This is a genomic window from Leptospira brenneri, assembly GCF_002812125.1.
In the GTDB taxonomy this organism is placed as follows: domain Bacteria; phylum Spirochaetota; class Leptospiria; order Leptospirales; family Leptospiraceae; genus Leptospira_A; species Leptospira_A brenneri.
The window spans coordinates 634,387-681,991 of sequence record NZ_NPDQ01000002.1 but is presented as its reverse complement, the minus strand read 5'-3'; the positions used below and the strand labels follow the sequence as shown (position 1 = coordinate 681,991).

General features: G+C 38.5%; 44 protein-coding genes (1 of these 44 cut by a window edge). 19 read left to right on the top strand and 25 right to left on the bottom strand.

The window, feature by feature from the left end:
• Positions 1-269 precede the first annotated feature (269 nt).
• The 3 genes from CH361_RS06595 to CH361_RS06585 all read right to left on the bottom strand — a co-directional run bounded on the left by CH361_RS06595 (position 270) and on the right by CH361_RS06585 (position 2,435).
• On the bottom strand, positions 270-1,346 hold the full coding sequence (locus CH361_RS06595) for a hypothetical protein (RefSeq protein ID WP_244279645.1): 1,077 nt from the start codon (positions 1,344-1,346) through the stop codon (positions 270-272).
• Between the two features lie 176 nt (positions 1,347-1,522).
• Positions 1,523-1,963 (bottom strand): MarR family winged helix-turn-helix transcriptional regulator, encoded by a 441-nt coding sequence (locus CH361_RS06590; protein ID WP_100790000.1) that lies wholly within the window; start codon positions 1,961-1,963, stop codon positions 1,523-1,525.
• Entirely contained in the window at positions 1,950-2,435 is a 486-nt protein-coding gene (locus CH361_RS06585; protein WP_100789999.1) for a glutathione peroxidase, read from the bottom strand. Before CH361_RS06585 ends, CH361_RS06590 begins: the two co-directional genes overlap by 14 nt.
• Before the next feature lie 325 nt (positions 2,436-2,760).
• Between CH361_RS06585 and CH361_RS06575 the strand changes: the two genes are divergently transcribed.
• Both CH361_RS06575 and CH361_RS06570 read left to right on the top strand, forming a co-directional pair.
• Complete coding sequence (locus tag CH361_RS06575) at positions 2,761-4,050, top strand: ammonium transporter (RefSeq protein ID WP_100789998.1); 1,290 nt, start codon at positions 2,761-2,763, stop codon at positions 4,048-4,050.
• A 5-nt stretch (positions 4,051-4,055) separates the two neighbouring features.
• Complete coding sequence (locus CH361_RS06570; protein ID WP_100789997.1) at positions 4,056-4,403, top strand: P-II family nitrogen regulator; 348 nt, start codon at positions 4,056-4,058, stop codon at positions 4,401-4,403.
• Between the two features lie 47 nt (positions 4,404-4,450).
• On the opposite strand, the gene ilvB is transcribed toward CH361_RS06570, so the two are convergent.
• The 3 genes from ilvB to lepB form a co-directional block, all read right to left on the bottom strand.
• Positions 4,451-6,148, bottom strand: a complete 1,698-nt coding sequence (gene ilvB, locus CH361_RS06565) for a biosynthetic-type acetolactate synthase large subunit (protein WP_100789996.1) — start codon at positions 6,146-6,148, stop codon at positions 4,451-4,453.
• A gap of 335 nt (positions 6,149-6,483) precedes the next feature.
• Entirely contained in the window at positions 6,484-6,711 is a 228-nt protein-coding gene (locus CH361_RS06560; protein WP_100789995.1) for an AtpZ/AtpI family protein, read from the bottom strand.
• Positions 6,708-7,745 (bottom strand): signal peptidase I, encoded by a 1,038-nt coding sequence (gene lepB / locus CH361_RS06555; RefSeq protein WP_425268670.1) that lies wholly within the window; start codon positions 7,743-7,745, stop codon positions 6,708-6,710. The genes CH361_RS06560 and lepB overlap by 4 nt, the downstream gene beginning before the upstream one ends.
• Positions 7,746-7,857: 112 nt before the next feature.
• Between lepB and CH361_RS06550 the strand changes: the two genes are divergently transcribed.
• Together CH361_RS06550 and CH361_RS06545 are read left to right on the top strand one after the other, a co-directional pair.
• Positions 7,858-8,649: an aldolase gene (locus CH361_RS06550; protein WP_100789993.1), complete on the top strand. Its 792-nt coding sequence runs from the start codon at positions 7,858-7,860 to the stop codon at positions 8,647-8,649.
• Positions 8,650-10,479 (top strand): DUF2079 domain-containing protein, encoded by a 1,830-nt coding sequence (locus CH361_RS06545; RefSeq protein ID WP_100789992.1) that lies wholly within the window; start codon positions 8,650-8,652, stop codon positions 10,477-10,479.
• Between the two features lie 110 nt (positions 10,480-10,589).
• On the opposite strand, the gene CH361_RS06540 is transcribed toward CH361_RS06545, so the two are convergent.
• The 3 genes from CH361_RS06540 to CH361_RS06530 form a co-directional block, all read right to left on the bottom strand.
• Positions 10,590-11,612 (bottom strand): MBL fold metallo-hydrolase, encoded by a 1,023-nt coding sequence (locus CH361_RS06540; protein ID WP_100789991.1) that lies wholly within the window; start codon positions 11,610-11,612, stop codon positions 10,590-10,592.
• Between the two features lie 9 nt (positions 11,613-11,621).
• The gene (locus CH361_RS06535) at positions 11,622-12,800 is read right to left on the bottom strand and encodes a MaoC family dehydratase (protein ID WP_100789990.1); all 1,179 of its coding nucleotides are present in this window, start codon (positions 12,798-12,800) and stop codon (positions 11,622-11,624) included.
• A 71-nt stretch (positions 12,801-12,871) separates the two neighbouring features.
• Complete coding sequence (locus CH361_RS06530) at positions 12,872-13,054, bottom strand: hypothetical protein (protein ID WP_100790060.1); 183 nt, start codon at positions 13,052-13,054, stop codon at positions 12,872-12,874.
• 84 nt (positions 13,055-13,138) lie between these two features.
• On the opposite strand from CH361_RS06530, the gene CH361_RS06525 reads away from it, so the two are divergent.
• The 3 genes from CH361_RS06525 to CH361_RS06515 all read left to right on the top strand — a co-directional run bounded on the left by CH361_RS06525 (position 13,139) and on the right by CH361_RS06515 (position 17,833).
• Positions 13,139-14,743, top strand: coding sequence for an NADP-dependent glyceraldehyde-3-phosphate dehydrogenase (locus CH361_RS06525; RefSeq protein WP_100789989.1), 1,605 nt, complete (start codon positions 13,139-13,141; stop codon positions 14,741-14,743).
• Positions 14,744-14,815: 72 nt separating this feature from the next.
• On the top strand, positions 14,816-16,126 hold the full coding sequence (locus CH361_RS06520) for a DUF1554 domain-containing protein (protein WP_100789988.1): 1,311 nt from the start codon (positions 14,816-14,818) through the stop codon (positions 16,124-16,126).
• Between the two features lie 429 nt (positions 16,127-16,555).
• Complete coding sequence (locus CH361_RS06515) at positions 16,556-17,833, top strand: esterase/lipase family protein (RefSeq protein ID WP_100789987.1); 1,278 nt, start codon at positions 16,556-16,558, stop codon at positions 17,831-17,833.
• Positions 17,834-17,837: 4 nt separating this feature from the next.
• Here the strand turns inward: CH361_RS06515 and CH361_RS06510 are convergent, their stop codons facing one another.
• Positions 17,838-18,779 carry a histone deacetylase family protein gene (locus CH361_RS06510; RefSeq protein WP_100789986.1) on the bottom strand — a complete coding sequence of 314 codons (942 nt, stop codon included), beginning with the start codon at positions 18,777-18,779 and terminating at the stop codon, positions 17,838-17,840.
• A 137-nt stretch (positions 18,780-18,916) separates the two neighbouring features.
• Positions 18,917-19,480 carry a hypothetical protein gene (locus tag CH361_RS06505; RefSeq protein ID WP_100789985.1) on the bottom strand — a complete coding sequence of 188 codons (564 nt, stop codon included), beginning with the start codon at positions 19,478-19,480 and terminating at the stop codon, positions 18,917-18,919.
• Between the two features lie 86 nt (positions 19,481-19,566).
• Here CH361_RS06505 and CH361_RS06500 point away from each other — a divergent pair, with 86 nt between their 5' ends.
• On the top strand, positions 19,567-20,529 hold the full coding sequence (locus CH361_RS06500) for a putative glycoside hydrolase (protein WP_100789984.1): 963 nt from the start codon (positions 19,567-19,569) through the stop codon (positions 20,527-20,529).
• Positions 20,530-20,583: 54 nt separating this feature from the next.
• On the opposite strand, the gene CH361_RS06495 is transcribed toward CH361_RS06500, so the two are convergent.
• From CH361_RS06495 to CH361_RS06480, 4 genes are all read right to left on the bottom strand, one after another.
• Positions 20,584-21,510 (bottom strand): lipase chaperone, encoded by a 927-nt coding sequence (locus CH361_RS06495; RefSeq protein ID WP_244279643.1) that lies wholly within the window; start codon positions 21,508-21,510, stop codon positions 20,584-20,586.
• A 195-nt stretch (positions 21,511-21,705) separates the two neighbouring features.
• On the bottom strand, positions 21,706-22,617 hold the full coding sequence (locus CH361_RS06490) for an esterase/lipase family protein (RefSeq protein ID WP_100789982.1): 912 nt from the start codon (positions 22,615-22,617) through the stop codon (positions 21,706-21,708).
• A gap of 252 nt (positions 22,618-22,869) precedes the next feature.
• Entirely contained in the window at positions 22,870-24,237 is a 1,368-nt protein-coding gene (gene radA / locus CH361_RS06485) for a DNA repair protein RadA (protein ID WP_100789981.1), read from the bottom strand.
• On the bottom strand, positions 24,237-24,875 hold the full coding sequence (locus CH361_RS06480; RefSeq protein WP_100789980.1) for a ribonuclease D: 639 nt from the start codon (positions 24,873-24,875) through the stop codon (positions 24,237-24,239). The genes radA and CH361_RS06480 overlap by 1 nt, the downstream gene beginning before the upstream one ends.
• Positions 24,876-24,929: 54 nt before the next feature.
• On the opposite strand from CH361_RS06480, the gene CH361_RS06475 reads away from it, so the two are divergent.
• The 4 genes from CH361_RS06475 to CH361_RS06460 all read left to right on the top strand — a co-directional run bounded on the left by CH361_RS06475 (position 24,930) and on the right by CH361_RS06460 (position 30,813).
• On the top strand, positions 24,930-26,816 hold the full coding sequence (locus CH361_RS06475; RefSeq protein WP_100789979.1) for a glycoside hydrolase family 36 protein: 1,887 nt from the start codon (positions 24,930-24,932) through the stop codon (positions 26,814-26,816).
• 69 nt (positions 26,817-26,885) lie between these two features.
• Positions 26,886-27,350, top strand: coding sequence for a putative lipoprotein (locus tag CH361_RS06470; protein WP_244279641.1), 465 nt, complete (start codon positions 26,886-26,888; stop codon positions 27,348-27,350).
• 224 nt (positions 27,351-27,574) lie between these two features.
• Positions 27,575-29,191 (top strand): hypothetical protein, encoded by a 1,617-nt coding sequence (locus CH361_RS06465; protein ID WP_244279640.1) that lies wholly within the window; start codon positions 27,575-27,577, stop codon positions 29,189-29,191.
• The gene (locus tag CH361_RS06460) at positions 29,191-30,813 is read left to right on the top strand and encodes a glycosyltransferase family 39 protein (protein WP_100790058.1); all 1,623 of its coding nucleotides are present in this window, start codon (positions 29,191-29,193) and stop codon (positions 30,811-30,813) included. The genes CH361_RS06465 and CH361_RS06460 overlap by 1 nt, the downstream gene beginning before the upstream one ends.
• Here CH361_RS06460 and CH361_RS06455 read toward each other — a convergent pair.
• Genes CH361_RS06455 through CH361_RS06445 form a run of 3 tightly spaced genes read right to left on the bottom strand, consistent with a single transcriptional unit; the run spans position 30,770 to position 33,625 of the window.
• Positions 30,770-31,882, bottom strand: a complete 1,113-nt coding sequence (locus CH361_RS06455; RefSeq protein WP_100789977.1) for a SpoIIE family protein phosphatase — start codon at positions 31,880-31,882, stop codon at positions 30,770-30,772. The two genes, CH361_RS06460 and CH361_RS06455, sit on opposite strands and share 44 nt — an antisense overlap.
• Before the next feature lie 28 nt (positions 31,883-31,910).
• A complete protein-coding gene (locus CH361_RS06450) occupies positions 31,911-32,726 on the bottom strand; it encodes a hypothetical protein (protein WP_100789976.1) in 816 nt (271 codons plus the stop codon).
• A complete protein-coding gene (locus tag CH361_RS06445) occupies positions 32,726-33,625 on the bottom strand; it encodes a histone deacetylase family protein (RefSeq protein ID WP_100790057.1) in 900 nt (299 codons plus the stop codon). Before CH361_RS06445 ends, CH361_RS06450 begins: the two co-directional genes overlap by 1 nt.
• 89 nt (positions 33,626-33,714) lie before the next feature.
• Here CH361_RS06445 and pyk point away from each other — a divergent pair, with 89 nt between their 5' ends.
• A complete protein-coding gene (gene pyk / locus CH361_RS06440; protein WP_100789975.1) occupies positions 33,715-35,151 on the top strand; it encodes a pyruvate kinase in 1,437 nt (478 codons plus the stop codon).
• On the opposite strand, the gene CH361_RS06435 is transcribed toward pyk, so the two are convergent.
• From CH361_RS06435 to CH361_RS06405, 7 genes are all read right to left on the bottom strand, one after another.
• Complete coding sequence (locus CH361_RS06435; protein WP_100789974.1) at positions 35,144-36,394, bottom strand: BaiN/RdsA family NAD(P)/FAD-dependent oxidoreductase; 1,251 nt, start codon at positions 36,392-36,394, stop codon at positions 35,144-35,146. The genes pyk and CH361_RS06435 overlap by 8 nt on opposite strands.
• Positions 36,395-36,397: 3 nt before the next feature.
• Entirely contained in the window at positions 36,398-36,820 is a 423-nt protein-coding gene (locus tag CH361_RS06430) for a VOC family protein (protein ID WP_100789973.1), read from the bottom strand.
• A gap of 8 nt (positions 36,821-36,828) precedes the next feature.
• Positions 36,829-38,013: a sterol desaturase family protein gene (locus CH361_RS06425; protein WP_100789972.1), complete on the bottom strand. Its 1,185-nt coding sequence runs from the start codon at positions 38,011-38,013 to the stop codon at positions 36,829-36,831.
• A gap of 146 nt (positions 38,014-38,159) precedes the next feature.
• On the bottom strand, positions 38,160-38,771 hold the full coding sequence (locus CH361_RS06420) for an ABC-type transport auxiliary lipoprotein, LBF_0736 family (protein ID WP_100789971.1): 612 nt from the start codon (positions 38,769-38,771) through the stop codon (positions 38,160-38,162).
• Between the two features lie 5 nt (positions 38,772-38,776).
• Positions 38,777-39,724 carry an MlaD family protein gene (locus CH361_RS06415; protein ID WP_100789970.1) on the bottom strand — a complete coding sequence of 316 codons (948 nt, stop codon included), beginning with the start codon at positions 39,722-39,724 and terminating at the stop codon, positions 38,777-38,779.
• The gene (locus CH361_RS06410; RefSeq protein ID WP_100789969.1) at positions 39,721-40,488 is read right to left on the bottom strand and encodes an ABC transporter ATP-binding protein; all 768 of its coding nucleotides are present in this window, start codon (positions 40,486-40,488) and stop codon (positions 39,721-39,723) included. The genes CH361_RS06415 and CH361_RS06410 overlap by 4 nt, the downstream gene beginning before the upstream one ends.
• Positions 40,485-41,609 carry an MlaE family ABC transporter permease gene (locus CH361_RS06405; RefSeq protein WP_100789968.1) on the bottom strand — a complete coding sequence of 375 codons (1,125 nt, stop codon included), beginning with the start codon at positions 41,607-41,609 and terminating at the stop codon, positions 40,485-40,487. Before CH361_RS06405 ends, CH361_RS06410 begins: the two co-directional genes overlap by 4 nt.
• A gap of 87 nt (positions 41,610-41,696) precedes the next feature.
• On the opposite strand from CH361_RS06405, the gene CH361_RS06400 reads away from it, so the two are divergent.
• From CH361_RS06400 to CH361_RS06370, 6 genes are all read left to right on the top strand, one after another.
• Positions 41,697-42,785: an AraC family transcriptional regulator gene (locus CH361_RS06400; RefSeq protein ID WP_100789967.1), complete on the top strand. Its 1,089-nt coding sequence runs from the start codon at positions 41,697-41,699 to the stop codon at positions 42,783-42,785.
• 112 nt (positions 42,786-42,897) lie between these two features.
• Complete coding sequence (locus tag CH361_RS06395) at positions 42,898-43,761, top strand: sterol desaturase family protein (protein WP_100789966.1); 864 nt, start codon at positions 42,898-42,900, stop codon at positions 43,759-43,761.
• A gap of 146 nt (positions 43,762-43,907) precedes the next feature.
• Positions 43,908-44,264 carry a YciI family protein gene (locus tag CH361_RS06390; RefSeq protein ID WP_100789965.1) on the top strand — a complete coding sequence of 119 codons (357 nt, stop codon included), beginning with the start codon at positions 43,908-43,910 and terminating at the stop codon, positions 44,262-44,264.
• A complete protein-coding gene (locus CH361_RS06385) occupies positions 44,257-45,483 on the top strand; it encodes an RNA polymerase sigma factor (protein ID WP_244279638.1) in 1,227 nt (408 codons plus the stop codon). Before CH361_RS06390 ends, CH361_RS06385 begins: the two co-directional genes overlap by 8 nt.
• Before the next feature lie 101 nt (positions 45,484-45,584).
• Positions 45,585-46,436: an SDR family NAD(P)-dependent oxidoreductase gene (locus CH361_RS06380; protein WP_100789963.1), complete on the top strand. Its 852-nt coding sequence runs from the start codon at positions 45,585-45,587 to the stop codon at positions 46,434-46,436.
• An 839-nt stretch (positions 46,437-47,275) separates the two neighbouring features.
• Positions 47,276-47,605, top strand: partial view of a PD40 domain-containing protein gene (locus tag CH361_RS06370; protein WP_100789961.1) — the 5' end (the start) only. Its footprint extends 654 nt past the window's final position; the window shows 330 of its 984 coding nt (coding positions 1-330); it begins with the start codon at positions 47,276-47,278; its stop codon lies off the right edge, out of view.

Here is a 47,605-nt window from a genome sequence, read left to right as displayed (position 1 = left end):
CTCGCGGGACGCGGGGCCGGCTGACGGTCGTCCGACCCAGGGGCCCCCGGCGCGGCCGGGGGGCCCCGGGGCCACGCCCCACCCGCCCCCTGGAAGGTATAGATCCCCGCCCTATTTGGACTGGGTGGGGTTATCCACCCGCCACCCAATGGCTTCCATTTATCACATGTTTGTTGGTTCGTAATGAAGAATTTATGGATTGTAATTTTTTTATAGAAGAAAGTTCATCTTTTTACCAAAAGATTTTAAAATCGATAGAACAAACCTTTCTATAAAGGAGAAAGTCCATACTTGGTGTTCAGATAAAAATATAATTTTTGAACCTCAGCTTCCGAAAGGTCGGTATTGAAGTATAAAACTTCTGCAATGTCGGCATCAAGATTTCCATTGCCTAGATATAGAATTGAATTTGTCCCACCACCGTAATCATAACTAACAGGAGTTTGCCCCTTCAAATTTCCATTCCAGTATTCCCGCGCCGTGTTTGTCAAAACCTGCACAGAACCTAATGCCAGAAAAATTGTTTTTGGTAAGGGAAATCCAGAAACAGCGGAAAAACCTGTACCATTTTTACTAAGTAAGTATTCCGGACTCGGATGATCGATAGAAAACTCCCTACCACCGGTAGAATCTAAATTTAACAACGTTACGCCACCAGGGATTGTTTGCACTAACCTCATCACGAAAAATACACTACCGCTAGCAGTAACATAAGTTCCAACGGACGAAGACGATATATCCATCCGAGATACGAATGAACTTCTAAATTGTGCAGCCGGCAGACCATTGACTTGATTCACCCGGAACACTGGTCTTTGTATAGCATTAGCTTGTGCAACATGATTCCCATACCCGCTGAGATCCGACCAAGTCGTAATTCCATCTCCATCATTCAGCGTTAGTTGGTCTGCCTTAAACCAAAGCCGAAGAGAACCCGACCCTAAGATACGCGGCGCAATCATTTGAACTGTATATTCCTTTGTACTACCATCAACTGCGGTCACAATGTATTTTAGAGGAGATGCATAAGAGTTGGAACTGACTCCACTGATTTGTTCCACCCCGTCAATCGATACAGAAATACCATTTGTTTTAAAATTTGCAACATAGGAAGATATAGAAACGATTGTTTCCGAAGTAATGACAATTTGATTTCCACTGATAATCCCGACTACTCCTAAGCTGGGGATGGAATATTCTAAAATTTCTTTAGGAATCGCAGAAACGTACACTTTGCCACAAGTGGGACTTGAATCTAAACTGATCCATTTTAATAATACGGAATCAATAAACTTACGTCCATTGGGATCACAAGCATTGTCAGTAATCGTATTTTTACAGGACAAAAGAAATAGGGCCATCCAGAAGCAGAGTGATATACGTTGCCTTAACATATTAAAGTATCTTCTGGTGTTTTAAAAATCTAAATGAGGTAGACCTAAAGAATGTTAGATTGTTTTTTCTTTCCAATCATTCAGTCAAGTAGAAAACAAGAAATTATTTTCGTAAAACAAAATTCTGTTTAAATTTTGCCAAATTGATCCAAAATTTCCTTTAGTTGAATCGCCTGCTTCTCCTGAATACCTGATGAACAAAAAATTTGTTCCGGAATGGTTTTTGCTTTTTCACGTAATTGTTTTCCATTTTTTGTGAGGCTAACCATCACTACTCGTTCATCGTCTGGATTCCTTTTTCTTTGAATGACTCCACTTTGTTCTAGTCGTTTTAAAAGTGGAGTCAAAGTTCCAGAATCCAATTGCAATCGTTCCCCAAGACCACTAACAGTTGTTTCTTCCTCTTCCCAAAGTACCAACATAACAAGATACTGCGGATAAGTAAGGCCTAGTCCCGCAAGAAGAGGACGATATATCTTCATCAATCGATGTATAGAGGAATACAAAGAAAAACAAATTTGGTTCCTCAAAAGAAGAACCTCATCTGTAGGATCCTTAAGCTTGGACAAGTTTTTCTATATCCTTTTCAATAGCTTCTGGCTTTGTAATGGGAGCATATCGTTTTACAACGTTTCCATTTTTATCGATCAGAAATTTTGTAAAGTTCCACTTGATATCCAAAGATCCAAAAATCCCTGGTGCTTTTGTTTTAAGGTGTTTGTAAAGCGAATCTGTATTTGGTCCATTCACTTCCAACTTAGAAAAAATAGGGAAGGTTGTTAAGAATGTTCTCTCACAGAATAATTTAATTTCTGCATCAGTCCCTGGCTCTTGTTCTCCAAACTGATTGCAAGGAAAAGCGAGTACTTCCAAACCTTTACCTTTCCAACGATCGTAAGTCTCTTGAAGTCCTTTGTATTGCGGAGTAAACCCACATTCGCTGGCAGTGTTTACAATGAGTAACACCTTGTCTTTAAACTGCTCCATCGGAATTTCCTCGGAACCTCGTTTTACTTTGATTTTGTAAAATTCGTCTGACATTTTTGTTCTCCCTATGCAAATTAGATTGTGCACAATTTAATTTTGTTCAATCTTTTTATTTCTTTTTAGTCGTTTTTTTGATTTTCTTTGGGGGTGGGCTTTGAATCCAATCTCCCCGCCCTGACTTTGGGAGGGGAACTAGACCCGCCACCCAATACCGTCGCCTTACCACAGCCAAACGAATCAGGCGACCTTCTTCCAAAATCCCCTAGTTTTTTTACAAAAAAGTTCCTAGTTTTGCAGAATTGACTCGCCATTTGAAGGAAACCAATCGTAATGATACGAATTTTATTTCACATCACGAAAAAGATATTTGGAGCAAACAATGAATATACAACTGGTCTTACGGCCTTTGTTGGTATCTGTCCTTTTCCTTTTGCCTGGATTCCTGGCTGCCGAAGGAGAACTACCATCCCCCCCTACTATCGATAAATCGGATACAACTTGGATGTTAGTATCCTCGGCATTTGTATTTTTTATGATTCCGGGGTTGGCACTATTCTACGGTGGTATTGTGCGTTCCAAAAATGTCCTCTCCACTATGATGCATAGTTTTGTTGCCATCATTGTTATGACATTACAGTGGACCATTTTCGGATACAGTTTTGCATTTTCAGGCGATAACCCTTATTTCGGAAATTTCGATTTAGCATTTCTAAATGGAATTGATGTTGATTCGGTAAAAGGTTCCATCCCTACCTACGTTCACTTTTTATTCCAAGGTATGTTTGCTATCATTACACCAGCTCTAATCTCAGGTGCAATTGCTGAAAGAATCAAACTATCTGCTTATGTAGTGTTTATACTCGTATGGTCAACGTTAGTTTATGATCCGGTAGCACACTGGGTTTGGGCAGATTCAGGTTGGTTATTAAAAATGAACGCCCTTGATTTTGCAGGAGGAACTGTAGTTCATTTGATTTCAGGGATTGGTGGACTTGCTGCTGCCATCGTGATCGGAAAACGAAAAGGTGATCCTGGTTTATTAACACACCCAAATAACATGACTTATACGCTTCTTGGATCGGGGCTTTTGTGGTTTGGTTGGTTTGGATTCAACGCAGGCTCTGGTCTTTCTGTCAATGGGCTAGCCGCACGAGCATTTTTAGTAACACTCATTGCACCGGCAGCAGCAGGAGCAAGTTGGCTTCTCATTGAATGGTTACATACAAAAAAAGCGACTGCACTCGGTGCTGCTTCTGGTATTGTTGCTGGTCTTGTTGTCATCACTCCAGCTTCTGGTTATGTCGGTGTCCAAGGGGCTCTCATTATGGGAGTTTTAGTATCTCCAGTGTGTTATATGGCCATTCTCTTAAAAGGAAAACTACGATACGATGATACACTCGATGCGTTTGGAATTCACGGAGCTGGTGGAGCATTTGGTGCAATTCTCACTGGATACTTTGCTTTAGAACTTGCAGAAGGGATCACATTGGGAGATCAGATGACAGCCCAAATCATCAGTGTCGTAGCTACTGGATTTTATTCTTTTGTAGTCTCTTATATACTGGCGTTCGTGATCGAAAAAACAATCGGATTTAGAATCGAAGAAGACAAAGAAATCACAGGACTCGACCAAGAGATCCATGGTGAAAAAGGATATGATATCAGGTAATCAATATGAAATTAGTCATTGCAATCATCCAACCACACAAACTAGAAGAAGTTAAAAACGAACTTACCAAAAACGAAATCTATCGTTTAACCGTTAGTGACGTTCAAGGTTATGGCCAACAAAAAGGAAAAACAGAAGTATTTCGCGGACATGAATACCAAGTGAACCTTCTGAGAAAGGTCCGTTTAGAAATCGCGGTGAACGATGAGTTCGTTAAACCCACTGTTGATGCGATTTTAAAGGCTGCAAAAACAAGCCCTGAAGGTAAAATCGGTGACGGAAAAATCTTTGTTATGCCTCTAGAAGAAGTTATCCGTATCCGTAGTGGAGAAAAAGGCAGCAAAGCAATTTAACAATCATTTGTTGATCCGAGGGAATCACTCCCTCGGATTCGTAAATTCTATGTTGTCGTTATCATCGGATCTAAAATGTATTCCTGGTTGGATTTACCACCTGGAACAAATGGATAAACACCCCAACTAGCAGGGATTCTTACTTCGATCATCGCGGGTCCCTTCTTTTCTAAAAACCGACTTAGTTCCTTGGTACCTAAACTCCAATCCCATTCCGAATATCCGATCCCAAAAGATTGACATAACAAAGAAAAGTCGGGATGAAAATGAAACTTAGATCCAGAATGTTTACTCCCGTAAAACAAATCCTGTTGTTGGCGAACAAGGCCCAAATGTTGATTGTTGATTAAGATTATCTTCACATTGAGATTCTGTTCCCTTAGAGTAGACAACTCTTGTAAGTTCATCATAATCGAACCATCCCCGGAAAAACAATATACGTTTGCTTCCTTGTGACTCAATGCTACACCAATCGCCGTTGGAAGACCAAAACCCATCGTGCCTTGTCCACCCGATGTAATCCAAGAATTTGGTTTTGAAAACGGAAAGTATTGTGCCACCCACATCTGGTGTTGGCCAACGTCGGTTAAAATATAATGATCCCCTTTAGGTAAAACAGAGGATAAATCTAAAAGTAGATCTTTTATAGGATGACTTTCAGGAATCTCTTTCCAAGTTTTGATTTGTGCGAGTGCGTTCTCATTATGAATGGAAAACTCTTCTTCAATGAGAAAAGGCATAATTTCCGAAATATCTTTTTGCAAACTCAAATGAACTGATTTATTTTTACCAATTTCATGAGCATCTATGTCGACATGTATGATCTTTGCCTGGTTACAAAACTTTTCGATAGCACCTGTCGCGCGATCATCAAAACGAACTCCAATGGCAATGAGGAGATCACAAACACCAAGTGCTTCATTTGAGGCAACAGTTCCATGCATACCCATCATTCCTAAATTCATAGGATCATCTTTTTCAAAAATGCCCAACCCCATTAGTGTTGTAACTGCCGGAATTTGGAAACGAGATACAAATTCTCTTAGCCGCAAGTATTCTTTTTTTGCACCACCACCTAAATATAGTAAGGGGAATCTAGAACCTTCAATCGATGATTTAAATTCCTGCAAAAACCAAACAATATCTCCCCCAACTACCTCTTCTTCTAATATTTCGCTCTCTGCCATAAGTTCGATTTTTTGCGAATCGAAATCAAGGTGCGTAAAAGATTGATTTATTGTTTGTGTTTGAATGTCTTTCGGTAAATCAATCCATACAGGTCCTTTTTTCCCAGAACCAGCAAGATGATATGCTTCTTCTAAAGTTTTGATTATTTGGTTTGGATTTTTAATCTGATAAACTTTTTTTACAATGGGAGATACGATGTCCATTGTTGGCAATTCTTGAAAAGCATCGGTTCCCATTAATGCCAAAGGAACTTGGCCTGAAAAAACCAACAGAGGAACAGAATCCCTTTGTGCATCAGCAACTGCAGTGATGAGGTTAGCAACCCCAGGACCAGAAGAAACGAATACAGCGCTCACTTGGCCTGTGCTCCTTGCCCTCCCTTGTGCAAGAAAACCAGCACCTTGTTCATGCCTTGCTAACACATGCTCTATATTCGACTCCACCAAACTTTCGTATAATGGTAATATGGTCCCACCAGGAACACCTGGGATCCAAGTGATTCCTTTAGATTCTAAAAAACGTATGATATATTGACTTACGGTAATTTGTTCCCGCATAAAGATCCTCTCCTATGTGGTTTCCTCGTCGACTTTCAGCTTTCTGTCGACCGAGGAAACGAAGGAAATTTTATGACAGAAAGCTAAGTATGTATGAGGAGACTACAACGACGACTAGGACGAGGGTAGAGAGGACATAGCTAGACAATCCAAGAACGGGCATGGAATCCATGATCTCGTAGTTAGTGGTTGCCTGATTCGCCATTACACTTAAAATTCTTTTGTGGAGAGGTCTGTCGTCAAGAACTTATTTGGAGTTACCTTCTAGTTTTCTCAAAACAGATAGACTCCCTTGGACGCATTGCGATTTCCACAAAGCAGAACGGATACGATGTTTATTCGTTTTCTTTGGCCCGTTTGATGAGAGAATAAAAGGCAAAAAGAAAACCTAAGAAAAAACCGACAAGAAGCCAAAGTGGTTCTGTTTTTAAATACTCATCTAAGTAGTATCCCCCCAGCACAAAAAGCACTATGGAGGAAACAAATTCAAAACCCGCACCAGCCATCGCCATTGGAGACTTCTCCGGTTTTTGATTGGATGGTTTTTCAGATTCTCCTGTCATTCTAAGATGCGACCGATTCGATCCCACCGAACATTCAATCTCCACAACCGGTAACGGATGGTTCTTTCAATCCAACCGAACCTAGACTCATCATCTCTATAACGAGAATTATGTGAAGAAAATATTTCAGTGTAATGGCATCGATTATCCAAAGCGTCACCTTCAAATCGTTCGGCAATCTCTGGACCTTTTTCTGCTAATGCCTGTCCATCTTTGTATTCGCAAGTAGAGTCCTTCCAATCGATAGAAAAATAAATAATGAGTGCCTTTCCTAAAATGTCTTCTCGTTTCACAAATCCCCAAGCACGTGAATCATGAGAGTCATCCCGATTGTCGCCCATCACCATATATTGGCCTTCAGGAATCTGACAGCCATGTAAAAAATCACAATACTCAAAGATATGGGCACGTCTATCGTCTTCGAATCCTTCCAAAATGAAATGTTCAAATCCAGGTTTTACTTCTTTAAATAAAGCTCTTTGTGTAGCTTCTAAATTATCTAAATCAGAAAGTTCTTTGCCAATCGGAACTTCCTTTGGTTGGTAAGATAAAAATTCTTCTGCACCTTTTTCTTTATACTCGATGAGTGCAAAATGTACGCGTCCCCTATCTTTAGTATCAATATACTTTCGAGTAATGCGGATCGTATCTCCAGGAAGGCCCACCACACGTTTGACAAAACGCTTAGCAAAAATCCCAGTTCTCGATTCTTCTTGAGCCAACGCCGTTGCCGGTGGAATGAAGGTAACAATGTCTCCTCGTTTAGGATCATCAATTCGGAAGAGTTCTTTTTCCGTAAATGGCATGCGGAACGAATAACGCATTTTGTTTACGAACAAAAAATCTCCGATTTTAAGTGTGGGGATCATCGATCCAGAGGGAATATTATTAGCATCTAATATAGATGATTTGAAGGCAAAAACAAGAACCACAATGATTCCGAAAGAAATCCCTGAAGCAGCCGCCCCCTCTTTTGGAGGTTCTTTAGAATCTTGTTTTGGTTTGGACCCGAAGATAGTGGAGAATATTCCCATAGGTTCGAAGCTAGGGAATTGGAATTTTCTGTCAAGAAAGGGGGAAAAAAAGCGCAAAAGACTTGTACTATTTTCGGGAATCGACGATACCATACATGGAGATCTTCTACTTATGGAAACATCAATCCACGTTTTACGAAAAACCTTACTGGAGATGAAAGAGAACTATTCCTTTATCTGCATCAAAACAGGAACGGAAACCGAGGATATGGGTGAAGAGGAAATTTCCCTCTTAAAAACGATCACCGCTGGAATTTTACCTCTCTACGTCAAAATCGGTGGTCCAGAAGCCAGAAACGACATCCGAATCTGCCAAAGGATCGGAGTTTCTGGAATTTCGGCACCGATGGTGGAGTCCGAATACGCACTAAAAAACTTCATCCAAACGATGAAGAACCTTCTCACTCCTTCAGAATTTGAGTCCTATAACAAATCAATCAATATGGAAACCATCACAGGTTATAGAAACTTGATGGATATCTTTGACTCAGCTTCTTTCCAAGCTTTAGAACAAGTAACAGCTGCTCGTTCTGATCTAAGTGCCTCTATGGACAAAAAACCAGATGATAAAGAAGTCACAAGAGTTGCGAAAAAAATCATTTCGGAAGCCAAAAGCAGAGGGAAAAAAACTTCAGTTGGTGGAACCATCACAAAAACAAATTTTGATCTAATCGCAAACGAAATCGAACCGGATTTTATTAATTCTCGCCATGTCATGGTGGACACTAAGAATGCGATGTCGATTGGTGCGATGGACGTTGCCGAATGTATGTTGTTATTTGAAATGGATCTATTCGAATTTTTCTCCAAAACATTTCCTGAAAAAGGTTACTACTATCGAAACCGTGTGGAGATAAACAGAGAGCGAATCGGTGAGAGGAAGGTTCTCTACTTCATTCGCTAAGTGGTTTATTTATTTTTTTTATTCAGTTTAGTTTCTCCTTTTCTCTTTATTTCTCCTAAAAACTTTCATGCCCCCTTTCAAAAGGGGGTATTTCTTTTTATACTCCTACTCACCATCATCAGCTTCTGGAAAGAAAAAAAGTCCAAAGATCAAAAGACTTCTTTTGAATTATTATCTGAAATTCAAATATCATACCTTCCTTATCTGATTTGGATCAGTTGTATCTTTTTTTTATTAGGAAGTACTTACCATGCCTTCCAACTAACAAAAGCCATCTCAGAAGCATTTTTATTTCAAGATGCGGATTATATTGGTATTTCGGATATTCTCCTCTCCATTTCGAAAGGGGAAGGATTTTCGAGCGGATACTACTCAGATTCAGGGAAGGCGAGTTACCTCCACCATCACTTTGCACCAGGACTACTAGTTCTAACACCCTTTGTCAGTTGGATCCCCCAGAAGTGGGGGCTTGCAGTAGCAGTATTTTTTGTTTACCAATTGGCAACGATCCTTTGGATTTTTTGGGCATACCAAATTGCAAAGAAAAATCTAAAAACCAGAGGGATTCAATTCTTGGTTTTTTGGGTCCTCGTCACAAACCAATTGTATCTCTATAGACTTGGATCTAGTTTTCATTTCGAAGTTCTTGTCCTAGTATTTGGACTTTTCTTTTTTTATATTTGGGAACAAAGGAAAGAAATAGAAAACACTCGATCTCAGTTTTTGTGGACTAATTATAGTCTTCTCATCTTAAGCACCATTCTCTATCTTTCTCAAAAGGAAGACATTGGAATCTACCTTCTTTTATTTTTTTTACCGAGGGCTATTAAACTTTTATACAATCAATGGAAAAAGAATCGGAATACGAAGCAAGTGACCGAAGAACCTTCGTCCACCACTGAAGACAGGGTAACCTTTCGTTTACTCATACTGATCTTTAGTATCATATTTTTATGGTTCGGTTTTGTTTTTTTCCTCTATCCTAGATTGGATCATTTGCAGGAATCCATCACTTGGACAAATGTTTTAACCCAAGAATACCACTCCGCATTCAAACAAGTAACAGGTTATAAAAAATCGTTTCAGATTTTTTTAGAGTTAATCATCAGTGGTGGGCTCGGGATGATTCAAATGTTACCCGAAGTTCTCGGAATTGGGCTTATATACGCTACACATATATTTTCCTCAAGACCATGGCACCATGAAGTATATACGTATTACAGTTATTCACTAGTTCCTTTTATCCTGTATACAGGGATCTTGTGGATCCAATCGGGAAAAAAAATAACAACAACAGTTGCCTTCTTTCTACTAACTTGTCTCTTTTGGAAAAACTCACTCGATCAAAATTTTCCATTGAATACGAAAATAGAAAGCCCATGGAAAAATCCCGTGATGCAGGAAGAAATCCAATCGGACTTACAAGATTTCAATCAAATCCTTCTTTCCAATCCAAAGGAACCATTCCCTCGGGTCTCGAAGAAAACTGAAAATTCTCAAGGAAAAACAAATCCCTTACAATCTTTCAATGCCAATGAAAGCACTAAAGAAATTTTCGTATTTTCACAGTATAACCTTTCCTTCTTTGTCTCAGACAAAGTAAAAACCTATCCAATTGAACAAATTAAAAATGCAGAATCCATTTGCGAAAGAGCAAATGTTTGTTACATGGCAATTGCACCAGAGTTTACAGATACATTGTTATGGCCGAGTTCCAGAATTTTGGAATATAAAAAAAAATTAGAAAACAAGATGGGATTTTTAGTTTGGAAAGGAAAACAAATCGAAGTTTGGCAGCTGCCCGAAAAGGACAAAAAAACAAATCGTTAACAAACAAATCATAAACTCGATAAAGTCTAGTTGGAATCTAAGTCAGTTTATCCGAAGTAAGATTCCAAAAAAAAATTCAGAAGAATCATCTTATGCCTACATAGCATCGATTAATTTACAATATGAAAAATTTCATATCCATTCTCTCTTTTTTCGATACGGATTTGTCCTTCTAAAACTAATTTTTGAATGATGCTGTAAACTAGCCCAAGTGCCGTTGGCAAATGACCACCATTATGAACTTTTTTGCCAATGGCCGCTTCCATAAGAACCTTTAAGTCAGATTCCCCTTCCCTAAGACGGCGAAGAACACCCTTCTCCAAAATACTCAGCGTTTTTTTCACAAGAGTGATTGTTTTTTTAGGATCTTCAATTTCACTACCATGAGCAGGTAACATTCGTTTGATAGGCTCTTCTAAAAGTTTGGAAAGTGTAAAATAATAATCCCCTAAACTCCCATCCATTTCCGAATAAATGGCAGTAAGGTTTGCAATGATAAGATCTCCCGAAAAATAAATCCCAGTAGAAGGATCTACAGGAGTGATATGATATAAATTGTGACCAGGAGTATGGAGAAACCGAAAAAGCCTTCCCCCTAATTCCAAACTATCGTTATGATCAATGGCTACATCAATTCGTAAAACAGGGTCTCCCTTTTTAGTTTCACTAAACTTACTATAAAACTGACGCCATCCTTTACGAGATTCCTCTAAAATTCGGTTTAGTTCTTCCTTTTCACCAAATGCTTTATGAAAAAGATCTTCTGTTGCTTCTTCAAAGAGCATCATGGATTCTAAATAATTCCCAACCCCATCCGCCATCGAACGGTAACCGTAATACGTTACATTCTTTGCATACGACTTCAAAACTAAAGAGGAGGATATATGATCCAGATGGTTGTGGGTATAAATAATATGGCGAATGTCTTTAAAAGAAAATCCCTTTGTTTTTAGGGATGCTTGTAACATGGGAACGGATTCGATATAACCGGAATCGATTAGAGTTAACCCATCGTTTCCTTGATAAAGATAGATATTGTTTGGTGCGTAAAATGGTTGAGGTAAAATAATTTTAAAGACACCATCCCCGATGTCTTCCATGTCCGGAATTCGTTTGGGGATGGTAACTTTCATAAATTCACCTTATGGTTGTTTTTTGATGATCAATCTTCTTTCAATTTCGAAGATTTTTTCTGGGATTTTTTCTTTTCCTAATTTCTTTTTATCATTTTCTTTTAGGAAAAGATCCGCACCGAATTTATCCAAAGCATCATTTGCTTTGATATTTTTTAGACCAATGAACTGAATTTGTACTTCACCAGCAGGGATTCCGTATTCTGTTCCTTTGTCTTCCGTAGTGAGAATTCTAGAAATACAAGTGACTGTATCACCAGAGAAAGCTGGTTGTGTGTGGTATCCTTCAGTGAATCCAAGTTCCCAAATAGCATTTTCAGAAATATCTCGAGAAGCCATACCAGCTAACCAACCAAACACGAGTCCACCATAAACCACTGGTTCTCCACCCATCGGGCCAGAAATTCCAGCAGAATACAATTTATCATAATGAAGTGGGTGAGTGTTTCCAACTCGGAATGTCCATTGGTAGTGTTCATCGGTGATGGTTCTTCCATTTTGGTGAACATAAATTTGACCAGGTTTGAAGTTTTCAAAATAAGTATGTCCCCAAGTTACATCTTTCATCTCAGTAGGGAATTTGAGGTTAGGAAGTTTGAGTGCAGGAGTTTTTGACTCTGGAAAAAATGCAGAAGCATCCCCAGGTTTTGGATTTCCTTTCGGTTTTCCATTGGATTGGTAAATCATGATTTTACGTTCGTATTGTAAAACAACTTCGTTCTTTTGATTGAGACAAAGTGTTCTTACGTGAACGATTCCTGGTTTGTCTGGACCTTTATCATCTACTGCTAAAATTTTAGTGCGAGAAGATAGAGTGTCTCCTGGATAAACAGGAAGTAAAAATTGTGCGTTATAATAACCGAGGTTTGCAAGAGCCTTTTCACTGTTATTTTGAACACCAATCGAAAGTGCTAAGTTGAAAACCATCAGTGGGTGGACTAGTAAGTCCGCAAATCCATGAGCTTTCGCGTATTCTGCGGAAAGATAAAGTGGGTTTGCATCCATAAACACTGTCGCGAATTCTTGGGCAAAACTTCTGTCCACTGTGAATTGACGAGGGTGAACATAGATATCACCTACATTGAATTCTTCTAGGTATCTTCCATAAATGTTCTTTTTAATATCAGAAAGAGAAGCTGGTGTTTGGGGAGCTAACTCACCAAAGGGGGACATAGGTTTTTCGGCCATGGGAATTCCTTTTTCGAATGGGATAGGACTAATTTTCCAAGAGAGGTCCTACAGAAAACGATTTTTCCGATTCAGCCGACGGCTCGTTTGGCGTATTCCTCCTTCCAGGCAGTATGCCAATGATACCATTCTTCACGGACAGCGCGGTAACGAACGAGGTCACTTCGCACTTCTAACATGAGTGATTCCAATTCTTCGACACGACGGAAAAGTCGTAAGGTCAAAGCCTCCCACTCTTCTTTGTTCTGGTCCATCCATGGTTCCATATTTTTTATATCGGCTGATCTTTTCCGTAAAATGTTGCTTTTTTAGTCGGGTCACCATTCGATTCATGGATCATGAGCTTTGTTTTTCCGACTGAAGATTCCGTTCCTGAAAAGTACCGCATTCGCCCCATCCACCAAAAAGAATACCTTCTCGACGGAGAAATTCGAATTTGGGAAGGAGAATCACAAATTGTCAAATCGCCCATATTTTTAAACAAAAATGGAAAACAAGAACAAGTCATTCTAGGCTCTTACCCCAACTTTAATGAAAAACAAAGTCTTCTTGCTTTAGACTCTGCAGTCAAAGCCTATAACCACGGAACAGGTGTTTGGCCTATCTCTACACCCAAAGAAAGAATCGATGCCGTTCGAAAGTTCATCGAGCTGATGAAGGGAAAACGAAACCAAATTATTTTACTTCTCATGTGGGAAATTGGCAAAACAGAAAAGGATGCCACAAAAGAATTTGATCGGACCATTGAATATTTAGAAGATACGATCGATTCTTTACAGGAACTCGAAACAACTTCTTCTAATTATATCAAAGAAGGAGGACTCATTGCACAAATCAAACGTTCCCCTTACGGAGTGGTACTTTGTATGGGGCCCTTCAATTACCCATTAAATGAAACATTTTGTACGCTCATTCCTGCTATCCTGATGGGAAACACAGTTGTTTTTAAACCTGCCAAGTATGGAGTGCTACTCCTCCAACCTCTACTAGAGTGTTTTCAAAAAGCATTCCCACCTGGGGTAATTAATACTGTATATGGCGAAGGAGCAAAAGTAATTTCTCCCATCATGGAATCTGGAAAAATTGATGTTTTTGCGTTTATTGGATCGAGTTCTACCGCCAATCTTATCACCAAAAAACACCCTAAACTAAACCGCCTAAGATCCGTTCTGGGACTCAACGCAAAAAATCCTGCAATTATTTTGCCTGACACTGATTTAAAAACAATGGTTCCTGAAATCCTCGCAGGTTCACTTGCCTACAATGGACAAAGATGTACTGCATTAAAAATTCTTTTTGTTCACAATGATGTATTGGATGAATTTACAAAACTTTATTTGGAAGAGTTTTCCAAATGGAAAGCAGGAATGCCTTGGGACACGGATGTAAATTTTACGCCACTACCGGAAGAAGGAAAAACAAAATGGTTACGTGAACTATTAGATGACGCCGTGGTTCATGGATCAAAGATTTTAAATCCTGGGGGAGGAGAAATCAATGAATCCTTTATGTTCCCTGCTATTCTTTCACCAGTTTCACCAAACGCACGTTTGTATCATGAAGAACAATTTGGTCCACTGGTTCCTATTGTTCCTTTTTCTTCTGTCGATGAACCATTAGAGTATATCTTTCAATCTAATATGGGCCAACAAGCCAGTATCTTTGGAAAAGATCCCAAAACCGTTGGCAAACTCATTGATATTCTTGTGAACCAGGTCGCTCGTGTGAATTGGAATGCTCAGTGCCAACGTGGACCAGATTCTTTTCCATTCTCTGGAAGAAAGGATTCTGCTGATGGAACACTTTCTGTTTCGGATGCCCTTCGTGTTTTTTCGATTCGAACTGTTGTCAGCTTCAAAGACAATGAGATGGGACGTAATCTTCTAGGGGAAGTACTGAAAGAAAGGTCATCCAATTATCTAAGCCAAGAATTTCACTTGTAACTGCCTTTCTTTCTCCGATAATTGAGAAAGGTAAGTGACTTACTTGTTTTTAATTTTACGGGGGTTGGAAACATGCGATGGAATTTGTTCGTTTCCTTCCTTTGTCTAGGTTGGTTCTTTTCTTGTAACCAAGTGAATCCACGTGATGAACTTTTGTTTACGCTTATGAGTGGTTTAAATCCTGTCATCACGAGTACGACAGTTTCCGTTGCCTCTTCTGCCAAAATCAATGTTTCCAGTACAAGCGTAACTTTGACTTATCCGGCTTCCCAAAATTTTGGGATCGCCCTTGCCAAACTGCCAACAGCAAATGTTACCGTTACATTGACTTTTACATCTTCGAAATTACAGGTGAACGGGTCAAACTCTCCGTTGACGAATGTTCTAACTTTTACTCCTGCAAACTTTAGTGTTACACAAACTGTTAGTTTAGCCTCCGCCACTCAAATTTTAGATACCTCAACGATGACGATTACTACAAATAGTACTGATGCTTTTTATAACAATGTATCAGGAAGTATCTCGATCAATCATCGTAATATAAACATCGCCTATACAGGTAGTTCGTTTATCTTCAAAGAAGATGTGGTCGCTCCAACACTCACACCAACGATTGGATTCTCATATTCTTCTTGTTCGGTGGCACCGACCCTTCCCAATGGCCTCAGTTTGAATACAAGTAGTTGTGTGATATCTGGAACACCCGCCGATCCACAAGCTGGAACTACTTATACGGTGACTGCAACCAATGGGACGGATTCTGCAAACCAGAATTTAACCATTCGAATTGAACCGACAGTCTACATGGTATTTGTCACCGCAACAGCTTACAATGGAAACTTACAAGGCGCCGCCGCCAATGGTCCAGCCGGTGCTGATTTAAAATGTAATGCTGATGCGAACAAACCCGCAACAGGAACCTATAAAGCAATGTTAACGGATGGAACCAACCGTAAACCTTGTACTTCGGACAACTGTACAAATAGCGGAGTGGGAGAAAACACCGATTGGGTTTTCCAATCAGGTAGAATTTATATTCGCGCGAATGACTCTGCGAGTTTACTCAGTTCCAATGCTGCAGGAATTTTACCAGCAGATGGCTCAGGCAATTTCACAACCAATCCTTATTACCTGAACCATTCTTTTGATTCAGGAAGCACCATGAAGGAATATTGGACTGGATTTGCTCAAACCAATTATTGGCAAGAAGCTACGGCACAAAGCGAAAATAGTTGCAATGATTGGACTAACGGAACCACAACATCACCCGCAAGTAATGGTGGAAGGGTAGGTGCATCCAATAGCACTAACTATTCGGCTCTTCGAAATGGTGGCGGGAGAAGTTGCTCTGCCACCTATTACCTTCTTTGTGTAGAACAATAAAAATTCTAATTTGGAGAATCTAAAGTTTGAAATTTCGAACTCGATCTGATTTTGTCTAGGTCGCAAGCTTACAAATCCAAGTCATTGTCTGGTATTTCACTCACATTGCTGTTCTACTGATTTTTGCTTTATTTGCAACTGCGTTCAAAATCCATTCAGTTTCAAAATTGAGTTTAGTTTTAATTCTATCGACTTCCAATTTACATTGGTTTTCCAACTATAGTCAATTTCCTTTTAGAACGATTCCCCAATGCAAATGACTCCCTTTTTGGAATAGTTTCCCTTTTCCATCGACTTCCCGATTTCACTCACCTTCAATCGAAAGCGAGTATCCTTTGCCAAGTAGGCGACTTCGAAACCGACTGGAAAAGGTAACTCACTTACTTTTTTCACTCGCTTTCCAAAGAAACTGAGTTACAATCTTCCTCCGTGATCCAAATCCTTATCAATTCCCTTGCCGGAAAAACAGTTTCTCTCACCCAGAAGACAACAGACTCCCTGTTAAAAGGAATTCAAGTTTTAGTTAAAGGAAGCCTAACAAGCACAGGTGGAGGATTAGATTTACTCTCCAATGCTTTTTTTTATAAACCAGAATGGAGGGAGGCTTTACAAAAAGCAGGTGTCCAGGTCAAAGAAACTGGCCGTAAGTCCAATGAGAATCTACAGAAAACGATAGAACATACAAACCAAGCATTCGAGAAAGCTCTTTTCAAAGTGGAACTCACTGCCAAACAAAGTGATGATATGGTGTTCGATAACCGGATGGTATCAAGTATTCTTGGAAGTTCTCATGATCAAAAATTTAAACTCACAAAAATAGATATGAGTTTTAGAACGATTGGTAAAGACATCACCGCAAAAGAAACCATTGCTGATTTTAAAATTTCTAAAAAAAATAAATCCGTTCTTTTCCTACCAGGTCTATTCACCGATGAAACCGTGTGGCAGGAACAAACTGTGGAATATAAGGAAAGAAAGATTACCTCTCCTGGACTTGCTACCGAATTACAACAAGAAGGTTACTATCCATTTTACTTACGTTATAATCATGGGCTTCCCATTCATGAAAATGGTAAAAAATTAATGCATCTTTTGGATGTATTTTTTGCAGAAGATCCTAATATTAAACCAGATATCATCTGTTATAGTTTGGGTTGTTTGATCTTTAGGTCTAGTCTTTACCATGCAAAGTTAGAGAACAAAGAATGGCTTAGTAAGTTTGGAAAAATCATTCTGATAGCAGCACCAAACAAAGGTTCATATCTAGAGAAAATTGGATTCTGGTTAGGATTTTTATTTGAAAAAAGCCCCAATGTAGCCCTTAAGATCATTGGTATGATCGGGAATCTCCGTAGTGATGCCATTAAAGACTTATCTTTTGGCCTCATTCGAAAGGAAGAAAAAGGTTGGATCGAAACTATTTCTGGATACTTCGGAGAAACCTACTTTGGTGAGTTAGATGAGACGGATGTTTACCAAGCCTACGCTCTCATGGAAGGAGCTGAAAATCCGCTACAGAATTTCCTTGGTGATGGGATTGTTGAGAAAAAAAGCCTTACCTATTTGACGGATAAAGTTTTTAACAAAAAGACAAACACTGCGTTAAGAACACTCGAACTAAATAAACAAAATCATTTTTCCATCATCAGCGCAAAACCTCTCATCCATTGGGTGAAAGTAGTTTTTGGTGTGGCATCAAAAGATTAGACCTTTAACTTGCCAAGGTTTCCAAGTGTAACTTTACGGACTCGGCTAACGCTTGGAAATCATAACCTCCTTCTAAAAAGGAGATCAGTTTGCCATTTGAATGAGTATCTGCAATTTTTTTTACTTCTTTGGTAAAAACTTCATAAGAGGATGTAGAAAGATTCATTCCACCTAACGGATCATCTTTGTGAGCATCAAAACCAGCAGAAATTAAAACAAACTCTGGTTGGAATTTCTCCATTTCGCGGTGGATCGAGATAAAGTTAGACAAGTATTCCGATTCCCCAGCACCTCTTGCCAGGGGAAAATTCAGTGTAGTCCCAAGTCCTTTCCCCCTACCCCGCTCAGACAAAGCACCAGTACCCGGGTAAAAAGGATATTGGTGAAGGGAGACAAAATAAACCGAATCATCTTCATAAAACTGGTGTTGTGTGCCATTCCCATGATGAACATCCCAATCCAAAATCAAAATGCGTTTGATCCCTTGGGATTGTAAATATTTGGCCGTCACAGCAATATTATTAAAAATACAAAACCCCATTGCGTGACTTGCTTCGGCATGATGACCAGGTGGACGGACTAGAGCCATACCGTTTTTTAACTTTCCCAAAAGGACCTCATCGGCGAGATGAAGACCGGCACCCACGGCAAGACTCGCTGCTAAATAGGAATGAGATGAAAAAACTGTATCTCCATCCAAATATCCTGATCCTTTTTCTTCACAAACAGCTCCCACCGAACGAATGTAATTTGGATCATGGATCGAAGAAATGATAGAAAGTGGAGCTTCCTTAAAATTCCGGTTCCAAATAAAATTTTCGGAAGGTAAATCAGATAAATGGTCTAAAATTGATTCCAATCTTACGTGAGTTTCTGGATGACCGGGACCTGTATTATGTTTTAAAAATTCTTCATGAAAAGTAATTCCTGTTTTTAAAGATTCCATTCTATCCTCCATATACAGTGAATTGCAAAATATTGTTTTGGGAAAGATTTGAGTTTCCACCTATTGATTTAATAATACAACAGAAACCAACTAGTTCCGTAATCGTTCGATAAACGAACTTTTTTTAGGGAATCAACTCATTGAAACAACATAAATCTTTCGATATAAACAATCATTTCTACAATTTCGATAATGATTCGGTCAATCTGTTTGGTGATCTGGATTTTTTCTTCGGCAGTGATCTGTTTGTCGAGTCCAGCACTCCCATAAATTGCATAAAAGGTTTTGATATCGGTTGAAAAAGAAGTATTAAACCATTCTTTAAATACTCTTTGTTTCATTTTGTACTCAGGTCGAATGGAACCAGTTAATTCCCAAACGGAACCATCTGTAAAACGTAGTCTTAGTTCAAAAAGGCCCCGATCCTTTCGAATATAAGTTTCTTCATCGGCAGGAGAAAAATCAATTTTCCGAAGCATCACAAGAACAAGTAAAATGTTTTCCAAATGTTCAATGAGATTCTTTTTCTCGGATCCACTAATTTTTGAATCATCTCCCAAATGTTCTAAATAGGACTCACCCATTCCTTGGAAAAGGCGGGAAACTTCCACCATTCGGTCTTTAAAATTTTTAGGATCTGATAATTCCTCTGGAAACCGACCATAAGATTTTAAATTGAAGTCATTGGAAATTTCTAACATGCCCAAATTTTCTTAAAGCCAGTCATTTTCGTCAATCGATTCGATTTGAATTTTCAGCACCTAGTCAAAATCTTGTCATTACTACCATGAAACAAATTACGACTTCGATCCTCCTTCTACTCTTATTCTCCTGCCAATCGGCATCCAAGATCGAGAAGAGGCAAAATTCAAATGCCTCTGGAAACACACCTGAGTTCATTGAAGGACTCTACGTAAATACCAAAACCATTCGTGATAAAAAAAGGTGGAGCCTCCTCTTCCAAGTGATGAAAGATGCAGGAATGAATACGGCAGTCGTTGATATCCAACCCCATCCGCCAACTCCAGAACAAGTGGCAGAAGCGAAAGCCCTTGGTTTTTATATGGTCGCGAGAGTGGTCAACTTTGAAGGTGGACTCATTGAAAAAACACCTAATACAAATTTAATGGCGTCCATTCAAAAATCAATTCGTAAGGCTTGTGAATTAGGTTTTCCAGAAATTCAATTGGATTATATCAGATATGCGGATGGTGGCACTAATTTCAGTATGAGTTATGAAAAACGTTATGAATCCATTCTTGGAATCATAAAAGACCATAAGGAAAAAACGAAAGACAGCTGTTCGAAAGACACTCGTTGGACGGCAGATGTATTTGGTAGAGTTCCCTTCATTGAAAACGATGTCATAGGTCAAAAAGTAGAACCATTCAGTGAAGAGTTAAATGGACTTTATCCTATGTTGTATCCATCTCATTTTTATGGATTAACCAAACGGGTGGCAGATCCTTATGGAACCATCAAGGATGGACTCGACCTGACAGTCAAACGTGCCAAAGAAGGAACAAAAGCAATCGCTTGGGTACAAGGATTTAATATGATGGTAGGCCCAAGTAAACTCAGTTATACAGATTATATCAAAGTGCAAATGCAAGGGGCCAGAGATTCACTTGGCCACGGATTTATTGTTTGGAATGCAGGGAATGAATACATCGATACAATGAATGCATACGAAAAATACAAATCAGAACCTACTCCAAACAACCAAAAGGTAAGTCAAAACGGAGAATGATAGATCTTTACTAAAAATGAAACGGTCTATTATAGAAACTTAAAACGCGGGAATTTATTTTCCCGCTTCTTCTATATTCTTTCTCCTGATATAAGCATCCGCTTCTTCTTCCGAACCCAAAAATTGAATCCGAATTTCTTTTAGTTTCTTTTCTTTTTCAGAAGCTGAAAGATTAACATTCTCTCTTAAAAATTCCTTTTCTTTTGCTTCGTATTTAACTAACGACTCTTGAAATTTTGATTCCTTTGCTCTTTCTTCCGCTAAATTGGCCGCACGTTCTTTCCCAAAATATTTGATTTCAATTCGATTCAAATATTTTTCTTTTTCTTTTGGATCCGTAATGGCATTAAACTCTTTATCACGAAGACTCATCTCCATTTGGTAATGGTCGAACTTATCTTCCCTTGAAACCAATGAATCGTAATAAGTTCCGTAAGTTTTTCTTTTTAGATCTTCAAACTGTTTCACTCGTTGTTCCGCCGGTAGATTGGCAGACTGTTTGATAAAGTTTTGTGTCCCTTCCAAAAAAGACACTTGGGATTCTTCCATTCCAAAAATCAAATCTGCCTTATCTCCCAAAACGTCGCGTCGTTTGGATTTGATTTTTTCATATAATTCAACGAAGGATAGGTCTGTTGGTTGTTCCCATTTCCTATATTCTTCTTCATATCGGAAGTAGGATAAAAATAAATCTTTTACTTTTTCTTTATCTGGTGATTCGTATTCGGCTTCAATATAAGCAATGATGGTTGCATTACACTGTTCCGGAGTATAACCGGCTTTACACTTTCGACGCAAAGCCCAAACCTCCCAAACAAAATTGATTTTACCAGACTTTAGATCGTCTAACAACTCCAAGTATGGTTTGGTTCTATCTTCACGAAAGGGAGAAATCGCTTCTTCCCAAAAACCTTCCCCAGTTCCCAGTGGAGATATCCTTTCCATTGCCATTTGTTCTTCTGGTGTGAGGGATTCTTTCACCTGCGAAGAAGAATCTTGTTTTAGGAAGTAAAGTATACCCAAGAAAAAAATAAGAAATATAACAATAACGATAATAATTTTTTTAAAATCCATTCTGAATGTATTGAAACCTAACGTAACTTATTGAGGAATTTAGACGATCATTTGTTTGGAAATAAAAAAGCCGGATGGGTATCCGGCTTTTGACACTGGGTTTTATAAACCAGCTTTTGCGTTTTTGGCGATGTTTAAGTAATGACCTTGCACATCATAAAAGTTTTGTCCACTCCAAGCCAAGTTTGTTGCTTGTAAATGGTCAATCCCTGTGGCAAACCAATAAGAAGAAGGTGTTCCTTTCCAAGTTCCCCATTTTTGAGAATTGAGTGGAACCACTCCATCATTACCACCACCGAGTCCATAGAAAATTCCACCGGCCCAAGTGATTGGGTGAGTGAGTGCCATGATCGGGTGTTGGACAAGATCAGCCCAAGCCATTTCACTACCATAAGAGTAGTATTTGATTCCCGATTTGTTAGGAGAGTTTGTATTAAAAGTTTTTACGTAACTTACAGTCAGTGATTTTCCCATAGCAATTACATCTTGTGGGCGACCATCACGATAAACTAACTTTGCAAGTAAACTAAGTGCAGAGTTTGCGAATGGTTGTAACCAACTAGGAATCACTCCGAGAACGATATCAGCCATCGGAGCCCCTTGGTGAAGGGAATTGATAGTAGTGACAGTTTGAGTTTTTCCATTGAATCCGAGATTGGATACCATATAACGAATCACAAGTCCACCTTGGCTATGGCCCATCAAATGAACCTTAGAACAACCGTTTGCTGTCATCCAAGTAGAGACTGCAGATTGGATTTGGCTGGCACGAGTAGGAATAGAATTGCTTGCAGAACTTCCAGGAGTGGTGACTTTTGCACCTTGGCTACGAAGATAACCGTCAAGGCCTCCCCAATACTTTACGAGTCCACCAGCTAAACCTTGGGTATCATCAAAACCAAGGATCCCATGAACAAGTGCAATGCACTGACCATCAAGAGGACCGGCAAACAGACCGGAGGTGGGGACGGAGAGAAGGGTCGCTAAAAACCCAATCACTAATTTCTTTTTCATATTTCACCTGAACTTTCTATGTTTTTTACAACATAAGTTCACATTATTGACATGAGTCAATAACTTATGGCAATATTAAGGCAAATGTTTCGGAACGATGTTCTTAACTAACGCTGTATGTTCTAGACTAGTAAGAACCTGATGAACCAATCGTGCGGCTGGAAGTCTTTGGTCACGGCCAGGATTTTCAGTGATTCACCTGATCCTTCCCTCGTAAAACTCGACTCCATTCGAGAATTAAAAATCTTTTCCCTAAAAACCCAATTCTTGCAAGTGTTTAACGGGAGTTAGCTCTAAAGAAGGAAAAACTCCTTCTACTTCTTTGAAGTTCCCTTGCGGAATGTACACTTTAGAGATTCCAATCCCTGCAAGTTCTTTGAGTCGTAAACTGATTTGACCCACACTTCTCACTTCTCCGGAAAGTCCGACCTCGCCGAGAAATCCAATCTCTCTTGCAACTGGTTTGTCCTTAAAGGAAGAGGCTATGGATGCGGCAATGGCAAGATCAAGACTGGGTTCATCAATACTAAGCCCACCAGCAAGATTACTAAAGATATCTGATTCGGATAAAGGAAATCCTAAATACTTTTCAAGAACGGCAGAGAGTAAAATCACACGACGATTGTCTAGTCCTTCCGCCATACGACGTGCTTGTCCATAAGAAGATTTGGTCACTAACGCCTGTACTTCGACACTGATGGCACGAGATCCTTCCATCACAGAAGACAATACGCTACCGGAACGTTCTTCTGATTCAGGTGAAATGAATAAACGATGGCGATCTAAAACCTCTTTCAAACCACCAAATACCATTTCAAAGATAGCTGTGTCTCCCACAGCGCCAAAACGATTTTTCACAGCACGAAGAATGCGGTAATAATTAAAACGGTCTCCTTCAAAATACAAAACAGTATCCACCAAATGTTCTAAAACTTTAGGGCCTGCAATTTGGCCTTCTTTGGTGATATGACCAATGAGAAAAATGGGAACCGAGGTGCGTTTTGCAGTCTCTAAAAAGATTTGCGAAGACTCGCGGAGCTGAGTGATGGTTCCTGCTTGGTTGACTAAACTTTCTTTTAGAATGGTTTGGATGGAATCGATAAAAACCACTTTGGGATTTAGATCAGAAATCATTTGCGAAATATTTTCTGCATACACTTCCGAAGAAAGAAGGATGTTATCGGAATGAACACCCATTCTTTTGGCCCGAAGTCCAATTTGGGATGCTGATTCCTCTCCAGAGATATATAAAACCTTTCCTTCGCCTGCAATGTTTTTGGCTATCTCCAAAACAAGAGTGGACTTACCCACTCCTGGCTCCCCACCAACTAACACTAAACTGCCGGGAACAATTCCTCCACCCAGAACCAAATCGAGTTCGCTAAACCCTGTGGAAGTTCGGATATGAGCATCACTCACTACAGAACCGATGGATTTTGGATCTGTATACTTTCTGTCCTTGGGTTTTTGTTGGGTGGGCGAATCAAACCGACCAGAAGAAGTGTTTGTCACTTCTTCAATTTGGTTCCATTCCCCACAAGACGGACATTTCCCAGCCCAACGACTGAAACTATCCCCACAGGATTTACATTGGTATTGGGGAAGTTGTTTTTTAGCCATCAGTGTTCGAAAAGGTTATGCACTTCTAAAAGATCAAGTTCCACTTGGGTTTCCAAAAAAGCAAAACAACGTTCGGCAGTTGCAAACCGATTTTCACGGATCATCATCTCGGTGAGGATGGATTCAAGAGCAATTAGAAACCGAACATCTGTCGAGGCATAGTCCACTTGGTCTTTGGTGAGGATCTTTTTTCCCCAATCCGAACTTTGATTTTTTTTATCGATGTTTTCTTCGAAAAATTCGCGGATGAGTTCTTTTAACCCGTGTTTATCGGTGTAAGTTCTAGCCAGTTTACTACCAATTTTTGTGCAAAAAACATTTTGAACTTTAATCCCGAGTCTTGCCCGGAGAAAAGTCATGTCCATTCTCGCAAAATGGAAGATTTTGGTAATGTCTTTGGATTCAAATAACTTTTGGATGAGTGGAGCTTCTTTTTGCCCAGGAAGGATTTGTACAAGAGCGACTTTATTTTTAGAGTCAGAAATTTGTACAACACAAAGTCTGTCCCTTCTAGGATTGAGTCCCATCATTTCACAATCCACAGCCAACCGGTCATCCTTTTTAAAGGCTTCAAAAAATTCTTCGTTCAGATCTCCTTGTAAGACTACTGGTTTTATAGTTGAACGTTTTTGGGTCATAATGGCTTACTATGGAAACTACCCTTTCAAAATCATCAAATAGATTTTTCCAAGATGAAAATTCAATACAGAGTTCATAATTCCGTCACCATTTCGAACTTCCTTCCCATTAAGGCAGGAGTTTTCCAATCCGAATGTAAAAAATTCGAGCTTTTACTCTCTTCTACAACAGATCCCAAAACGGGAACTGTCCTAAGTCCCAAACTCATTTGGCGGGAATCAACTAGACCCGAAGTGGGATTTTCTGTGGATCATTTAGAATTGGAATTATCCATTCTACCAGAAGGTGGTGGGTTTTCCCTCTTTCAACACGGATACCAGTCTTGGTCCATTGCGAGAAAAGTAGAAAGTACATCGGTAGACAAACCTCCCTTTTTATCTTTTTTGCAATATTCACAAGAGAATGTTTATTCCAAAAACGAATCCAAAGTAGGTAAGTTTATCTCTGAATATCTAACTCTTGTTTTTAATAAAGTGAGCGGGGTTGGAATTCTTTACGCGCCCATCGAACAGGGAGAATTCGGAACTAAATTCGAAGTCGTTTTTGGAAACGAAGGAAATGTAACATCCGTTAAGGCAATTTATGATATCCATTGTTTGCCTGACCTTCGCCCCCATACAAAACTAAGCATTGCAAAGATCAAAGTCCTTCCTTTTAAAGGAAGTCCAGAATCGAAACTTGCCAAATACTTTGAGGAACTTGGAAAAAAAGAAGGTCCTACCAACTTACCAAAAAAAGTCCCCACTGGTTGGTGTTCTTGGTATTATTATTACACAAAAATTGATCAAAAAATCATTTTAGACAATTTAACAAAGGTTAGAGAACTTAATTTACCTTTTGAATTCTTTCAAATTGATGATGGATACCAAAAAGAAATTGGAGATTGGCTCGTACCCAATGATAAATTTCCAGGTGGGATGCGGATCCTTGCTGATGAAATCAAACGAGTGGGACTAAAACCAGGGATCTGGCTTGCTCCCTTTCTTGTTAGAAAAAAATCAGAATTCTTTCGTAAGTATCCAGAGGCAATACTCAAAGATCAAAATGGAAAACCGGTGCCTGCCATCTACCAACCTCTTTGGGGAAGTGGTTATACTTATGCACTCGACATCACTCATCCTACAGCTCTTGCTTATTTGGAAAAAGTTTTTTCAACTATAGTCAAAGAGTGGGGATATCCTTATTTAAAATTAGATTTTCTGTATGCGGGTCTCCTTCCTGGAGATTTATATAACAAAACCTTATCACCACAAGCCCGTTACCGGAACGCGTTAGAACTCATTCGAAAAGTAGTTGGGAAAAACACCTTCCTTTTGGGATGTGGAGCACCTATGTTGCCATCGGTAGGAATCTTTGATGGAATGCGCATTTCTTGTGACGTGGCGCCCTTTTGGAATCCCGAACGCTTACGAGTCCTCTTACAAGATCGAAATGCACTCTGCACAAGAAACGCACTCATTAACGACATCACTCGTGCCTCCATGCATAGAAACCTTTGGCTGAATGATCCAGATTGTCTTCTTGTCCGCAAAAAAAGAAACAAAATGAACGAAGCACAAACCAAACTCATGGCTTCCGTCATGGCCGTGTCAGGCGGGATGTTGTTAGTTTCTGATGATCTTACAAAATTGGAAATGGACAGGTTGGATCTTTTGAAAAAGGCATTCCAATTAAATCGGGAGTGTCAAGCCTATACCCCAGTTCCCATTGGTATCTTTGAAGATGAGTTTCCGCCAGCCCTCTATAACCCTGCAGGATATCTGGGAATTTGGAATCCAACGGATGAAGAAAAAATCATTCGGTTTGCTGTTCCCCAAGGTTTAAAAACCAAGGAACCTTTTTTGGACTTTTGGACAGGGACTATGGTGAACCTTAGGATCATTGGTGGCCATTTCGAAGTCACTCTCCCGGCATTTGGTTCAGTGGTTGTTTCCGTTTGATTCAGAAAATTCATTGACTACTTTTCATTTTGACTTAGAATTTTTGCAATTCGTCGTAAGAGGTTTTTTATGCGTATGATCAAACATTTGAGTATAGTTTCCGTAATTGCGGTCTTACTTTCATTTAACAATTGTTCTTTCCTAGACTCTGCTTCTGGTAGCATCAGCCGCTTGGGTGTGTCTGTATCAGACTCTGCTTCTGCCCTTGTAAAATCAGTTTCTAATAGTATCTCGTCTATTTCTGACAGCGGAAAAGAAAAGGCTATGAACGAGTACAAAGAAGATGTAACTGCAAGTGTAGCTTTACAAATTCGTTACGAAAACCAAAAACAAGAACTAGAAAACCAACTTTCTATCATAGCGAAATCTCATGGAGTTGTGGCTTGGAGATCTAATAGTGCAACTTACATTGCAATCGGACAAGGTTTAAAACAAGCAAACCTCTCTCCTTCTGAAATGAAAGCAGTAGCAGCAGACGTAGCAAAACAAAACGCAGTAGTCGCAAAACTGATCGTAGACGGGTACAATCTATAATCCAGATCCTCTTTGGGCGGAAAAACTCCGCCCTTTCCTATTTTTTTTTACTGACCTATTCTTTTATTTTCTCGTCCTTACAAGCCGTATCAAACCCTAATCCTTACGGATTTTTATATATAGATTCCAACTCGGGACAATCTAGTGGCGGACATTCTGCCCTCCGATTTGGAGACAGAGTCTACCACCTCCAATATTCTTTTGAAGATAAAATCTTCCATATTGTGAGAGAACCCTGGGAAGACTTTCGGTTTCAATACGGAGTGGTTCAAAATCGCAATATAGAATTTTTTCAGTGGGAAATTTCTGATTCCGCAAAACGTATGTTACGCCAAAAGTGGAACGAACTCTATTTGGTGCAGGAAACCCACATCCAAAACCAAAAAAAATTAGAAAGAGAACTAGAATCTTTTGAGATCAATTCCGAAGGGAAAAAAAATAATCTACCCGTTCCAGGATTTGGATACTTTACAAATTTACCGGATCCTGATTCTCCGATTCCCCATTTGTTTTCCTTTTCCAAAGAAGAAAAAGAAATTTTGGAAGAATCAAATGTTCTAAGAAAAGAGGGTTCACCGAACCTTCCTTTCCCAAGAATAAAAAGACCCTTACCTAAAACGGACTCACCCTATTCTCTCATTCATACCATCACAACCGATACAGAAAGCTTGCTGACCTCACAAAAACATTTTTTTGTTCGGAGGTTTCTTTTAGATCCTGTCCAACTCTATGAACCGGCTTTTTTACAATTAAATGGCCCTGAGTTTACTTTAAGTGAACCAGAAATTACAATCTGGAAAGAATACCAAATTAGTTTAATAAAAGACTTACGATCCTGTGTTCTCGGTGCGGATTGTGATGATTGGGAAGAGATGACCCTTCTCTTAAGGATTCTTTACATAAACAAATCCATTTCAGAAAAAACAATAGTTTTTCCCAAAAAAAACTTAGATGGGTTTCAGTATCTTCCTCTTATCGATTTGCCAGAATTCGTTCTCGCCACCAAACAAAAAGAATACGCTATTTTGTTCGCATCTAAAAAAAAAGTTTTTAGTTCGGGTTATGATTCGATTCAATTTTTAAACTGGGAATCTTTTCTTCTTCGATACCAAAGTTTTTTAGAATCAAACTCTCCTCAATATGAAGGAATGGAATTCAATTGGGTCGGAGAAAATCCATACAAAAATCAATTTGGTTCTTTTTTACCACAAGAAAACAAAACAATCCAGATTTTAAAAGATGAATACGAATCTTACACAAAAGGAATTCAAAATCTTTATTCATACCACTTAACACATCAAAATTGCACATCGGAACTGTTTCGGTATATGAATGAAATGTTTCCGGAAGGGAAAATTGGGAATGAAGTTTTTTGGGATCCTTTATCCAGTCGAGTGATAAGTCTTAATTTTGTTCCCGCAGTGGCAGCGTTAAAGTTAGAATCTAATTCTGGAACCAAACAAAAAAAAGTTTTTTTATCCTATCGTAATCTTAAACGAAAGAAACTAGTTAGTTTTTCAGAAAAACATTTGCAGGAACGTTTTGTTCCCAGTTCGAAAATTTATAAATCCAATCCGATGGATCATCCTTTTTTATTCTTCACAGAAGAAAACATTTGGAATCGTCCGATTTTTGGTTTGGCCAATACCGTTTATGGACTCGGATATACGGGGATGGGAATTTTGACAGCTCCCGTCGACAGAGGAGAAAAATTTTCCAAGGGAACTGAGTCTGTATTTTATAGCCTTCCGGAACTTGTGTTTTTTAATATCCGTAAAGGACATTTCCCCTATATCGCTGCTGAAGAAATCCCAGAAGAGTATTACGAAAAAGAGCCATGATCAAAACAATCTACTTATACATTCCCTATCTTTTCCTTTTGGGCTGCCAATTCCTGCCTACGAAACCTTGGTTCCTTCCTGGGGAAAAAAATATTTATATATTCATTGCGATCTTTTTTATCACCCTCCAAACATTTTTACTTTTTAGTTTGGCAAAAAACAACGATTTGGTGGATAAAATCAAAAAATACATTCCTGCGGGTTGGATTTTCGCTCTTCTTTTTTTTATTTTTTTGATTTTATTTCCCATCCGAAATATGAATTGGGGGGATGGCCTTTTATTATTAGAAACCAATCTTTTAGAAACAAAACTCTTTGGATTCCAATTTACTTTAGATGAAATTTTAGAAACAGCATTACATAGTCAGGTATCTAATCTATTATTTAGATTTGGTTTTTCTGATGATCCAAGAATCTCGTATACCTTTTTATCACAACTGGCAGGGATAGGAATCTTATTTGGTTTTTTGTGGACTGCCAAAAGGGAAAACAAGTCAAACACAGCCTCCATCCTCGTTTTACTTTCATCAGGTGGGATTCTATTAACCTTTGGATATGCAGAAAACTATACATTGGTAACGGTAACCCATCTTTTGATTTATCTTTTTGTTTCTAAATACACGAAAGACCCCAAAGATAACAATCTTTTGTTATACGGTTCTACTGCCCTTGTATCCATTTCGATGTTATTTCATTTGGTATCAGGGTATTTGGTGCTCCTACTCATCTACTTATGGTATGTTCACTCACCAAAAGACAAAAAGATAAAACATCTAGTTGGCTGTGCTATTTTAGGTCTTAGTATCCTCACTCCCTGGTTTTCGTATTTTTTATTTTTCCATGACCCAGCCATTGATCGAAATAGTACACACTTAATCCATCCTCCCTTTTATCCCAAAAGCCGTTTGGTTTCCTTAAATCATTTCAAAGAAATTCTTTCGGTCTTGTATTGGAATGCTTCGATTGCGAGTTTATTTTTATCCTATCAGTTTTTGTTTTTCAAAAAAGAATGGAAGGCCTTTGTCGAAAGGCCTGAAACAAAAGTAATCTTGGTTACTATTTTGGCTTTTTTTCTACATGGATTTTTTCATAATCCTCAACTAGGTTTCCCTGCCGATTGGGATCTCATGGGATTTTATTGGTTACCGATCACTTTCCTCGCGCACCAGTTCTGGATCCAATCCAAAGAAATTTCTATCGAATGGATTCCCTCTTTTTTATTCGGAACGGTAGTCGTAATTTTTTCAGCGATCACCTTACACCAAACAAACCCAAGCAGAGAACTACTCTGGGAAACTACAAAATCAACAATCCAAAGTTATGTGAAGGAAAACAAATCTTATATAGACAATCTACCCAAAGAAGATAAAAAGTTTTTTGCAAAAGGTGATTTTTTATTTTATAAAGGAGAGGTGATCACGGCAAAACTATGTGACTTTCCAGAAAAACAAAATCTCATTCAAAAAATGAATCACCATAGACGAATCTGGAAAAAAGGATTCGAGGATGGAAGTTTTAAATCCAAAGAAATTCTTGGTCAGTTTTTGACAGAAGCAACGAAAACCAATATCGAATACATTAAATCTCTAGAAGTAAATAAGATATGTCATCGGCCGCTTTAGAGGAAGTTTCTAAATACTGAATGTAGTTGTTAATTTCTGTTCTCATCCCTTCAATCCGATTTTCGCCGCCAGGAAGTTGGATTAAAGTTTGAACCAAAGGATGGGTGCTAGATGCAAGTAACCCATCCGAATATAAAAAGAGAATGTCTCCCGTTTCCACAGAAACTTCAATTTCCTTAAATTCCATATCTTTTAGAATTCCTAAGATTTGACCCGACTGATCCTGTAAGAGCAAAGGTGCTTTTGTTTCTTTTTGGAATATAATGGGAAAAGGATGACCACCCCTTGCATAAGTAATTTTTTTCTTTGGATGATCCACAATGATACTAATGGCCGTCATACTATGAGTACCAATTTCATTACAAAGTTCCCTGTTCAAACGAGAGAGTAATTCAGAAGGTGCAATCGTTGTTGTTCGCGCCAATTCTTTATGGATGGTAGTCATAAGAATTGCGATCAGGCCAGAAGTGACTCCATGACCTTCAATATCACCCATCAGAATCAAAGTGCGATCTTCATCTAAAGGTAAAACTTGGAAAAAATCTCCGGATACAAAACTGACCGGTTTGATATCGGAAAAGATTTTATGCTTTAAGGTGGGTAAATTCATTGTTCTCGTTTGAATTTTTGCAGCTAACCTAAGATCCCGTTTGATGGACTCATCCATCGATTCTTTATCTTTTAAGAAATTATAATATTCAAAAGCACGTGAAATCGCAGCTTCGATCGATTTGGTATGAAATGGTTTTAAAATAAAATCAGAAGCCCTGTGGTACAAAGAAGAAACTACCGTTTGGATGTCATGTTCGCCAGTCATCATAAGGACTTGCGTTTTTGAATCATGTGCTTTGATTTTTGGCAAAAGATCCAAACCCGTAGTTTGGGGCATATTCACATCCAAAAACACAATTGGATTTCGTTCTCCTTCAAAATATTCCAGGCCTTGGAGAGGATTAGTGAAATAACGTACAAAATATCCGAGCCCATTGATGATAAGCTCTAATGTTTCACAAATCTCAGTGTCATCGTCAATGATGAGAATCTCGGGTTTAAAAGAATATTCGGACATCTACTATAGGTATCGGCTAGGAAAAGGCTTATTTTGAGACCAATGTGAATTTTAGTTTTTCTTTCACCTCTTCCACTTTTTTAAAATATGCCTCATGGAAAACTTTTTTCTCTAAATAAACATCGGTACAAGAAATCATTTCTCCATATTTCCATTCATAAGGTTCACCATTTTCATAACGAACTCTGTTCTGGTGGATTTGTGAAGACAAACTACGAAGGTTGGTTCCCCGAAAATTTTTCACAAGAGCGCGAAAGGTTCCCTCTTTTTCCGGATCAATAAAACGAAATTTACGAGAGAATAAAACAGCATCATGAAAATATTCAGGAACATTAAAAGCCCCTGATGTTCCCAACCTTTTGGAAAGTACACGAATGAAATCGGTAAATTCATTTAATACATTGAGTCCTGGATATTCTTGGCCAAAGTATAATTCTTTTTTAATGTCACCAGGTTCAAAATTGATATTTTGAGTGAGGAGCCAATCGATATAAATCATTGGAAACTGTTCATCATCACCTTTCATCTGGAATTGGGAAACTTTCAAACGAGTATGAACTAAGATTTTTCTGTTTTCTGTTTTTATATAAATACGATTATCAAAATTATTGAGTATTTCCAACTCAATGATAGGATTTGGGAATCCACGTTTTTCAACAGCTGCGATTAATCCAGCGCTCACTAACAATTGTTCTACTTCATAATGAGTGAATCGATTGAATAACCTCGGCTCCATGTTTAAGGAAGTGTTTAATTCTTTGGAAACATCAACTAAAGACAGATCGTCTAAATTTAGCCAATCAGATTCGTTTTTCTTTTTGTCTGTAGATGAAAAAACACCCATCACTTTTCACCAAATGCTGTAATTGTATTAAAATGAATTTCAACGGTGTCGCGGAAATCTCGGGCATACCCACCTGCGAGTGTCACAACACAAGGAACATTGAGAGTTTCTGCAAACTTACGCACCATCAAATCTCTTTCTTTTAGACCTTTCATTGAAATTTTTAATTCACCTAGTGAATCATCTTCGTAAGGATCAGCTCCTGCAACATAATAAATTATATTGGAATCAAAATCTTTCCGAATCCTATTTAAAGAAGATTCCAATGTGGATAAGTACTCATCATCTTTTGTATTTGGTTCTAAGTTCACATCTAAGTTAGATACTTCTTTCTTTGGATAAAGATTACCTTGGTGCATCGAAAATGTGAAAACTTTGTCATCATATTGAAAAATATAGGAATTTCCATTGCCTTGATGCAAATCCAAGTCAATGATGAGAGCATTTAGATCAGGATTTGTTTCTTTTTGTTTTCGTATAGCAACTGCTACATCATTCAAATAACAAAAACCTTCTGCCTTATCAGGAAAACTATGATGATATCCACCGCCCATATTAAAAGCAAATTGGAAGTTTTTTGAAAGTTCTGCTGCCATAACAGTACCTCCGACACCATACATAAAACTTTCCACAATACTTCGATTAAGTGGGAGTTCAGAATACATGGTTCGAGAAGTATGTTCATAACTAAAAAGATCATCCAAGTATTCTTTGGTATGAACGAGTTCTAAATCTGCATCTTCTGCTTTTTTAGGTAACAAAATGTCCCAAGACGCATAAACAGGATCCCTTTTGACACGGTTGTAAAGGTGGGAATACTTATGTGCCGGGAACACATGGCCAGGTAATTCGAGATTGTAAGAAGAATGGTAGATGAGAGCGAGTGCATTAGATGCCATTAAAATGATATTTTTGCGAAAAATGACACAAGTCAATTCAATCCGTACAATTTACTTGCAGGAAAAAACAAAAAAGCTAAGAATAGGGAATGCCGGAAGATCAAAAAATCCCCAACAAACGCACAAAAATTATTTGTACCATTGGCCCCGCGTCTGCGAACCGTGAAACCATTCTAAATTTGATCTACTCAGGAATGGATTTGGCTCGGATGAATTTTTCTCATTCCACTCACGATTACCACAAAGATATTTTCGAACTTTTGCGTGAATGTGAGCAGGAATCCGGTAAATCCATTGGTATCCTTGCCGACTTACAAGGTCCCAAGATCCGAACAGGAAAATTGGGTACAGGACCCTTGGAACTTAAAACCGGTGACCAAATTGCCATCAACAACAAGTCGGACTTTCTCGGAACAAAAGAAGAAATCGGCTGTACTTACCAATATATTTTAAACGATATCGATGTAGGACATAAACTTCTGATCGATGACGGAAAACTTTCTTTTGTTGTAAAATCCAAAACAAAGGAAAAGGCCATTTTAGAAACCGTGATCGGTGGGACTTTAAAAGACAATAAAGGAATCAACCTGCCTGGAACTCCGATTTCTGCCCCTGCTCTCTCAGAAAAAGACATCGAAGATTTACAATTTGCTTTGTCACTGGGTGTAGATTATATCGCACTATCTTTTGTTAGACGAGCAAGTGACTTAGAGATGGCTCGCCAGTTTATGAAAGACAGTTATGCAGGCCTTATTGCCAAAATTGAACGTCCAGAAGCCATCCAAAATATAGAAGAGATCATAGACAACTGTGATGGGATCATGATTGCCCGCGGTGATTTAGGAGTGGAATTAGACACTCAATATGTTCCTATCATCCAAAAAGAGATGATCACAAAGTTAAACCAACAAGGAAAACCGGTGATCACCGCCACACAAATGTTAGAGACAATGATTGATAACCCACGTCCTACTCGGGCAGAAGCAAGCGACGTTGCCAATGCAGTGATGGATGGAACGGATGCTGTGATGTTGTCTGGAGAAACTGCCTCAGGGAAATATCCTATAGAAACCGTTCGAACCATGACAAGTATCATCCAAGCGGCGGAAGAATCAGAAATTTATTTAGCACATTTGCGGAATATGGATCGTTCTGAATTTGAAGTAGAACGAACCGCCCTTGGTAGTGCTGCCGAATCAATTTCCAGATTGATCAACGCGAAAGCCATCATTAACTTTACAAGATCAGGTTATTCTTCTCTTCTTTCTTCCGAGTTTCGTCCTTTAAAACCAATTTATTCATTCACACCCTTTCTTGGCACAGCAAGGAAGATGCAATTGTATTGGGGAGTGGAAGCCTACGTGATGCCTATGATGGATAAGTTTCCCGATATGATTGCTTTTATGAGTAAAACTTTAAAATCCGAAGGTAAATTAAAATCAGGAGATACTGTTGTCATTCTTTCTGGGGCACCAGGATCTGTGGCACAAACAGTAGACTTTATTCAAATTCACAAAATCAAGTAACAATTGTTTTACGAATGCCTCGGGCTGCAATGGTTGCTGTAGTCCAGGCATTTTGAAAATTGAATCCGCCTGTGATCCCATCTATATCGATCACCTCACCTGTAAAATAAAGACCAGGGATTAGTTTACTTTCCATTGTTTGGAACTGGATGTCTTTTCGAGAAACTCCACCAGCTGTCACAAACTCTTCTTTAAACACTCCTTTGGCCACCATTCGAAGTTTCATTTGTGTAAGAGAGAGACTTAAACTTCTAATTTCCGATTTGGAAATATCAGAATAACGTTTATTAGACGGTATTTTAGACTCTTTTAAAATCCAATCCCAAAATCGATTGGGAAGTTTCCAATCGGGGTCAGGTGTCAATCTTTCGCCTGGTGTTTTTTCTTTTCTGGATAAATACTTTTCTTCGATATCTTGTGTTTTCTCGCCATAAGTCCAGTTGATCGATAAATCGACTTTATAATCTGCTTCAAATAATGTACGAGCTTCCCAAGCAGACAACCTCAGGGCACAAGGCCCACTGAGGCCCCAATGAGTGATGAGGATAGGCCCTTTTTGTGGTTTTCCTTTGGGTAAAATTTTAATTTCAGAATGAGGAACCACAAGACCTGTAAGTTCCATAAGATCAGTATTTTCCAAAGTTAAAGTAAAAAGAGAAGGAACAGGTGTGATGATTTTATGCCCTAATTTTTCTAAGATAGTCCAAATTTTACGGTTGGAGCCTGTTGCCAAAACAATCCGATCGAAAGTTTCCTCAATTCCCCCTTCCCATAAAACACGAAAACCTTTTATTTGGTCAGTCTCTAAATTAGGATAAATTCCAACTAACCCTTGTTCAAAGTGTATAGGAATTTTTTTTGTTTTTAGGTCATTTAAAAAACATTGAATGATGGTATCAGAACTATCCGTTGTGGGAAACATTCTCCCATCTGCTTCTGCCTTGAGTTGAACTCCTCGTTTCAAAAACCATTCAATTGTGTCTTTCGGACCAAAACTTTCAAAGGCCCAACGAAGTTCTTTGTTTCCACGAGGATACTTTTCCGAGAGTAGTTCTGGATCAAAAAGATGATGAGTGACATTACACCTCCCACCACCAGAGATCCTTAGTTTAGAAAGAGGTTCTTTAGACTTTTCAAAGATTCGAATATCACATAACCCTTGTAATTCATCAAAAATTTGAAGGGCCGCAAAACAACCAGAAGCACCCGCACCAATAATGGCAATTTTGGGTTTTGATGCCAAGTTTTACCACTCACCAACACTAGGCATAGACACCCAAGGTTCCAATAATGGTAAAGGTTTTCCTTTTTGTAGAAGCTCTATCGAAATTAAATCTGGGGATCGGATAAAAGCCATACGGCCATCTCGCGGCGGACGATTGATGGTGATCCCCATTGATTGGATCTTTGCACATGTTTCATAAATATCATCCACTTCATAAGCCAAATGTCCAAAGTTTCTTCCTGTTGTATAAGGATCTACTTGGTCCCAATTGTATGTGAGTTCGACCTCAGGTGCATCCACTTCACCTGTGGATAAAAACACCAAAGTAAATTTACCTTCTGGATGTTCATTCCTTCTGGTAATCTTAAGACCGAGGATCTCCACAAAAAAATGAAGGGCCTTATCTAAATCTTTTACCCGAATCATCGTATGTAAATATTTCATATTTTCTACTATAAGAAAAAATAGACCAAAAGCACAAACCAAGAAATAAACTTAGGGACCTCAAAACGGAGCCAATTTTTCTCCCCTTCCAAAAGCCTACCCAAAGAGACGAAGGATAAAACTAATAAAAACAGAACAGAAACCACTTCTCCTAAAGAATAAAAATGCATTCTCTTTAAAAAATACAAAGTAAATCCAGTTGGCACTAAAAAGGAAATGAAAAGATAAATTCGATAAAAGATGGATCCCGTCTTACGACGATATTGAGGTTCTCTCGTTTTTTTATCAATTTCCCACCTGTGATGACTGAGCCAAACATGAGGATCCCTGACCCCACGATCGACCAAGGACTGGAGATCATCAGGCCTTACAGAAGGATAAGAAAAAAAAGAAAGTAACCCTTGGAATTTATATTTTGTATTCCAAAGATCAGAAAACAAATCGCGGAACACATGTAATTCGGCAGTGACAGGATCGTATGTATGCAGTTGCGAAACAAGTCCATACCGAGGTTCTTTTTTTTCTTCACAAAACGTTCCAAAAATTCGATCCCAAAATATAAACACACCACCATAATTACGATCAATGTATTCAGGATTCATGGCATGATGAACTCTATGGTGTGAAGGAGTGACGAATACATACTCAAACCAAGAGGGAAGTTTACCAATCGCACGAGTATGAACCCAAAATTGGTAAGTGCGATTCAACGCATCAATGATCAAATAAGATTCTACAGGAAATCCAATGACTGCCAGTGGCAAATAAAAAAGTCCAATTCCAATGTTACGAACAAAAGACTGTCGTAAAGCGACGGATAAATTAAATTCTTCGCTCGAATGGTGAACTACGTGAGATGCCCATAGAACTTTGATTTCATGGCTATACCTGTGCGCCCAATAAAATAGAAAATCAAGTAACAGAAATAATAAAATCCAATGGAGAGGTGATGTGGGTGATAAAAAAATCTTAGTCAGAAAGGAAACACCCCAAAAGAGATGATACAACTGACTGTATAAAAAAACCATTCCAAGTAGGATGAGACCATCAAAGATCCGACTGAGGACTCCCAAACTAAGGTCTGCCAATGAATCTTCGAAAAAATAATAATCTTTCTTTTTAAAACGAGTATAAAGTATTTCAAGTAACATTAGAAGAATATAAAAAGGTGCGATGGTTTCAATTAGCCTCATGGTACTTCCTTAAAGTTCTAGTTATTGATTCTGGTTTAATTCGAAAAGCAACCTCGTTTCTAAATTTTTTACAAAAGTATTTCGGAAAAAAATACAATTCCGTTATGTGTTATTGGATGAGGAGATATTTTCCCGAAGTACATTGTTTATTTGAGCTTTTGGCTTAAATCTAAATTCAATTCATTGAATGTGCTAGTGAGGCCCAAATTCCAACCAAGAACCAATGCTTCCGGTTCTTTTTTTTCAATGGATTGGATTTGTTTGTACGTTTTTCTAAAAACAGGAGAAGAAACAGAATCCTTGTCCTCATAAACTACTACTTCAAATTCAATAACAGCTTTCGGTTCCTTTGTTCGGAAGTCCCCATACATTTGCGTGAGGCTCAATTCAATAAAATGGGTTACAGAAATTCTAGTATGAATACTTGCATCCCACTCAAAATTACCAGACTTTAATAAAGAACGAACAAACTCTTCTTTGAAGTTATGTGCTGGCGGAATGAAAAAACCATTATAATAATCGGATTCATAAACAGCGTTATCTTTACGATAAACAAACTCTTTTCCTTCAAAACGTTGGGATATAAAAACTTTTCGTATAACAAAAGTTCTTGGTTTTGGAACTGAATAGATTGATTTGGTTTCTCCAGTTTCAATTAGGTAAAACTTCTTTTCTGGAAAGGTTTTACTAACACCAAAACATTGGCTTAGAGAAAAAATAAGGCCAGCCAAAAGGATCAATCGGATTAAGGTTTTCATTGTTTTTATTTCCAAAGTTTAGATTTGTTTGGTGCTTCTCCAAAGAGAAACTGAGAAGGATATTTTTTAGCATTTGCTGTGACTTCTTTTAAGTCTTCAGAAGCGATTCGTAAGTTTTCAATCGAAGTAGAAATATCCCCTTGGTTAGAAGCGAGAAGAGTATCAAGGCGTTTTAAAGTTGTTTGCAACTGAGTGATGGATGCATCCAGTTTTTTAGGTAATCCTTGTGTCTCTGGACTTGCGATAAGAGACTTTACCTCAGCATTTGTTTTACGTAAGTCCACAAGAAGACCTGTGGACTCGCGAGCAAGATCTCCCAGTTTTGCTTCTTGGATAGTTTGATTCAGGTTACGAATGAGTTCCCCTACTCCCAAAAGAATTTTATCTACATCTGCCTTTTCTACCTTATCAAAAAATTTATCCACGGTGGCAGTAAATCGAGAGATGGTACTCGGTGCGGAAGGAATATAAATCGTTTTTGGTTCCCACTCGATAGATAAAGGAGGGTTTTTTTCTGGATTGAGATAATCCACTTCTAAATATGCAGTTCCAGTTAATCCCTGTGATGCGAGACGGACCCGTAACCCACTTTGAATCATCCTTTGAACCGTTTTCTTTAAATCATTCCCATATACACCTTTTACAAAGTCAGGGACAGACATTTTAATGAGAACATATCTTCCATAACGAAGTTCTGTATCTTCATTTAGTTTGTCTGAATATTCATTCTGAACGAAAGTAATTTCCTGAACCGTCCCAACCTTAACACCACGATGTTTGACTGGTGACCCAATGTCCAGACCCTGCACGGATTCATCAAAATAAGTTTCAAGACTAACCGTCCTTTGGAAGATATTCCCCGCAGTGAACACTATCAAAAACAGGATGAGTGTAAAAAAACTAACGAGGACAAAAACCCCAACCTTAAAGTATATTTTATTGGATTGATTCATAATGGAGCGTTCTCCTGTGGGATACGATTAAAGAATTGTTTTACAAATGGATTTTTTGATTTTTCTTTCAGATCTTTTGGTTTACCTTCGGCGATAATTCCTTTGGTCGATTTATCTAATACGATCACTCGATCAGCCATAGTAAATACAGAAGGTAACTCATGTGTTACGATTACAAAGGTAACACCCAAAGTTCTCGACAAACGAATGATTAGGTGATCAAGTTCAACACTGGTAATAGGATCAAGACCTGCACTCGGTTCATCCAAAAATAAAATTTCTGGGTCCATCGCCATCGCACGGGCAATGGCAGCACGTTTTTTCATACCACCCGAAAGTTCCGCAGGGTAAAGATGAGCAAAAGGAAAAAGACCTACCATTTTTAACTTAGTGGTCGCAATTTCATTCATGATGGGTAGAGGGAGTTCGGTAAATTCCTCTAAAGGCAGTCGAATATTCTCGAGTAATGTCATGGAACCAAACAAAGCACTTTGTTGGTACATCACTCCAATTCGATTCCATATTTCGATTCTTTTCTTTCCTTCCGCAAGAACGATATCATTTTCATCAATCCATATACGGCCGCTAAACGGAGATGTTAACCCAATCATATTCTTTAGAACAGTAGACTTTCCACAACCAGACCCACCAAGGATTCCAAAAATTTCACCTCGGTTCACTTCAAATGAAATATCTTCCATAATCACTGTTTGGCCATATCCCGTTGTCAGATGTTCTACTCGAATGATTGGTTTTTCTTTCATATTTTTAAGTAGAAATATAAGACGGAAAAAATCCCGTCAAGAATCGATACAAGAATAATGGAACCAACAACAGCAGAAGTTGTGGATTCCCCAACAGCACCCGCACCGGATGCTGTTTTTAGACCTCGGTAACAACCAATAGAAGCAATGATCATTCCGAAAAAATAGGATTTGAGAAGTCCACCTAAGATATCGGAAAGTCCCACCGCAAGATTTACTTGGTTGATAAAAGTAACCAGAGGAAATCCAAAACTAATGAGTACAACCGCCCCACCGATGAGTCCAAATAAATTAAAAACAATGGTAAGAAGCGGAGTCATAAGAAGTGACGCCACCAAACGGGGAATAATCAGGAATTGAACAGGGGGAAGACCCATAGTTGTGAGCGCATCGATCTCTTCGGACACTTTCATTGTTCCGAGTTCTGCCGCAAAAGCAGATCCCGATCTTCCCGATAAAATAAAGGCAGTCATCAGAGGCCCTAACTCACGAAACAAGGAAAGGCCTACCAGGTTTGCGACAAAAATTTCAGCACCAAATCTCCTCATGGGAATCGCTGATTGGAAAGACATAATGAGGCCGAGTAAAAATCCAATCATTGCAATGATCGGAAATGCATTGACCCCCATTGATTCGGCAACACGGAAAGTATCTTTCCAACGAATCTTAGAAGGGTGCAAAAAAGAACGCCAAAACGAAACAGTAAGTTCACCAGTAAAAGTAATTAGGTATTTAAACTCTAATAATGAATCGATGGTAAGTTTTCCAATTTTTTCAGATCGTCGTAGAGAGTTAGCAAAACTGTCTTTGTTTTTTTTGCTATCGTCTTCAGCAATATTCAATCGATATAAAAACTGTTCACCTAATCCATGCAAAACGAACTGGATCCGCATCTTTTCCGATTCCAAACGAATTAACTTCAAAAACGAAATTCCAGAAGAGTCAGATTCTTCTAGATTATTTGCGTGAACTTCTATTTTACGTGGAGGGGTTTTCTTTAGAATTTCAGAAAAGGCAGTCCAGTCTTTACCCGTTTCTTTGGCGGTGAAAACTTTTGGGAGGTGGATCTCTAAGGTGCTACCTTCCCACAAAAAGGAGGATTGTCGTTGAATGGTATCCACGTTTCAAACGTAATTCTAATTCAGAACGAACCCTAGGCAAGTGATTTTATTTTACAATCCAATCGATTGATTAAAAGATGAACCTTGATGCGGAATTTAATCAGCTATTTGATTGTCTTTTCTGCAGGACTTTCTCTTCTCTTTGCATGCGGAGAATTCCTGAGAAAAAATACAACGGGCCAAACCAAAGTCCAAGGTTTGTTATTTCTCTTTGCCGCTATGTTCCAGACACATACCTTTTTTGCATGTACGGGACTTTACTATTTTTTTCCTCATTTTAATTTGATCCATTTGCCTTTTACCGCATGTATTGGAGCCCTTCTCAAACGTTATTTTTCAGAGCTTTGGGAGGAAAGTCCTGATCAAAATCGATTTTCGATTTGGGAGTTAGTTCCTGCAGGTATTGTAACTCTACTTCTGATTCCGTTTTATACTTCTTCTGCAGAGGAAAAAATTGCCATCCTCTCCCGATACCTAACCCAAGGAGTTCCAGTCCTCTTTCAAATCACCATCCTCATCGCAGTTTTGCCTATACTTTATGCAGCTTTTTACGTTTTTTCCAATATGATCAAATACATTCGCCTAGAGAGGTTTAAAAGTTCAGCTCATCTCCGTTTTGTGGGAATTGTTGTAGGGATTGGGGCTTTTGCAAGTTTAGTTGGAATTTATACACTTTTTTTCCACCAAAGGCATGGACTAGAAATTGTATCCACTCTCATCGCCTTACTTCTCATTGGTGTTTATTTACTAAGACAACGAAGTCCTGAACTTTGGGGGGAAGTGCAAAGGATTGTCATCGAAGAGAAAAAATACCGAACCTCTCAATTGGGAGGATTCAACCTGGAAACTCTCCAAAACCAATTGAGAAAACTTATGGAAGAGGAAAGGATCTACCGAGACGAAAGTATCAATTTAGAAAAATTAGCCAAAGAAATGAATCTTTCCGAACACCAACTCTCCGAATATTTAAACCTACATCAAAAAAAGAGTTTTTTTCATTTGGTCAATCACTACCGCATTCGAGAGGCAAAAGAGTTATTTTCCTCTCATCCAGAAAGGAATATCCTAACCATTGCTTATGACGTTGGGTTTCCATCCAAGTCCACATTCTATGATGCCTTCAAAAGGGAAGTAGGTACAAGTCCTAGTGAGTTTAGGAAGTCTCTAGAACACTAATCCGGTTGGGCCAAATCGGAACCTTTTTTTATTCCGGCTTTACCGATCCGGTCGATCCTGTTTTCAGTTTCTGTTAGAATGGATTCAATCTCAAAGCAATTAGGAGAGATCTATGTTTGGTGGACCAGTTCAGTGTGAATTAGTTTTAGATTGTGTGACCAAGATTGGGTTGGCACAAGGTGTATTGAATTTTTTACGTTACTATCCTATCGCAGGATTGGCATTTCTATTATTCTATGTTTGGCGAAAGGATTTTTTTGAAACGTATCGGATTCAGAAAGTTTACCCCAAAGCAGAAAAGGTTTGGAAAGAATTCCGCCAATCGGCAGTGACACTCATTGTTTTCACACTCATTGCGGTGACGAATATCACTTTGGTAAAAGCGAAACTCCTTCCAAGTGCTGTTTACTTTGGGCCTGTTTCTGGTTGGTCAGGGATTGGATATATCTTCCTTAGTTTTGCACTGATTACCATTTGGCATGAGACTTGGTTCTACTGGATGCACCGATTTGCTCATCTAAAAAAAGTATATCCACATGTGCATTCGGAACACCACCAATCTGTGAATCCATCTCCACTCGCAGCTTATAGGTTCCAAGCAACAGAAGCATTTTTAGAAGCAATCTATATTGTTCCCTTTGTTATGGTTGTTCCGATTCATTTTTATGTGTTACTCTTTCATACCTTCTATGCAATGGTATTGAATATTTGGTGGCACTTAGGTTATGAATTTTTTCCTAAAGGTTGGGCTTCTCACCCCATCACCAAATGGATCAACACATCCACTCACCACAACCTCCACCACCAAAAGTTTCAAGGTAACTACTCTCTCTACTTCAATGTTTGGGATCGTTTGATGGGAACTAACTTTCCATACTACGAAACCTACTACGAACAAGTGGTAGAAGAGAGGGAAAGGAAATCAAAAGAGAGAAAATCAAAAACAAAAATAGCGACGGAAGTTTTAGTTTCATAACCTTGTTTTAAAATTAGCAAATTCCTTGGGTTCATTTCTTGCGTAGTGGAATTTGCTAATAAAAAATTCAAAATGATCCAAAGAATTTTTTATATTCTATGTCCCCTTTTTTCTAGGTGAAACGTTTCATTGATACGAGGTAAAAAATGAAAGAATTCACTTTAATTTTCAGAAACAGCAACAAAGAAGGCGAAAGACCATCTCCAGAACAGATGCAAAAAATTATGGAGGAATGGTTGGGTTGGATGACAAACATTGCTGCAAAGGACCAATTGGCAGACAAAGGAAATCGTTTGGCCATCTCTGATGCAAAAACTGTCCACCCTGGTAATCTGGTCACAGATGGTCCTTATACAGAAATTAAAGAATTTATCAACGGATACATAGTTGTCAGAACGCAGACGTTAGACGAAGCAATTGAAATTGCAAAAGACTGTCCTATTTTGAAAATTGGAGGAAATGTTGAAGTTAGAAAAATTGTAACTCCAGATGACAATGGCTAATCAAGGAGTCAGCATTCTTTCTGATTTGTTCAGAAAAGAACAAACTAAAATGACAGCTGTTTTATGCCGTCATTTTAGTTTGAAAGATCTCGATATTGTTGAAGACATTATTGCAGAAACATTCTTAAGAGCTGCAGAAATTTGGCCACAAAATGGGATCCCCGAAAACCCATCAGCTTGGCTCTATACTGTTGCCAAAAATATAACAAAAGATGGTTTTAGAAAAAAAACATCAGAAACTAAAAACCTAAAAAACATAATCAATTTAAATTCAGAAGAACTTCCTGAAATTAGTTTTGAAGAAAGTTTAATTACCGATAGCAAACTCGCAATGATATTCGCCGTTTGCGAAAATTCGATTTCTCCAAAAAGTAGGGTTTGTTTAAGCCTACAAATCTTATGTGGTTTCAGCGTAGAAGAAATTGGATTTGCTCTTCATTCCAATAAAGAAGCTATAAAAAAAATTTTGTTTCGAGCAAGAGAACAACTACGCCAATCCAACTTTGAAATCAAAAATCTGACAATTGATGAAATCCAACTAAGGATGGACTCCGTCCTTTTAACAATTTATCTTTTATTCAATGAAGGTTATTCTTCAAAAACAAAAGATTCTGTGATTCGTTTAGATTTGATTAAACAAGCAATGAATCTTGGCCTCTCTCTTATGGAGACAGAACTTACAAAAACACCTGAGTTACTCGCTCTCATGTCACTTTTTTGTTTTCAGGCATCACGATTAGATGCCCGGACCAACGATCATGGATCTGTTGTTATTTTCGCAGAACAAGATAAATCAAAATGGGATCAGGAACTAATACAAAAAGGGAATGAATATTTTTTAGAAGCATTTAGCCCAACATCACGATCAAGATATCATTATGAAGCAGCCATTGCCTACTGGCATACGCAAGAAGAATCCTTAGAAAAGTGGAAGTATATTCTCAGTATTTACGATAGTTTCTTAGAAATTTACAGTTCTCCCTCAGTGATCTTAAATCGAATTTTTGCCTATTCCAAGGTAAACGGAAAAACAAAAGCCCTGGAAGAAGTAAAAAACTATTCCGATTATAAAAATCGCGATTACCATTCTCTTCTTGGTTATTTGTATTCTAATTCTAAAAATGATCTAGCTTCTATGCACTACCAAAAAGCAATACAATTGACCAAATCAAGTAAGGAAATTCTACTTCTAGAACAAAAGATCAAAGAACTAATATAAAAGATGAATCAATAAACAAAACACTCAAATGGTTCCTTTTGATTAAGCAGTTGACCGTTCGTCACCTTAAGCTGTATCTAACAGCAATCAGGGGAAAGTTTATGGTTTATGATATCAAAGATAAAGTAGTTCTCATCACCGGTGCTTCAGGAGGGATTGGAGCGGCCTGCGCACGAGAACTGTATGCCCAAGGAGCTAAACTCGTTTTAACCGATATATCTCAAACTTCAGTAGATGCATTGGCATCTGAATTTTCAAAAGAAAGAGTTCTGGCAAAAAAGATGGACGTAACTGATTGGAAATCCATACAAAAAGTTTTCGAACTCACTCTTTCCACCTTCGGTAAAATGGATATTGTATTAGCCAATGCGGGAATCTCTTGGAAAGAATCTGCTTACACTGTTTTTAATTGTGATGCGAATGAATTTGAAAAAATTTTAGACGTGGATTTACTCGGTGTTTGGCGGACAATCAAAACCACCTTACCTGAAATTGTTAAAAATAAAGGCCAAGTGGTTGTGACCTCATCTATCTATGCATTCACAAATGGAATGTGTAATGCACCTTATGCAACCTCCAAAGCAGGAATCGAAATGTTGACAAGGTCACTTCGTGCAGAACTTGCAGGCAGAGGTACCAGTGCGAGTGTTTTATATCCTGGTTGGATTGCCACTCCACTCACGGAAGGTGTTTTTGGAGGCGATCATTTAACAACAAAGATGCGAGAAATTGGATTTCCGTTTTTTTTAAGGAAAGCCATCCCTCCAGAAGTAGTTGCCAGATCTTTTGTCAAAGGACTCACCCGAAGAAAAGCAAGAATCATTGTTCCGGCTCGCTGGGCTCCCATCCAATTATTCCGTGGGATTGTGGGAATTTTTTCTGATTGGTTTTTAGCAAATCACAAACGCCTCCAATCCATGGTTCTCGAATTGGAAGCTAGGACAAAAAGATAGAAACTCGAAAGAATGATAACAAGACTGCCAAAGTGAAATCGCAGATTTTGTGAACCAATCAGCGGAAGTCGCATACATAAATGGTTGTCAATCCTTTCGAAAAAATCTAAAACTACCTCAGAAGATTAAAATGAAAACTACTTTGATTGTTCTTTCTGGAATACTCTCTTTCATTCTCTGGGGTCTAGTACTTAGCTTTTCTCTTGTAATTCTCGGAAATTTTATAGAAGAGGGGCTGATTGAAAAATTGCCTATTTCGTTTGTAACCTCAACCTATATACATCTGATTCTATTAATCCTTTTTATCTTTTATTCATTCAAAAAGAGAACGAAACAAAATTGGATCACCCCTTTCTTTTTGATCATTATTTTAACAAATCTGATCTCTCTTGCTACTTTAATTCTAAGTAACCCTCAAGTTTTGAATGTCCAAAAAAAATCCCTCGATTTTCTTTCAAAATGGAACCTTACTGATGTTATTTTTTATAGTTTCGTTTATATCAAAACAATTCTTTCGATTTTTTAATCAGTATTCATGAATTCTTATTTTCCAGTATAAAATATCTTACTTAGCAATTCTGATCCTAAGAAAATAACTAGTTTCACTACTATAGAATCAAACAAAAAGAATTCTCAACGATTCAAAGTAAGTTTCTTTCGAAAGTCTTGTTTGTCCTTTTATAGTTAGTTGCAAAGACAAGCGGCTTACTCCTTATCATCAGTTCCCAAAGTAACCGGCTCACCTTTTCCACCGACTTTCAATCGATAGTAAATGCAACAAAATTGCATTTACTAGTTGCAACATAGTTGCTTTTGCGAAAATTGGTTTTAGAGGTTTTATGTTTAAATATCTAGTATTGTTCTTATGCAGTTTTGGAGTGGTTGGTTGTGGGACTAAGGATGACGACAAAGTCGGTGATTTTGTCTTGGGTTTGGCTCTTTTCAATGCGATGAGTAATGACGGTACGATTGCTTATGCTTTTGATCCTGACAAGGATGATGAAATTTATCTATATAGCCCCAAGGAAAATCGAACCATCAATGTCACAGAGAATGTGGGGCGAGATTTAGCACCGCGTTGGAGTCCATCAGGTACTAGTCTTGCTTTTAATAGTCGCAGAACGACTCACGGACACAATCGACCTGAAATTTACACTTTAGATTTTCCA

Bases quoted from the DNA above. Each gene is read 5' to 3' on its own strand.
- CH361_RS06585 (WP_100789999.1), bottom strand. From the start codon at position 2,435: ATGTCAGACGAATTTTACAAAATCAAAGTAAAACGAGGTTCCGAGGAA.
- CH361_RS06575 (WP_100789998.1), top strand. From the start codon at position 2,761: ATGAATATACAACTGGTCTTACGGCCTTTGTTGGTATCTGTCCTTTTC.
- CH361_RS06570 (WP_100789997.1), top strand. From the start codon at position 4,056: ATGAAATTAGTCATTGCAATCATCCAACCACACAAACTAGAAGAAGTT.
- ilvB (WP_100789996.1), bottom strand. From the start codon at position 6,148: ATGCGGGAACAAATTACCGTAAGTCAATATATCATACGTTTTTTAGAA.
- CH361_RS06560 (WP_100789995.1), bottom strand. From the start codon at position 6,711: ATGACAGGAGAATCTGAAAAACCATCCAATCAAAAACCGGAGAAGTCT.
- lepB (WP_425268670.1), bottom strand. From the start codon at position 7,745: ATGGGAATATTCTCCACTATCTTCGGGTCCAAACCAAAACAAGATTCT.
- CH361_RS06550 (WP_100789993.1), top strand. From the start codon at position 7,858: ATGGAAACATCAATCCACGTTTTACGAAAAACCTTACTGGAGATGAAA.
- CH361_RS06540 (WP_100789991.1), bottom strand. From the start codon at position 11,612: ATGAAAGTTACCATCCCCAAACGAATTCCGGACATGGAAGACATCGGG.
- CH361_RS06535 (WP_100789990.1), bottom strand. From the start codon at position 12,800: ATGGCCGAAAAACCTATGTCCCCCTTTGGTGAGTTAGCTCCCCAAACA.
- CH361_RS06530 (WP_100790060.1), bottom strand. From the start codon at position 13,054: ATGGACCAGAACAAAGAAGAGTGGGAGGCTTTGACCTTACGACTTTTC.
- CH361_RS06525 (WP_100789989.1), top strand. From the start codon at position 13,139: ATGAGCTTTGTTTTTCCGACTGAAGATTCCGTTCCTGAAAAGTACCGC.
- CH361_RS06520 (WP_100789988.1), top strand. From the start codon at position 14,816: ATGCGATGGAATTTGTTCGTTTCCTTCCTTTGTCTAGGTTGGTTCTTT.
- CH361_RS06510 (WP_100789986.1), bottom strand. From the start codon at position 18,779: ATGGAATCTTTAAAAACAGGAATTACTTTTCATGAAGAATTTTTAAAA.
- CH361_RS06505 (WP_100789985.1), bottom strand. From the start codon at position 19,480: ATGTTAGAAATTTCCAATGACTTCAATTTAAAATCTTATGGTCGGTTT.
- CH361_RS06500 (WP_100789984.1), top strand. From the start codon at position 19,567: ATGAAACAAATTACGACTTCGATCCTCCTTCTACTCTTATTCTCCTGC.
- CH361_RS06490 (WP_100789982.1), bottom strand. From the start codon at position 22,617: ATGAAAAAGAAATTAGTGATTGGGTTTTTAGCGACCCTTCTCTCCGTC.
- radA (WP_100789981.1), bottom strand. From the start codon at position 24,237: ATGGCTAAAAAACAACTTCCCCAATACCAATGTAAATCCTGTGGGGAT.
- CH361_RS06480 (WP_100789980.1), bottom strand. From the start codon at position 24,875: ATGACCCAAAAACGTTCAACTATAAAACCAGTAGTCTTACAAGGAGAT.
- CH361_RS06475 (WP_100789979.1), top strand. From the start codon at position 24,930: ATGAAAATTCAATACAGAGTTCATAATTCCGTCACCATTTCGAACTTC.
- CH361_RS06470 (WP_244279641.1), top strand. From the start codon at position 26,886: ATGCGTATGATCAAACATTTGAGTATAGTTTCCGTAATTGCGGTCTTA.
- CH361_RS06455 (WP_100789977.1), bottom strand. From the start codon at position 31,882: ATGTCCGAATATTCTTTTAAACCCGAGATTCTCATCATTGACGATGAC.
- CH361_RS06450 (WP_100789976.1), bottom strand. From the start codon at position 32,726: ATGGGTGTTTTTTCATCTACAGACAAAAAGAAAAACGAATCTGATTGG.
- CH361_RS06445 (WP_100790057.1), bottom strand. From the start codon at position 33,625: ATGGCATCTAATGCACTCGCTCTCATCTACCATTCTTCTTACAATCTC.
- pyk (WP_100789975.1), top strand. From the start codon at position 33,715: ATGCCGGAAGATCAAAAAATCCCCAACAAACGCACAAAAATTATTTGT.
- CH361_RS06430 (WP_100789973.1), bottom strand. From the start codon at position 36,820: ATGAAATATTTACATACGATGATTCGGGTAAAAGATTTAGATAAGGCC.
- CH361_RS06425 (WP_100789972.1), bottom strand. From the start codon at position 38,013: ATGAGGCTAATTGAAACCATCGCACCTTTTTATATTCTTCTAATGTTA.
- CH361_RS06420 (WP_100789971.1), bottom strand. From the start codon at position 38,771: ATGAAAACCTTAATCCGATTGATCCTTTTGGCTGGCCTTATTTTTTCT.
- CH361_RS06415 (WP_100789970.1), bottom strand. From the start codon at position 39,724: ATGAATCAATCCAATAAAATATACTTTAAGGTTGGGGTTTTTGTCCTC.
- CH361_RS06410 (WP_100789969.1), bottom strand. From the start codon at position 40,488: ATGAAAGAAAAACCAATCATTCGAGTAGAACATCTGACAACGGGATAT.
- CH361_RS06400 (WP_100789967.1), top strand. From the start codon at position 41,697: ATGCGGAATTTAATCAGCTATTTGATTGTCTTTTCTGCAGGACTTTCT.
- CH361_RS06395 (WP_100789966.1), top strand. From the start codon at position 42,898: ATGTTTGGTGGACCAGTTCAGTGTGAATTAGTTTTAGATTGTGTGACC.
- CH361_RS06390 (WP_100789965.1), top strand. From the start codon at position 43,908: ATGAAAGAATTCACTTTAATTTTCAGAAACAGCAACAAAGAAGGCGAA.
- CH361_RS06385 (WP_244279638.1), top strand. From the start codon at position 44,257: ATGGCTAATCAAGGAGTCAGCATTCTTTCTGATTTGTTCAGAAAAGAA.
- CH361_RS06380 (WP_100789963.1), top strand. From the start codon at position 45,585: ATGGTTTATGATATCAAAGATAAAGTAGTTCTCATCACCGGTGCTTCA.